We start from the raw sequence: 55,558 nt of genomic DNA, 5'->3' as shown, positions 1-55,558 counted from the left end.
GCTTCGAGGACTCGGTCAACATGGTCGAGGAGACGAAGGACCCGGAGCGGATCTTCCCGCGGATGATGCTCACCGGGCTCGGCATCGCGGTGATCATCTACATGCTGGTCGCGATCTCCGTCGTCGCGGTGATCCCGGCCGACAGGATCGGTGCGCCGACCAACGCCGAGGCCGGCATCCTCATCGACGTCGTCAAGATCGGCGCCCCGGATCTGCCGATCGACGACGTCTTCCCGTTCATGACGGTCTTCGCGGTCGCCAACACCGCGCTGATCAACATGCTCATGGCGAGCCGGCTGATCTACGGCATGGCCCGCCAGCGGGTGCTGCCGCCGGTGCTCGGCAAGGTGCTGCCGGGCCGTCGCTCGCCGTACGTCGCGATCGGCTTCACCACGCTCCTGGCGTTCGCGCTGATCATCTACGTCCGGCTGGGCTCCGAGAGCACGATCGTCGGCTCCCTGTCCGGGACGACGGCGCTGCTGCTGCTCGCCGTCTTCACGATCGTCAACGTCGCCTGCCTGATCCTGCGTCGCGAGCCGACCCGCCCCCACGGCTTCCGGGCACCGACGATCGTCCCGATCCTCGGAGCGATCTTCTGCGCCTACCTGCTCGGCCCATGGGCACGACTCGAGGCCGACATGATCCAGTACAAGATCGCCGCCGGCCTGCTCGTCATCGGCATCGTGCTGTGGGGCGCGACCCGGCTCTTCTACAAGCCCGAGGGCGGGCACTTCGCCGACATCGAGCACATGGACATCGACCCGACCGACGACTGACCTGCTCGGGCCGAGCGTGTCGGAGATCGACCTCGCCGCCCGGTCCTCGCTGCGCTCGGACCGCGGGCGTCGGTCGATGCGCTGCGCGCGTCCGCCACGCTGCCGGCCGCGTCACGGCCGGTTCTGCCGGGTCACCCGTCCCACGAGCCGTCGCCGACTCGGCGACCGGTCGTGCGGCGCCGTACCCTTGGGGGGTGAGCACCCTCCCGTCCCTCGAGCAGTTGCACGCCATCGGAGCGAAGCAGCAGCCGTCGTACGACGACCCCGCGGCCGTGGCCGCGACCGTCGAGCGACTGCGCACGCTGCCCCCGCTGGTGTTTGCGGGCGAGTGCGACGAGCTGAAGGCGAAGATCGCGGCGGCCAGCCGTGGCGAGGCTTTCCTGCTGCAGGGCGGTGACTGCGCGGAGACCTTCGTCGGCGCGACCGCCGACAACACCCGCAACAAGCTGCGGGTGCTGCTGCAGATGGCGGTGGTCCTGACCTATGCCGCGTCTGTCCCCGTGGTCAAGGTCGGCCGGCTCGCGGGCCAGTACGCCAAGCCCCGCTCGTCCGACACCGAGACCCGCGGCGGCGTCACCCTGCCGGCCTACCGCGGCGACGCGGTCAACGGCTTCGAGTTCACCCCCGAGTCCCGGCGGCCCGACCCCCAGCGACTGCTCGACGTCTACCACGCGTCGGCCTCCACGTTGAACCTCGTGCGGGCGTTCACCACCGGTGGCTACGCCGACCTGCGCCAGGTGCACACCTGGAACTCCGAGTTCGTCCGCAACAGTCCCGTGGGCCAGCACTACGAGGCGATGGCGGCCGAGATCGACCGCGCGCTGACCTTCATGCAGGCGATCGGCGCCGATCCCGAGGAGTTCCACCGAGTCGACTTCTACTCGTCGCACGAGGCGCTGCTGCTGGAGTACGAGCACGCCATGACACGCATCGACTCGCGCACCGAGAAGCCCTACAACGTGTCGGGCCACATGGTCTGGATCGGCGAGCGCACCCGCCAGCTCGACGGCGCCCACGTCGAGTACTTCCGCCACATCAGCAACCCGATCGGCTGCAAGCTCGGCCCCAACGCCACCGCCGACGACGCGCTCGCGCTGGCCGCCAAGCTGAACCCGGCCAACGAGTCCGGCCGGCTGACCTTCATCACCCGCTTCGGTGCGGCCAAGATCCGCGACGGCCTGCCGGCGCTGGTCGAGAAGGTCACCGCCGAGGGCGTCGACGTCGCCTGGGTGTGCGACGCGATGCACGGCAACACCTTCGAGACGTCCAACGGCTACAAGACCCGGCGCTTCGAGGACGTCCTCGACGAGGTGCAGGGCTTCTTCGACGTCCACCGCGCGCTGGGCACGGTCCCGGCCGGCATCCTCGTCGAGAACACCGGCGACGACGTCACCGAGATCGTCGGCGGCGGCGAGGAGCTCGACGAGCAGGGCCTGGCCCACCGCTACGAGTCGGTCGTCGACCCGCGCCTCAACCGGGTGCAGTCGCTGGAGATGGCCTTCCAGGTCGCCAGCATGCTGCAGAAGCGCTGAGCGACACCGGGAGCCCGCCGCTCAGGCGGGCGCGCCGCGGAACCGGACGTCGCTGATCGCGGTGAAGTCGCGGCCGGCGGGCCCCTGGCCGGGAGGCGTCACCTCGAGGAGGTGGAGCACGACCCGCGTCGACGCCACCGCGTCGACCTCCAACGGCTGCAGCGGGCGCCGGTCGGTGAGCTCCTGGGTGATCCGGGTGCCGTCGTCGAACTCCCACTGCACGACCCGGATCCGGCGGTTGCCGAGGTACCAGTTGTCGGCACCGTCGATCTTGGCGTAGCCGTTGACCAGGCCGACCTCGGTCAGCACGACCTCCTGGCCGAGGTCGAACACGAGCGACGCCCCGGTGCCGTCGCCGGGCATTCGCCAGGCGGTGCGCGGGCGCCCGTCGAGCATGTTCGCGGCGTCGTACGTCACCGGACGGTTCTGGCGGTCGCGGGACGCGGGCGCCGTGGCCGGCACCTCGGCGCGCGCCGCCGCCGTGAGGTCGGCGACGTCGTCGGGGTCGGGTGCCTCGACCGGTCCGGCCGTCCCCGTGCTGTCGGGCCGCGGCTCCTCGGACGACCCGCTCGGACGCACCGAGCGGGGACCGTCGGTGCGCTGGTCGGTCGCCGAGCCGGTGTCGTCGTCGCCGGCGCGGTCCCGGTCGTCGTCGCCTCCGGAGGCGACCAGCAGGAAGGCGCCGATGCCGGCGACCAGCGCGAGCACCACGACACCGACCGCCCACGGCAGCCACCGCCGGTCGCCCCGCTCGCGTGCGGGCGGAGCTCCGGGCGGGGGCGCGTACGGCGCCGGTGCGCCCGGCTCCGGGACGGCTCGCGTGACCGGTGCCGGTGGGGGACCGGGGGGCCCGAGGGGCCCGGGGTGCGGGGGCTGCCCGGTCGTCGCGTCGGCGTAGAGCGGATAGCGGGCCGCAGGCGGCAGCTGACCGGTCGGCGGGGGCATCACGGGCGCGCTCGCAGGGGGCACGGCCTCGGGGTGCCGGCCGGGGACGGGCTGTCCGCAGTTCGTGCAGAACCGGCCGACCCCGAGCTCGTGCCCGCAGCTGGTGCAGTGCGTCGGGGTGGTCATCGCGGGGCTCACCGTACCCCGCAGGCCGGGCGAGGTGTCAGAACCGGAGGATCACGTGGCGCTCGCCCGGCGACAGGCCTCGGCCTCGATGTCCTCCAGGTCGTGCTCGAGCACCGTGCGGGTGCGGTCGTAGCTGAATCCGCCGAACATCGCCCACATGGCCCGCGACAGCGCGGACCGGTGGCTCATCTCCACGGTGGTGGTCATCGCCAGCCGGGTACCCGTCGCGTCGGGCCCGGACGGGGTGAGGCGGTAGGCGGTGCGAATGACGTCGTTGCCGACCGCCGCCTCGACGACCGTACGGCGCGGGGGCTCGGACTCGACCACCTGGAGCTCCTCCGGGCCGTGGTGTCCGAACAGGGTGCGCCGTTCGCGCCAGGCCGTGCCGACGTCGTACGCGCCCTCGGTGAGGAGCTCGGCCTCGCTGACGCTGCGCAGCACGTCGTCGGCGTGGGCGACGTCGGTGATGACGGCCCAGACCTGCTCCGGTGGGGCGGGGATGGTGGCATGCACGTGGATGATGTGACCGGCCATGGCTACTCCGTCGGGTTGGTTCCCCCCAGCGTCCATGGTGCGCCTGTCCGGCCCGGTTGGCCAGCCCTACCGGGCCGTGCCGGTCAGACGACGTCGAGGACGACGGTGCTGCCCTTGCGGACCTTGCTGCCGCCGCCGGGGCTGGTGCTCCAGGCCACGCTGCCGTTGATGTAGATGTCGGCGCGCTCGATCTTCACGACCAGGCCGAGACTCTCCAGCAGGGCGACGGCGTCGTCGGTCGACTTGAGCCGGACCGACGGCACCGTGACGAGCTCGGGCCCCTTCGACACGACCAGCTGGACCGTGTCGTTCTTGAACAGGGTCCCGGAGTCGGGGGACTGGCTGATGATCCGACCCTCGGCCACGTCGTCGCTGTACTGCTCGTCGGTGACCTCGACCGTCAGCCCCTTCTTCTCCAGCGCCTGGGTCGCCCGGTCGGCGTCCTTGCCGACGAAGCTGCGGACCTTGACCGGCTTGCGGCCCTTCGAGACCACCAGCGTGACGGAGGTGCCGACGGGCAGGGCGGCGGCCTCGGGGGTGCCGAAGGCGGGCTGGCTCTGGATCACGCGGCCGGCCTCGACGGTCTCCGACCAGCGCTCGATGGGCTGGCCGGCGACGAACTTCACCTCGCCGAGGGCGGCCTCCGCCTCGGCGAGGGTCTTCCCGGTGAGGTCGGGGACGTCGTAGCGCTCCTTGCCGAGCGAGACGGTGAGCGCCACCTCGCCCTCGGGGAGGATCCGCGCGCCGGGGCGCGGGTCGGTGGTGATGACCAGGCCCTTCTCGATGCTCTCGGAGTAGACCTCGGCGCCGACGGTGACGCTCAGGCCGGCCTTCTCGAGCTTCGCCTGGGCGGCGGCCTGCTCCAACCCGACGACGCCGGGTGTCGTGGTGAACCGACCCCAGCCGACCCACCAGGCGGTGCCGCCGACGGCGGCCACGAGGACCACGAGGACGAGGGCGACAGCGATCCGCCGACCGCGTCTCCGCTTCTGCCTCGGCGGCGGCGGGGTCTCGGCGATGACGGTGGTCTGCTCGTGCGGCGGCGCCGGGGGACGGACGGCGGTCCGGACCGCCGGCGACTCGGCGACCAGATCGGGAAGACCCTCCCACAGCGAGCTCACCGGCTCGGGGGTGGTGTCGCCGCCGACGCCGGTGGCGGCGGGCTCGGGCTCGATGACGCGGGCGGCGGGCAGCAGGTCGGCGACCAGCTCCGGGTCCTCGCGCACCCCGTCGTGCAGCGCCTGGGCGACCCGGCGCACGTGGTGCAGCAGCACGGTGGCGTCGGCCGGGCGCAGGCTGGCGTCGCGGGTGGTGGCCCGCACGACCAGCGCGTCGACGTAGTCGGGGATCCCCGGCACGACCGTGGACGGGGGCGGCACGTCCTCGTGGACGTGCCGGTAGGCCACCGCGATCGGCGTCTCGCCGGTGTGGGGCTTGGTGCCGGTCAACAGCTCGAACAGGATCACGCCGGCGGCGTACACGTCGGCGCGGGCGTCGGCCCGCTGCTCGACGACCAGCTCGGGCGCGAGATAGGACACGGTGCCGATGAGGACGCCGTTGGTGGCGGTGTGCTGGGTGTCGGCGCTGACCGCCTTGGCCAGGCCGAAGTCGGCGACCTTGATCCGGGTCGCGCCCGAGTGGGGGTCGGCGGCGATCAGGACGTTCTCGGGCTTGACGTCACGGTGGATCAGTCCCGCCCGGTGGGCGGCGCCGAGCGCGGAGAGGATCGGGTCGAGGAGCGCGAGCGCCCGCTCGGGCGCCATCGGCGCCTCCTTGCCGATGGTGTCGCGCAGGGTGTGACCCGGGACGTACTCCATGACCAGGTAGACCGTGCCGTCGCTGTCATCGCGGCCCTGGTCGAACACGGCCACCACGTGCGGGTGGGAGAGCCGGGCCGCGGCCTTCGCCTCGCTCACGAACCGGCGGGCGAACGACTCGTCGTCGCGGGTCGTGGCGTCGCCGAGGCCGGGGTGCATGATCTTGACCGCGACCGTGCGGTCCAGACGGATGTCGACCGCCTCGTAGACGCTGGCCATGCCGCCGCGGGCGATCCGGACGCCGATCCGGTAGCGCCCGTCGAGCAGGCGGCCGTACTGGTGGTCCTCCACCCGCGGGGTGCGTCCCGCCGAGGGGTCGCCTCGACGCGCGGCGGCGGCGCCGCGGACGCGCTGGTCTTCGTGCACAGCGACCCTCCTGTGCATGTTCTTCTGGACCGGCCGGGGAAGTGACCGGAAGGACCATCGTACGGGGAGGGGCCACGTCGGCCCGCAGCCACGCCGGTGGGGGAGGATGGGCCCATGAGCGAACCGCGACTGGCCGATCTCGACCTCGCCGCCCTCGTCGAGGACTGGCTGGACTGGGACCAGGCCTCCGCCGAGATCGGCGTCACCCCGGCCAAGGTGCGCACCATGGTGCGCGACCACCAGCTCGCCGCCGCGAAGCCCGGCGACGGGCGCCCCCAGGGGATCCCGGCCCTCTTCCTCGTCGACGGCGAGCCGGTCAAGGGCCTCCCGGGCCTGCTGACCCTCCTGCACGACAGCGGCTTCGACGACCGCGAGTGCATCGCCTGGATCTTCCTCGACGCGGACCTGCCCGGCCGTCCGATCGACGCGCTGCGCGAGAACCGCGGCTCGGAGGTCAAGCGCCGCGCCCAGGCGCTCGCGTTCTGAGCGGGCGCGCATGGCCCGGCTGAGCCGCCGGACGACCCAGGTCGTCTCCACGGTCGTCACCGTCGTCCTGCTGGTCGGCGTGTGGTGGCTGCAGTCCGGCGGCTCCGACGAGCCGTCCGGCCCGGCGGTGGACACGTCCGCCTCGTCGAGCCCGTCGGCCTCCTCGAGCCCGACACGCGACGAGCACGGCCTCCCGTACGTCGACCTCGCCGATCTGCCGCCGGAGGCTGCCGAGACCGTCCAGCTGATCGCGGCCGGTGGCCCGTTCCCCCATCCCGGCAAGGACGGCTCGACCTTCGGCAACTTCGAGGGCCTGCTGCCGGACCGCGCCCGTGGCTACTACGCGGAGTACACCGTCGACACCCCAGGCCTCGACCACCGCGGCGCGCGACGGATCATCGCCGGCGACGGGGGTGAGCTGTACTGGACCGCGGACCACTACGAGTCCTTCGAGCGCATCCGGGAGAGCCGATGAGTGGTCTCGCCGCGGTCCTGGCCGGCCGCCACGCCCCGGGCGTGCACCGGTGGTCGTCGGGGCTCGAGGTCGCCGAGGTCCGGCACGCGGTGGAGCACGCCGGCTGGGCCTTCGGGTACGTCGACGGCGCCTCCCTCGACACCACGCCGGCCGTGCTGCGGGCGATCGGCGAGGCGCTGGCGTTCCCTGCTCACTACGGGGTCAACCTCGACGCCCTCAACGACTGCCTGCGCGACCTGCCCGGCCCGACGGTGCTGCTGTGGGATGCCTGGAGTGGCTTCGCCCGTGCGGAGCCGCGGCGGTTCGGCGTCGTGACCGGCGTCCTGGCGCGGCGCGGCGACACCGATCCGGCGATCGAGGTGCTGCTGCGCGGCCCCGGCCCGGAGGACGTCGTACCGCTGCTGGCCTGACGACGGCCCGGGGCCGCGGACCGTCGCTCAGCGGGTGCGGCGGGTCGCCGCGGCGGCGAGCTGCTCGAGCACCCCGCATGCCTCGGCGTCCCAGCCCGCCTCGGCCCGCCCGCTGCGGAGCGCGTCGACCGCCTGGCGGGCGAGGTCGTCGATCATGGTCTCCACCTCGGCACGGGCGCCGCAGCCGTCGATGATCGTGCGCAGGTCGGCGACCTCGGTCTCCGACAGGGCGGTGCCGAGGGCGGTGTCGAGACGCTCGGCGTCGGTGGGCGTGGCGTTGGCGAGGGCGAGGGCGACGAGCACGGTCCGCTTGCCCTCCACCAGGTCGTCGCCCGCGGGCTTGCCGGTGGCGGCGGGGTCGCCGAAGACCCCGAGCAGGTCGTCGCGCAGCTGGAACGCCTCACCGAGGGGGAGGCCGAAGGCGCTGAGCCGGTCGAGGGTCGCCGCGTCGGCGCCGGCGAGCGCGGCGCCGACGTGGATCGGCCGCTCGATGGAGTACTTCGCGGACTTGTAGCGCAGCACGGTCATCGCCTGCGCGACGTCGGCCCGGCCGCGGGCCTGTACCGACACGTCCAGGAATTGGCCGGCGATCACCTCGGAGCGGCACAGGTCGAACACGTCGAGGGCGGGCCCGACCCGGTCCCAGCCCAGTCCGCAGCGGCGCAGCAGCTCGTCGGACCAGGACAGCAGGAGGTCGCCGAGCAGGATCGCGGCCGCGGCGCCGTACTGCTCGGGGTCGCCCCGCCAGCCGTCGGCGCGGTGCGCGCGCTCGAAGGTGCGGTGGGTGGCCGAGCGGCCGCGGCGGGTGTCGGAGGCGTCCATCAGGTCGTCGTGGACCAGCGCGCTGGCGTGGAGCAGCTCCAGCGCGGCCGCGGCCCGTCGTACCGCCTCGGCGTCGCCGGCGGTCGGCGGACCCGCGAGCGCGGCGTACCCCCAGTGGCAGAACGCCGCCCGGAACCTCTTGCCGCCGGCGACGGTCACCCGCGCCTCGGACAGCAGCCGCGCGGCATCGCCGCCGAGCGGCGCCAGCCGGGCGGCCTGATCGGCCAGGAACGTGTCGAGGGTGGCCTGGACCTCGGTCCGGAAAGCGGTCGGGTCCCACGCCTGACTGGTCACGGATGTGAGCCTAGTGACCAGGGTGCTCGGCGAGATGCCCGGCCCCGGCGGCGTCCGGGCACCTACACTGCGGCCCATGACTACCGGTGCCGGACGCTCCCTCGGCGAGATCCTCCGCGAGGGCGGACGATCCTTCTCCTTCGAGTTCTTCCCTCCGAAGGACGAGGCGGGTGAGACGCAGCTGTGGAACGCGATCCGCGCGCTGGAGCCCTATCGCCCCACCTTCGTGTCCGTGACCTACGGCGCCGGCGGCAGCACCCGCGACAAGACGGTCGCGATCACCGGGCGGATCGCCCGCGAGACCTCGATGATCCCGATGGCGCACCTGACCTGCGTGGGTCACACCCGTGAGGAGCTCGAGGGCATCCTCGACTCCTATGTCGCCGAGGGCGTCAGCCACGTCATGGCGCTGCGCGGCGACCCGCAGGAGGGGCCCCGCGCGGACTGGACGCCGACCGAGGGCGGCCTCAACTACGCCGTCGACCTCGTCGAGCTCGCCCGCTCCCGCGGGGACTTCCGGATCGGCATCGCCGCCTTCCCGGAGGGACACCCGTCCGCCGACTCGCTCGACGCCGACGCCGACGTGCTCGTCGCCAAGGCGCGCGCGGGCGCCGAGTTCGCCGTCACCCAGATGTTCTTCCGCGCCTCCGACTACTTCGCGCTGGTCGAGCGGGTCCGGGCCCGCGGCGTCGACATCCCGATCCTGCCGGGCATCATGCCGATCCTGAACCTGGCCGCCATCCGCCGCCAGGGCGAGCTGATCGGGACCAGCGTCCCCGACGACGTCGTCGCCCGGATCAGCGCCTACGACGGCGATCCCGCCGCTGTCCGTGCCGAGGGCATCAAGGTCGCCGCGGAGCTGTGCGACGAGTTGCTCGCCGGTGGCGCGCCGGGCCTGCACTTCTACACGCTGAACCGTTCCAAGGCGACGCTGGAGATCTTCGAGGCCCTGCAGATCACGGTGTGAGCTCAGGCGGGCCCGACCAGCTGGGCCACCAGCGCCGCCGACTGTGCCACGAACGGCACCCCGGCCCCGGGCGCGGTGTGCGCGCCGGCGGCGTACACACCGGCGACGGGCGTGGACGGGCCGATCCGGTGGCGGACGGTTCCCCGGCCCTGCCACAGCACCCCCATGGGCGACCCGCGCCACTGCTCGACCTGGTCGCGCGGAGAGAGGTCGACCCGGGTGACGACGTTCTCGCGGATGTCGATCTTGTGCCGCGCGAGGGCGTCGAGGAGGTCCTCGGCGATCTTCCCGCGGCCGTGGATCGTCCAGGCGGCGCCGCCGTCGGGGGCGATGCCCCCCGTCCGGACGGTGAGCAGCGGCTCCTCGTGGATGACCAGCTCGTGGGGCAGGTCGGGCACGTCGCCGGCGAGACCGACGTGGGCCACCACGGGCGGGATCGCGGGCATGGTCCGCTGGACGTGGCGGGCCAGGATGGGCAGCCGGCGCGGGTCGATCGCGACCACCACGACGTCGGCCTCGGCCTCGCCCTGATCGGTGCGTACGGCGGCGACGCGGCCCTCGCGCACGACGAGGTCGGTCACCTCGGTGCGGGTGCGGACCTGCACGCCACGGGTCTCGAGGCGGGCGCCGAGCAGGCCGGCGATCCGGCCCATCCCACCGGGGATCCGCCAGCCGCCGAAGCGCTGCTCGAGGAAGGCGGTCACGCCGACCCAGGACGGGACGTTGCGCAGGTCGTGTCCCTCGGCGACGGCCGGGTGCCCGGCGACCAGGGCCAGCCGTTCGTCCCGGAAGGCGTGCCGCAGCCGCTTGTAGAGCGTCTCGCGGATGTCGAAGAGGCCGTCCAGCTCCTTGGGTACGGCGCCCTTGGTGCGCGGGTCCCAGGGGACCTCCACGTAGTGGCGGCGCAGCACGTCCCACACGGGTCCGTAGACGTCGACATGGTCGGTCCACTTCGTGCCGAGGCCGGCCCCCAGGTCGTCGAACGCCGCCATCTGCTCGGCGCGGGAGCCGCCGGGCAGGCGCACCGAGGTGCCGTCGGCGAACCTGTGCTCGCGCAGCACCGGAAGCGGCTCGAGGTCGGTGCCCAGCTCCTTCTCTAGCGGCCGCCCCGACTTGCGGAACAGGTCGCGCAGCGCGGCCGGCAGCAGCGTGGACGCCGGTCCGGCGTCCCAGACGTGGCCGTCGCGCGCGACGGGCGCGAGCGCGCCGCCGAGCTCGGCGGAGGCCTCCAGCAACGCCACCTCGTGGCCGAGCTTGGCCAGGCGCGCAGCCGCGGCCATGCCGCCGAGGCCGCCGCCGACGACGACGATCCGGGCCACGGTCAGTCCCTCGCGACGTCGAGGGGCGTGGCTCCGGTGAGCTCGAGCAGCTCGTCGTACGTCGTCGAGAACACCGCCGCGGGGTGGCCGGCCGCGGCCCACACGACGTCGTGGCGACCCAGCCACGAGTCGAGGTACGTCGGCACGGGGGCGGGATGGCCGATGGGGGAGACGCCGCCGATCACCTGGCCGGTGTGCGTGCGGACGAAGTCCGGCCGGGCGCGGCGCAGCTCGGGACCACCGATGGTGGCGCGGACGTGGGCGGTGTCCACGCGGTGCGCGCCCGAGGTGAGGACGAGGACCGGGTGCGCGTCCGCGTCGAAGAGCAGACTGTTGGCGATCGCGCCCACCTCGCACCCGAGCGCCTCGGCGGCGAGTGCGGCCGTGTGGACCGAGTCGGGCAGAATGACGATCTCGCCGGTCCCGCCCCGGCGCTGGTGCTCGTCGCGGAACCGGGTGATCGAGGGATGCTCGGCCGACATGGGGATGACCCTACCGAGCACGACCCACCCACGGACTGGAGGAAGCATGCCCGAGACCGAGCAGCAGGCCCGGCCGCCCGCGGTCGTGATCGCGTGCTGGCTGTTGTGGTTCCTGGTCGCGGCCGGCCTGCTGGTGTGCGTGCTCGTCGTCACCCGGCGCGACGACCTCGGCAGCGTCTGGTCGCCGATGCAGGTCGGTGACAGCACCGTGCAGCCGGTCGAGTTCGTCCCCGTGATCCTCGTCCTGTACGGCGTCACCGCCGTCCTGGCGGCGACGCTGATCGCGCTCTTCCGCACCGGCTCCGACTGGGCGCGGCACGCGCTGGCCGCGATCGTCGTCGGCGTGATCCTGGTCGCCGTTGCCACGGTCCGCACCGACCCGCCCACGATGGTGGACGGGATGGCGATCGCGGCGGCCGTGATCGGCGCGGTGACCCTGGTCTTCCTGTGGCACCCGCAGAGCGGCCAGTACGTCCGGGAGGCCGGACGGCGGGCGGAGCACGCCGACACGTGAGCGGTGGGTGATCCGCGCGGGAGCGGTGCTTGAGTCGTGTCGGACCCGGGGTGTACCTTCGAGTCATTCGAACAGACGTTCGATCCGATCCGAGGAGAAGACGCCGTGGCCCAGCAGATCGCCCCCTTCACGGTCAGCCCGCACGCCCTGCCGGCGACCACCCACAACTACCTCATCCGGTCGGCAGAGTCCCTGAGCGAGGCGGTCGGGGCTCGTGACGTCGCCACGCGCTACGCCTGCGCCCATGTCGCCGCGCTGCGGGCCGCGGCCGCGCTCCTGGCGGCGCGGGCCCGCCCCGAGGCCGGCCGTCGCCGGGCCCAGCGCAACGCCTGGGTGCTGCTGGCCGAGGTCGCGCCCGAGCTGGCGGAGTGGGCGGCGTTCTTCGCCGCCGGTGCCGCGAAGCGGGCGGCCGCCGAGGCCGGTTCGGCCCGGGCGGCCAGTGAGCGCGAGGCCGACGACCTGGTCCGCGACGCCGACCGCTTCCTCGCCGTGGTCGAGCAGGCGCTCGGGCTGACGCCCCACGTCCCGCTCGGCGAGCAGCTCGCCGGTCTCGCGGTCGGCTGACGGACCGGGCTGTGGCTGGGCCGTGCTCGTTGAGATCGGTCGTCGCGGGAGGAGTCCAGTCTTTCCGCGAGCCGATGGTGTGGCCGCCGTGCGAGCGCGACCGTCTCTGGTTGGCAACAGCGCGCGGCAGCGCGGCGCGAGGCCCGATCGGTCGTCGCGGGAAGCGTCGGCGACGGAGCGCAGAGAGCGACGAAGGAGCGACCGGAGCGGAGGAGTCCAGCCTTTCCGCGAGCCGATGGTGTGGCCGCCGTGCGAGCGCAACCGTCTCTGATTGGCAACAGCGCGCGCGGCAGCGCGGCGCGAGGCACGAGCGACGCGCTCGCGCCATCCGACTAGTGTTCGGCGCATGGCCTCTCGCGAGCAGCGTGGATCGGTCCGCACCGCGGTCGTGTGGGACGCCCTGGAGTCCGCGCTGGCGGGTGCGCCCCGCGAGGTCGTGGACCTGGGCGGTGGCACCGGTGGCTTCGCCGTGCGCCTGGCCGGGTCCGGGCACCGGGTCCGCGTGGTCGACCCGAGTCCGGACGCCCTGGCGGCGCTCGCCCGGCGTGCCCAGGAGGTCGGTGTCGCGGTCTCCGGGCTGCAGGGCGACGTCACCGACCTGGTCGACGTGGTCGGGGCGGGCACGGCCGACGTGGTCCTGTGCCATGGCGTACTCGAGGTCGTCGACCCCGCGCTCGCGCTGGACCGGATCGGCCAGGTGCTCCGGCCGGGCGGCCTGCTCAGCCTCGTGGTCGGTCAGCGGCACGCCGCCGTCATCACCCGGGCCATGGCCGGGCACTTCCAGCAGGCGCGGGCATTGCTCGACGACCAGGCGCCGGTCGACGCTCGCACCGGCCGCCGGTTCACCGCCGACGAGATCGGCGAGCTGCTCGCCACGCACGGATTCGGAGCGACCTCGGTCCACGCGGTCCGGGTCTTCGCCGACCTGGTGCCCGCCGCGCTCGTCGACCAGGAGCCTGGTGCGGCAGCGGCCCTGGTCGACCTGGAGCGCGCGGTCGCCCGCCGGCCGGAGTACCTCCCGCTGGCGACCCAGCTCCACATCGTGGCCCACCGCGCCGGCTGAGCCTGCTGAGCCGCTTCGGGCCGAGCGGCGTCCGCGGAGTGGGCCGTGACGGTCCGCTGCCCGATCCTCCACGTCGACATGGACGCGTTCTACGCGTCCGTGATGATCCGTGACCGCCCCGAGCTCGAGCAGGTCCCTGTCGTCGTCGGCGGTGGGCACCGCGGCGTGGTGCTGTCGGCCAACTACCCGGCCCGTCGCTTCGGCATCCGCTCCGGGATGCCGGGCGCCGAGGCGGCCCGGCTGTGTCCGCACGCCGTCACCATGCCGCCCGACTTCGGCCTCCTCACGCCGGTCTCCAAGGCGATCATGGAGACCTTCCGCACGATCACCCCGGTCGTCGAGGTGACCTCGCTCGACGAGGCCTTCCTCGACGTGCGCGGCGCGGTCCGGCTGTTCGGGTCGCCGGAGGCGATCGCCGAGCGGCTCCGCTCCCGGGTGCGCGCCGAGCACGGGATCACCTGCTCGGTCGGCATCGCCGCGTCCGTGTCGGTCGCCAAGCTCGCCAGCCGGCAGGCCAAGCCCGACGGCGTCCGGGTGATCCGGCCGGAGCGGTTCGTCGCGGAGGTGCACCCGCTCGACATCGGGGTCCTCTACGGCGTCGGCGAGGCGACGCGACAGCGTCTCCGCCGCCTCGGGCTGATCACCGTCGGCGACGTCGCCGCCATCCCGGTCGACCTGCTCCGGCGGATGGTCGGCCGTCACCTGGGGAGCCAGCTGCATGCCCTGGTGTGGGGGACCGACCGCGCGGAGCTGGTTGCCGGCGGGGCCGGGGTCTTCGGCCTCGGGGAGGGGGAGCCCGAGGGCAGCATGGGCGCCCAGCACACGCTCGCCGTCGACCTCCGCGACCGGAGGGGGCTGCGCCGCGAGCTGCTGCGGCTGACCGCCCGGGTGGCGGCGCGCGTCCGCGGCGCCCAGCGCACCGGCCGGACCGTGACGGTCACCGTCCGGTTCTCCGACTTCACCACCGTCCAGCGCTCGCGCACCCTGCCGGAGCGCACCGACGTCACGCAGGAGGTCTACGCGGTCGCGGTCGCCCTGCTCGACGGGCTCCTCGACGCCCGCGGGCCCCACCCGCTCGCGGTGCGCCTGGTCGGCGTCCGGGTCGAGGGCCTGCGCCCGGTGCGCGCCGGGGACGGGCGCCAGCTGGCGCTGGGGGAGCGTGACCCGGGCTGGCCGGACGCCGATCGCGCGGTCGATCGGGCCGTCGGCCGGTTCGGCCACGCCGCCGTCCGTCCGGCCAGCCTGTTGTGATCCCTGGTCACGGCGGAGGACCCCGGAGCGGCCGACCGGACAATTTGGGGGACGCCCCCTACCACCGCTGGAGATGCCTGCCTACACTTGGAGGAAGAGTCATCGGCGGAGAACCGCCTCACACGTGTCGGAGGATTCGGTGCCACTCTCGGAAGAGGAGCTGCGACTGCTGGAGCAGATGGAGCGCGCCCTCAGCGAGGAGGACCCCAAGTTCGCGTCCACCCTGCGGGGCACGACCCTCCGGCAAGCGGCGCGTCGTCGGGCCATCCTGGCCGGCGTCGTCTTCACCGCGGGTGTCGCGGTCATGATGGGCGGGGCCGTCAGCGGCTACTGGCCCGTCGGTGTCGCGGGCTTCCTGATCATGCTGGCCTCGGCGACCATCCTGATGGGATCCCTGCGCGGTCAGCGTCCGGGCGCCGGCCCGCACGTCTCGTCGCATCCCTCCGGCCTCGGCGTGGTCGACGGCGGTCGCCGTGGTCGCAGCCACGGGCACGGCCGCTCCTCCGGCTTCATGGACACTCTCCAGGCGCGCTGGCGCCGGCGCCGCGACCGCGGGTTCTGAGTTCGTTGGGCCGAGCGTGTCGCCTATCGAGCGACACCGCACGGCCCTCGCCGCTACCGGCCCCAGATCGACCGCGGGATCCACCGCGCCCGGCGCCGGGTCCGCGGGCTCACGCCCGCCTCCAGCGCGCCGACCACGAGTGCACCGTCCTCGGCGAGAGTGGTGCGCTCGCGCGTGAGCACCGCTCCGGGCCGCGCGTAGCGCGACTGCTCGACGGCGAGGACCAGTCGCTCCAGGGCGTCGGCCGCCTCGGGGGCGGAGTCGGCGCCCGTGCGCGGTCGCTCCGCGGTCGCGTCACCCGGAGCTCCGAGGTGGTCGAGCAGCAGGCGGCCGGCCTCACGCGGCGAGCGGCCCTCGGCCCAGCCCCGACCGAGGTCGATCGCCGTGGCCCGCACCTCGCTCCACACGTCGTCGGGGGATCCGGCCAGGCGCTGGCGCCGGGCGCGGGCGCGGACCGTCGCGGGGCCGCCGACGGCGACGGAGCCGAGCAGGAGCAGCACCAGCGTGACCAGGCCGCCGACGACCAGGGGCGTGGGCAGGCCGTCCTCGCGCGCCGACGAGGCGTTGCCCGAGTCGCGGTCGATCTCCGGGCGCCGGCTCGGACCGGCAGCCGGGCCCACGGTCGCGGTCGCGCCCGGCGTCGCGGACGAGGAGGCGGTCGGGCCTCCCCGGGGGTCGTCCGGGCCGCCGTCGACCGGGACCCGGGTGTAGGCGGGAACCTGCTCGACCCGACCGGACGGGGTGGGCTCGAAGCGCACCCAGCCCGACCCGGCGAAGTAGAGCTCGGGCCAGGCGTGCAGGTCGTGACTGCTGTACTCCCAGACGTCGTCGCCGATCCGGTCCGGCTCGAGGAAGCCGACCGCGACCCGGGCGGGGATGCGCAGCGTTCGGGCCATGACCGCCATCGCGGAGGCGAACTGCTCGCAGTAGCCGACCCGGCCGTCGCGGGCGAGGAAGCCCTCCAGAGTCTGGTTGCCGGTGCCGTCGGGTGCCTTGGTCAGGTCATAGGTGAAGCCGCCGTCCTGGCGGAACCAGCGCTGCAGCAGGAGGGCGCGCTCGTAGTCGGAGGTGGCGCCCTCGGTGACGTCGCGGGCCAGGTTGCGCACGATCGCCGGCACTGTGCCGGGCAGGTGGAGGACCTCCTCGGACACGTCCTCGGCCGCGGAGTCGCCGAAGAACTCGCGACGCGTGCCGAAGTCCAGTCGCAGTGCGGTCATCGTGTAGGCGAGCTCGCGGGTGTCCAGGTCGTCGTCGGCGGCCAGGAAGTCCATGGTGGCCGGATCGAAGCGCCAGTCGCCGGGGGCATCGACGGCGGCGACGGGGTACTGCGTCGGCAGCCAGGTCGAGTCGAAGTCCTCGGTGATCTCGACGTCGTACCTGAACTTCGTGGTCGGTACGTCGGGGGACAGGCCGGGCGGACGCGCCACCGGTCCGTCGGCACGGTCGTCCCGGGCGACGTCGCGATCACCGCTGCTCCACTCGTCGCCGGTGTAGCGATTGAGCACCGAGACCCGCAGGTACGACGGTGCGGGGTCGTCCGTGCGGACCTCGATCAGCGGCACGTCCCGGCCGCGCTCGAGGTCGCGGCGCATGTCCGCGATCGGCTTGCGGATCCGGATGTCGCCGTTGCCACTGCCGGAGCCGAAGTCGAGCACGTTCACGCCGACGGTGGGGAGGAAGGCAGGGACGACCAGGGCCAGTGCGGTCGCGCCGATCCCGATCCGGCCGGCTCCGGCGCGCATCGCCTCCAACATCGGGTTGCCCCGCCACTGCGTGTCCTCGTCGGGGCCTACGGTGCGCCCCCACCGCAGCAGCTGGTCGCGGGAGTCGAGGTGCAGGAGGGCGAGGAAGCCCGCGGCTGCGGCGACGAAGCTCCACGCATCGGGGCCGCCGTCGAGCACGCCGCTCGGGAGCGCGTAGACCGCGAGGAGGCCGAGACCGGCGGCCGGCACCTTGCGCAGCGTGCAGGCCAGCGTCTCCACGAGCAGCAGGACGGCGGCGCCGGCGACGAGCAGCAGCGGCCAGACCGGGGGGACCTGGGCGCCGATGGGCGCGGCGTACTGACGCGCACTGTCGACCGAGGCCTCCAGGGCCTGCCAGATCGCGGCGCCGGTGTCAGCGCCCGGGACGAGGGAACCGGTGATCTGGCGCGCCACGACCAGTGCGGTGAGCACGGTCTGGGCGAGCACGGTGAGCCAGCGCGGAGTGCCCAGCCAGCGCAGCGCGGCGCCGGTGACCGCGAGCAGTCCGGCGAGGACGGCGAGCGGTCGCAGGTAGGTGCCGGGGAGGTCGACGAACCCGCGCCACGCGGTGAGCGCGACCCAGGTGGTCAGGACGGCGAGGACACCGAACAGCAGTGTCGGGCCGAACGGTCCGCGACGTTCGGCGAGCCGGTCGCTCATCCGCGCGCACCTCCCCGCACGGGGGCCCGGCCGAGCTCTCGCCAGGACGCGTCCAGCTGGTCGCGCGGCCCGAGGCTGGTCGCGCGCCAGGCGAGGGACGTCACCGCGGCGGCGGCAGCGCCGCCCAGCCCCTCCCGGGTCGGCGCCCACTGGCCGACGTCGAAGACCAGGGCGAGGGCGACTCCCGCGTCGTGCCGGATCCGGCGCAGGGCCGCCGTGTCGTCGGGGAGGAAGCCGCCCAGGACGGCTACCACGACGCCGCCGCGTGCCTGCTCGCCGGACCAGCCGACATCGAGCGTGGTGCGGTGCGACATCTCGACGACCGCCAGGTGCTCCAACGCCCGCTCGGCGCCGAGTGCGCCGGCGCCGGGGCCGGCGGTGCCGCCGCCGAGCCCGTCGGCCGTGCAGAGCTGGACGGCGTACCCGTGCTGCTCCAGGTGGACCGCCACCGACGCGGCGGCGATGACCGCCGGCTCGAGGCTGGAGGCGGGACCCTGGCCCCGGTGGGCGAGGCGCCGGTTGTCCAGGAGGACGGTCGCGTGCGCCTCCCAGGGCTGCTCCTCGCGCCGCACCATCAGCTCGCCGATCCGGGCCGAGCTGCGCCAGTGGACCCGCCGGAGGTCGTCGCCGCGCCGGTACTCCCGGACGCTGACGTCCTCGGCCGACCCGGAGGCGAACGCCTGGGGCCGGTGCTCGCCGGCCCCCTGCCAGCCGCCGGTCAGCGGGATCGAGGGGAGCGGTACGACGCGCGGGGTCACCGTCAGCTGCGCGGTGCCGCCGATCGGCCGGCGGCGCTCGACCAGCCCGAACGGGTCGGCGAGGCGGGCGACGACCGGGCCGACGACGTACCTGCCCCGGAGGTCGGAGCGGACCGGGTAGGAAACGGTGCGCTCCCACGCGCCGCCGAGTCCCTGCAGCACGAATCGCGCGCGACCGCCGAGGGCGTAGGGGACGGTGTCCTCGACCAGCAGCGCGCCGTCGGCCCGCTTGCGGTCGCTGGAGATGGTGAGGTCGATCCGGGCCGTCTCACCGGCGCGGAGCAGGCGCGGCCAGACCGTCCGGACGACCTCGGGGTCGTGCTTGCGCCGCCCCACGACGAGGGCGGCCAGCAACGGCAGCGTCATCATCAGCACCCCCACGCGGGTCAGCGCCGGCTGGCCGAAGCCGATGGCGCACACCACCGCCGTCGCGCCGGCGGCCAGGAAGGCGCGGCCGCGGAGCGTCAGGGAGGAGAGATGTCGCCGCATCGCGCACCGCTCAGGAGGACGGGTCGGGCACGGGGACCTGGGCGGCGATGCCCTCCAGGATGGTGGCCACGGTGCGGCCGCCGATCGCCGCCTCCGCGCTCGGCAGCAGCCGGTGGGCCAGCACCGGCTGCACCAGTGCCCGCAGGTCGTCGGGCAGGACGTAGTCGCGCCGGTGCAGGGCGGCCCGCGCCTTGGCGGCGCGGACGAGGTGCAGGGTGGCGCGGGGGGAGGCACCCAGCACCAGCTCGGGGGTGTGCCGGGTGGCGGCCGTGAGCGCGACGGCGTAGCGCTGCACCGTGTCGGAGACGTGCACCTGACTGACGATCGCGCACATCTTGCGGATCTCGGCACCGTCGGTCACCGGCTCCAGGTCGTCGAGCGGACTGACCTCGCCGTGGTTGGACAGCATCGCGATCTCGGCGGCCGGCACCGGGTAGCCGATGGAGACCCGGGCGAGGAAGCGGTCCCGCTGCGCCTCGGGCAGCGGGTAGGTGCCCTCCATCTCGACCGGGTTCTGGGTGGCGATCACCATGAACGGCGGCTCCAGGTGGTACGTGACGTTGTCCACGGTCACCTGGCGCTCGGCCATGCACTCCAGCAGGGCGGACTGGGTCTTGGGGGAGGCCCGGTTGATCTCGTCGCCGATCACGACGTTGGCGAACACGCCCCCGGGCCGGAACTCGAACTCGCGGGTCGACTGGTTGTAGACCGACACCCCGGTGATGTCGGAGGGCAGCAGGTCCGGCGTGAACTGGATGCGGCGGACGGTCGAGTCGATGCTGCGCGCGAGCGCCTTGCTCAACATGGTCTTGCCGACGCCGGGGACGTCCTCCAGGAGCAGGTGTCCCTCGGCCAACAGCACCACGATCGAGGCGGCGACGACCTCGCTCTTGCCCTCGATCACCTTCTCCACGTTGGCCTGGATGCGGCCGGCGACGCGCGCCACGCTGTCGACGTCGGTGCTCGGCGACTCCACGCTGTTCTCCCTCTCCTCAGCAGCCACCTCGCTGCGGTGGAGCAACCCTACGGCGCGCCTGGGCGTCATGGTGACCGCGCCGTGGACCTCGCTGCGCCCACCACCGGCGCTCCACTTCTCCTCCACTCCGCTCCACCGGCCCTCCCAGCGCGCTGACCTGCGCTTTCAGGGTGCGCCGTGGTGCGCGACGCCGCAAGAAGTGGGGCGTTGGTGGTTGACGGTGGAGGAAAGTGGAGTACTGTGGGGGAAAGTGGAGGAACGGCGGAGTCCGGTGGGACGGCTGGGGGTGGCCCGATGCTCTTCATGGGCACCTACACCCCGAAGCTCGACGACAAGGGCCGTCTCTTCCTCCCGGCGAAGTTCAGGGATCGACTGGCGGAGGGCCTCGTGGTCACACAGGGACAGGACAAGTGCCTCGTCGTCTGGCCGACCGACGTCTTCGCCGAGGAGGCCGAGCGGCAAGCCGCCCGGCCGATGACCAACCGCGCCGCCCGGCGCTACGCCCGGGTGCTGTTCGCCGGCGGCGACGAGAGCACCCCCGACAAGCAGGGACGGGTCGGCATCCCGGCCCACCTGCGTGAGTACGCGGGACTCGAGCGCGACGTCGTCGTGATCGGGGTCCGGGACCGCCTGGAGATCTGGAACCCCGCCGCCTGGCGCGAGTTCCAGCTCGAGGCGCTGGAGGAGTTCGCCGACCTCGACGAGGACGACGACTGATCCGCACCACCGGCTCCGTCGCCGACAGCAGCACCGGTCACAACAGAACAGCGGATCCGCAGGACGAGGTCTCAGCCCGCTCCCGCTTCCCGAGTCCTGTCTCCTGTAGCACCTTCCCCGGCCACAGGCGACAGGCGAACCACCGCCTTCTGGGGCACCTTCCCCGGCACCAGACGGCATCCCGAACACCGGGACGGGAGCGGGCCGAGACCTGGCCCTGCGGATCCGCACCCATTTCCAGTACGTCCAGCAATTCCCAGGGTCGAGGGGTCGAGAGCATGAGCGTCGTTCGCACGCAGCCACCGGAGGTCTCCGGGGAGCGCCGCGTCCGCGAGCAGGCGCGCGACGCCCTCACCCTGATGGCCTTCTCCGCGGCCCTGTCCGTCGGCTGCGCGCTCCTGCTCGTGCTGACCCACCTCGCGGGGCGCTGAGGCATGAGCACCCCGCGCCACGTCCCCGTCCTGCTGGACCGGGTCGTCTCCCTCCTCGCCCCCGCGCTCGACCGCGACGGCAGCGTGCTCGTCGACTGCACGCTCGGCCTCGGCGGCCACAGCGAGGCGGTCCTCGAGCGGCTCCCGCGAGCCCGGGTGATCGGCATCGACCGCGACCCGCAGGCCCTGGCGATGAGCCGCGAGCGGCTCGCGTCGTACGGAGACCGGTTCATCGGCGTCCAGGCCGTGTACGACGAGCTCGCCGACGTCATCGCCGACCAGGGGCACCCGCGTGAGGGAGGCGTCGCGGCGGTCCTCTTCGACCTCGGTGTCTCCTCGATGCAGCTCGACCTGCCCGAGCGCGGCTTCGCCTACGCCGTCGACGCACCCCTCGACATGCGGATGGGGGACACCGGCCCGACCGCGGCCGACGTCCTCAACACCTACTCCGCCGCCGAGCTGGCCCGGGTCCTGCGGGAGTACGGCGAGGAGAAGATGGCGCGCCGGATCGCCGACGCCGTGGTCCGGGTTCGCCAGACGGAGCCCTTCACCAGCTCGGCCGGCCTCGTCGCCCTGCTGTACGACGTGATCCCCGCCCCGGCCCGCCGGACCGGCGGCCACCCCGCCAAGCGCACCTTCCAGGCGCTGCGGATGGAGGTCAACGACGAGCTGCGGGTGCTGCAGCGCGCGATCCCGGCCGCGGTCGAGGCGATCGGCGTCGGCGGCCGCGTGGTCGTCGAGTCCTACCACTCCCTCGAGGACCGACTGGTCAAGCGGGCCTTCGTCGCCGCGACCCGCCTCGACGTCCCCGACGACCTGCCGTTCGTGCCCGAGGGTGCCGAGCCGTCGTACCGGCTGGTGACCCGCGGTGCCGAGCAGGCGACGCCGGAGGAGGTCGAGGAGAACCCTCGCGCCGCCTCCGTCCGGCTGCGCGCGATCGAGCGCACCAAGGCGATCACCCGTCCGAACAGCACATCCACTGGCAAGGGAGCCGTCTGATGTCCGCCACCTCACCCCTTCGCAACCGGCTCCCGTACGTCGCCCCGCGCATCGCGCAGGCGGCCCTGCAGCGGGCCCGGCTGACCGTCGTCCCGCGGCGGCGCACCCAGGCGCCCCGGGTGCCGTTCGTGACCTTCGTCAGCATCATCCTGCTCGGCGGAGTCGTCGGGCTGCTGATGTTCAACACATCCATGCAGCAGGCGTCCTTCCGCGAGACGGCGCTGCAGAACCAGGCGACCGACCTCGGTGCGCAGCAGGAGGCGCTGGAGATGGACCTCCAGGTGCTCAACGACCCGGCCCACGTCGCCGCGGCCGCCGAGCGGCTCGGCCTGGTGATGCCGACCGGCGCCGGCGTCCTGCACCTCGGCTCCGGGAAGATCAGCGGCGACCCCCAGCCGGCCACGGGCGCCGACCGGCTCCCGCTCGAGCCGCCCGGCCCGCGTCGCCCGGCCGAGCTCGACCCGCCGCCGGTCAAGGAGAAGGTGAAGGCCGCCACGGACGGCGTGCCCGCCACGGTTCAGTGACCCTCGCGCCGTAGGTTGGAGAGCGTGAGTCGACCCGTCCCGAGCCGTCTGCGGCGTCGCACCGGCGACGTCCTCCGGGGCTCCCCGCACCGCCGGATGCAGATCGGGTTCCTGCTGATCGCCATCGTGCTGTCGGTCTTCGCGGCCCGACTGGTCCAGCTCCAGGGCGTCGACCCGCGCTCGTACGCCCAGATGGCCGCGCAGGAGGGGCAGCGGACCGTGGATCTGCCGGCGACCCGCGGCGAGATCCTGGACCGCAACGGCAAGCCGATGGCCGCCACCGTCGACGGTCGGATGGTGGTGGCCGACCCCAAGGTGACGAAGGAGGTCGCGCCGGAGCTGGCGACGATCCTCTCCGAGCGCCTCGGCGTCGACTACTTCGAGACGCTGCGCCGGCTGCGGGTCGAGGGCGACGGCGGCCGGTTCCAGTACATCGCCCGCCAGGTCCCGGCCAGCAAGGCCGAGAAGGTCGTCGCCGACATCCAGGAGGAGTTCAAGGACGACAAGGGACGTCCGTTCGCCGGCCTGGCGACCGAGCGGGACCCGCTGCGCACCTATCCCAACAAGACGGTCGCGGCCAATCTCGTCGGCTTCCTCGGCGAGAACGGCAAGGCAGGCGAGGACCGCGCCATCGTCGGCCTCGCCGGCCTGGAGGACTCCTTCAACACCTACCTGTCCGGCAAGGACGGCGAGGCCCGCTACGAGGTCGGCGCCGGCAACCAGATCCCGCTCGGCGACAACACGGTCACCCCCGCGGTCGACGGCAAGAACCTCACGCTGACCATCGACCGCGACCTGCAGTACTACACGCAGCGGGTGCTCCAGCAGACGGTCACGAAGTCCGGCGGCGAGTCCGGCATCGCGGTGATCCAGGACACCCGCACCGGCGAGCTGCTGGCCCTGGCCGACTATCCGACGTACGACGCCGCGGACCCGTACCGCTACGACAAGGGCCTCTACCGCTCCTCCGCGCTCACCGACGTCTACGAGCCCGGCTCGGTCGAGAAGGTGCTCACCATCAGCGCGCTGGTCGACGCCGGCCTCGGCTTCAAGGAGCAGCGGTTCAAGGTGCCGGGTCAGCTGAACCGGCAGGACCGCCCGATCGGCGACTACTGGGACCACGGCACGCTCAAGCTGACGCTCGCCGGCATCCTCGCCAAGTCCTCGAACGTCGGCACCGTGCTCGCGGCCGACCAGTTCAAGAAGGGCCAGCTGCGCGGCTATCTCACCCGCTTCGGTCTCGGCGCGCGCACCGGTCTCGGTCTCGGCGGCGAGACCCGCGGCATCGTGCCGCAGGGCGCGGCGTGGACCTCACAGGTCGGCGACCGGATCGCCTTCGGTCAGTCGCTGTCGGTCAACGCGGTCCAGATGACCGCCGCGGTCAACACGATCGCCAACGGGGGCGTCCGCGTCGACCCGACCCTGGTCAAGGGCGCGGCCCGCACCGACGACGGCACCGCGATCGGCACCGACGTCGCCACCAGCCGTCGGGTGATCAGCGAGGATGCCGCGCGCGAGACGATGCTGATGATGGAGCGCGTCGTGCAGCCGTCGCCGATCGGCGTCGCGCCAGGGGCGCAGGTGCCCGGCTACCGCGTCGCCGGCAAGACCGGCACCGCGCAGCGCGTCGTCGACGGCCGCTACGACGGCAGCCTCTCGGTGTCCTTCGCCGGCTTCGCGCCGGCCGACGACCCGCGCTTCACCATCTACGTCGTCGTGCACCGCCCGCGCGCGGGCAGCGGCGGCGGCAGTGTCGCCGGACCGGCGTTCGCCAAGTTGATGAGCTACACGCTGCGCCGCTACGGCGTCGCGCCCTCGGGCACGAAGCCCAACCAGACGCCGGTGGAGTGGTGACCGGCCCGGCGACCCGCCCGACCCACCCGTTCGTGACGCCGCTCGACGCCATCGCCCGGGCCCTCGGAGCGGAGCCTGCCTTCGGCGGCGTCGAGGTGCGCGGGTTGAGCCTCGACTCGCGGCGCGTCGAACCCGGCGACCTGTACGCCGGGCTCCCGGGCTCCCGGGCCCACGGGGCCACCTTCGCCGAGCAGGCGGCCGGCTCCGGCGCGGTCGCCGTGCTCACCGATGCCGAGGGTGCGGCGCTCGCGGCCGGCGCGGGACTGCCGGTGCTGGTCGTCCCCGATCCCCGAGCCGTGCTGGGCGCGGTGGCCGCGCAGGTCTATGGCCACCCCGCCGCCGCGCTGCGCACCATCGGGGTCACCGGCACCCAGGGCAAGACCACCGTCACCCGGCTGCTCGACGGCGGTCTGCTCGCCGCGGGCGTTCGCAGCGCCGTGATCGGCACCGTCGGCACCCGGATCGCCGGCGAGGAGGTCCGGACCGCGCTGACCACGCCGGAGGCGCCGGACCTGCACGGCCTGTTCGCGCGGATGCGCGAACTCGACGTCACCGCCTGCGCGATGGAGGTGTCCAGCCACGCTCTGGTGCTGGGCCGGGTCGACGGCGTCGTCTTCGACGTCGCCGTCTTCACCAACCTCGGCCGCGATCACCTCGACTTCCACGCCGACGTCGAGGACTACTTCGCGGCGAAGGCGTCCCTCTTCACGCCCGAGCACGCGCGCCTCGGCCTGGTCTGCATGGACGACGAGCACGGCCGCCGGCTCGCGGCGGAGGCGCCGATCCCGGTGCGCACCTACGCCCTCGGGCGTCCGGCCGACTGGACCGCGTCCTCGCTCGACCAGCGCCCCGACGGCTCGACCTTCACCGTCCACGGGCCGGGCGGCGTCACCATCGCCGCGACCGTCCCGGTGGCGGGGGAGTTCAACGTGGCCAACGCCCTCGCCGCGATCGCCGCGGCCGCCGAGGCGGGCCTCGACCCCCAGCGGGTCGCCGACGGGATGAGTCGCTCGGCCGGCGTACCCGGGCGCCTCGAGCGGATCGAGACCGGGCGGGACCTGACGGTCGTCGTCGACTACGCCCACAAGCCGGATGCCGTCGACGCCGTGCTGCGGACGCTGCGGCCGGTCACCCGTGGCAGGCTGATCGTCGTGATCGGCGCCGGCGGGGACCGCGACCGCGGCAAGCGGCCCGTCATGGGCGCGATCGCGGCAGAGCTCGCCGACCTGGTCGTGGTGACCGACGACAACCCGCGCACCGAGGACCCCGCGGCGATCCGCGCGGAGGTGCTGGCGGGTGCCCGGACCGGAGACGCCGAGGTCGTCGAGGTCGGCGACCGCCGCGCGGCGATCGCGACCGCCCTGCGCCGCTCCGCGCCCGGTGACGTCGTGCTCGTCGCGGGCAAGGGCCACGAGTCGGGTCAGGAGGTGGCCGGAGTAGTGCACCCGTTCGACGACCGCGACGTGGTCCGCGAGCTGCTCGCCGATCTGCCGGCCGATCCCGCCGGGGGCGAGGCGTGATCCCGCTCCCGCTCTCGGCCGTCGCCGAGATCGTCGGCGGCACCCTCCACGGCGCGGATGTCACCGTCTCCGCCCCCGCGTACGTCGACAGCCGGACCCCGCTCGCCGGCGGCCTGTTCGTCGCGGTCGTGGGGGAGCGGGTCGACGGCCACGACTACGCCGACGGCGCCCATGCCGTCCTCGGGAGCAGGCCGACCGCGGCGCCGACGGTCGTCGTCACCGACCCGGTCGCCGCGCTGGGACTGCTGGCCCGCCACGTGCTCGACCGGCTCGACGCCACCGTGCTGGCGATGACCGGCTCGCAGGGCAAGACCGGCACCAAGGACTACCTCGCCGCGGTGCTCCGCACCCTCGCCGGAGAGGGGGCGGTGGTCGCGACCGCCGCCAACAACAACAACGAGCTCGGCGTGCCCCTGACCGTGCTGCGCGCCGACCACGACACCCGCTTCCTGGTCGTCGAGATGGGTGCGCGCGGCGTCGGCCACCTCTCCTATCTGTGCGACATCGCGCCACCCTCGATCGCGGCCGTGCTGAACGTCGGGACCGCCCATGTCGGCGAGTTCGGGGGACGGGAGCAGATCGCCCGGGCCAAGGGCGAGCTGGTCGAGGCGCTCCCGGCCGACGGCGTCGCCGTCCTCAACGCCGACGACGCGCTGGTGGCCGCGATGGCCGGTCGGACCAGGGCGCGGGTGCTCGACTTCGGTCGTCACGACGCTGCACTGTCCTGGCGCGCGCTCGAACTCGACCCGCTCGGCCGGCCGTCGTTCGACCTCGGCTTCGAGGGCGACTGGCACCGGGTGTCGCTCCTCCAGGCGGGCATGCACCAAATCGACAACGCCCTGGCCGCCGCCGGCCTGGCAATCGCCGCCGGTTTCGGCGCCGCGGAGATCGCCGCCGCCCTGTCGACGGCACGCCCGGCCTCGCGGTGGCGCATGGAGATGACCGAGCGCGCCGACGGTCTGGTGCTGGTCAACGATGCCTACAACGCCAATCCCGAGTCGATGACCGCCGCCCTCGAGGCGCTGAGCGACATCCGGTCCGCGTCGGCGGCGGTGGGCGTGCGGCGCCGTACCGTCGCTGTGCTGGGCGAGATGAAGGAGCTCGGCGACGAGCACGACGCGGGGCACCAGCTCGTCGGGCGGACCGCTGCGGGCCTGGGCATCGATGTCGTGGTGGTCGTGGGTGACGCCGCCCGCGGCATCGCCGAGGGGGCCGCCGACGGCACCGGTGAGGTGATCGTCACGGCGGGGCGTGAGGAAGCGACGGCCTGGGTGCGGCAGAATGCCGGGGCGGAGGACGTCGTCCTCGTCAAGGCGTCGCGCGGCGTCGCCTTGGAAGTCGTGGCAGAGGCGATCTTGACGAGTAGCTTCACGAGCAGCACCGAGGAGACGACGGCGTGAGAGCGATCCTGCTCGGCGGGGGCATCGCCCTGCTGATCTCGCTGCTCGGCACCCGGGTCGCGATCAACGCGTTCACCAAGCTGGGCTACGGCCAGGAGATCCGCGAGGACGGCCCGACCAGCCACCACACCAAGCGCGGCACGCCCACCATGGGCGGCGTCGTCATCATCCTGGCGGCCGTCATCGGCTACTTCGCCGCGAAGCTGATCACGCTCACCGCACCGAGCGCCTCGGCGATGTTGCTGCTCTTCCTGTTCGTCGGGATGGGCCTGGTCGGCTTCCTCGACGACTTCATCAAGATCTACAAGCAGCGCAGCCTCGGCCTGCGCAGCAAGGCCAAGATGGCAGGCCAGACGCTGATCGCGCTGGTCTTCGGCTGGCTGGCGCTCTCGCCGATGCTCGAGGACTCGCACGGCCGCACCCCGGCCAGCGAGAAGGTCTCCTTCCTGCGCGAGCTCGACTGGTTCGTGCTGCCGACGATCCTGGCGATCCTGCTGATCTGGCTGTTCGTGGCGGGATTCAGCAACGCCGTCAACCTCACCGACGGACTCGACGGCCTCGCCGCGGGCGCCTCGGTGATGGTCTTCGGTGCCTACACGCTGGTCAACATCTGGCAGAGCAACCAGTTCTGCCAGGAGGAGCCGAGCGCCACCTGCTACAACGTGCGCGACCCGCTCGACCTCGCGATCATCGCGGCGGCCATCACCGGAGCCTGCTTCGGCTTCCTGTGGTGGAACGCCTCACCGGCCAAGATCTTCATGGGCGACACCGGCTCGCTCGCTCTGGGCAGCGCGCTGGCCGGGTTCGCGATCCTCACCCGCACCGAGCTGCTGCTGGTCGTCCTCGGCGGCCTGTTCGTCCTGGAGACCGTGTCGGTCATGCTGCAGGTCGGCTTCTTCAAGCTCTCCAAGGGGCGCCGGATCTTCCGGATGGCGCCGATCCACCACCACTTCGAGATGCTCGGCTGGGAGCAGGTCACCGTCGTGATCCGGTTCTGGATCATCACCGGTCTCTTCGTGGCCACCGGCCTCGGCATCTTCTACGCCGAATGGGTCTCCCGGCTGTAATGACCGACGTGAACCAGCCCGACGTCACCACCCTCGGCCGTGCCGACTCCTGGGCCGGCGTCCGCGTCGTCGTCGCCGGCTTCGGCACCAGCGGCGCCGCCGCCGTCGACAACCTGCTCCACCTCGGCGCCTCCGTGCACGCCGTCGCCGATTCGATGAGCCCGCGGCTCGCTGAGCGCGCCGAGCTGCTCGAGGTGCTCGGCGCCCGGATCGACGTGGGGGAGGGCGCCACCGCGGCCCTGCCCGCCGACGCCGACCTGCTCGTCGTCTCGCCCGGCTTCCGCCCCGACTCGGCCGTGGTCGCGGCGGCCCGCGAGCGCGGCATCCCCGTCTGGGGCGAGGTGGAACTCGCCTGGCGGCTGCGCGACCCCGAGCGGCCCGCGCCCTGGCTGTGCGTCACCGGCACCAACGGCAAGACCACGACCGTGCAGATGCTCGACAGCATCCTGCGGGCGGCCGGGCTGCGCAGCGTCGCGGCCGGCAACGTCGGGCTGCCGCTCACCGAGGCCGTCATGGACCCCGAGCCGTACGACGTGATCGCCGTCGAGCTGTCCAGCTTCCAGCTCCACTACACCGACTCGATGTCGGCCGAGAGCGCTGTCGTGCTCAACGTCGCCGAAGACCACCTCGACTGGTACGCCGGACCGTCCGGCATGGACGACTACGCCCGCGACAAGGGCCGGATCTACGAGAACGTCCAGCGCGCGTGCGTCTACAACCTCGCCGATCCCGCCACCGAGCGGCTGGTGCGCGAGGCCGATGTCGTCGAGGGCGCGCGGGCCATCGGCTTCACCCTGGGTACGCCGGCCGCGGGGATGCTCGGCGTCGTCGAGGACATCCTCGTGGACCGGGCGTTCATCGAGGAGCGCGCCACGAGCGCGGCCGAGCTGTGCACTCTCGCCGACCTCGCCTCGCCGGCGCCGCACTTCGTCGCCAACGCCCTCGCCGCCGCCGCTCTCGCGCGGGCCCACGGCATCAGTCAGGCCGCCGTACGCGACGGGCTGCGGTCGTTCCGCCCCGACGGCCACCGGATCGCGGTGGTCGCCGAGCACGACGGCGTCACTTGGGTCGACGACTCCAAGGCCACGAACCCGCACGCGGCGGCCTCCTCGTTGTCGGCGTTCGAGCCGGTCGTGTGGGTCGCCGGCGGTCTCGCCAAGGGGGCCTCCTTCGACGACCTGGTCCGTGGTGCCGGCGGCCGGCTGCGGGCGGCCGTCCTCATCGGACGCGACCGCGCGGTGATCGCGGAGGCGCTTTCGCGACACGCACCCGATGTGCCCGTGATCGAGGTCGAGACCCCCGAGACTGGAGCCGTCGGAGAGCTCGACCTGATGAGGCGCGTCGTCGCCGCCGCTGCCGGGGCCGCCCAACCGGGCGACACGGTCCTGCTGGCGCCGGGATGCGCCTCGATGGACCAGTTCACCGACTACGCCGCGCGGGGCGACGCCTTCACCGCGGCGGTGCGAGACCACGTCAGCGGCTGAGCAGCAGCGAGGCAGGAGCCAGAGGGGGAGCGACATCACCACCGCCAACCCCGAGACGACCAGGCCCGAGCGGCTCCGCATCGGCCTGCTCCGCTCGCGAGCCCGCCGCCCGGGCTGGCTGAGCGCCCTCAAGGACGCGCTCGACCGCCCGCTCACGACCTACTACCTGCTTCTCGGCGCCACCGCGCTGCTGCTCGTGATCGGCCTGATCATGGTGCTCAGCGCCTCGAGCGTGCGCGCCTACCGCGAGACCGGCGACTCCTACACGATCGTGCGCCGCCAGCTGATGTGGGTCGTGATCGGCGTGCCCTGTGCCTTCATCGCCTCACGGGTCTCCGTGCGCTGGGTGCGCGGCCTGGCCTATCCCGCCTTCTCGATCTCCCTCGCCCTGCTCATCGTCACCGCGTTCGCCGGGCGCGAGGTCAACGGCAACACCAACTGGCTGGTGCTCGGGCCGATCCAGGTGCAGCCCTCCGAGATCGCCAAGCTCTCGCTGATCATCTGGGCCAGCCACATCTACGCCAACAAGGAGCGCCGGCTGGGCAGCCTGCACCAGATGCTGGTGCCGGTGGTTCCCGGCATGGTGCTCGCGACCGGGCTGGTGGTGGTCGGCAAGGACCTCGGCACCGCGCTCATCTTCTTCGCCCTGCTGGTCGCGATGCTCTGGGTCGTCGGCGCGCCGGGACGGCTGTTCGGTCTGGTGTTCGCCGTCGTGAGCGTCGCGGCGCTGGCCCTGGCCGCGACCTCGCCCACCCGCCTGGCGCGCATCGCCACCTTCGCGGATCCGTTCAAGGACTACCACGGCACCGGCTGGCAGCCCGCCCACGGCCTCTACGCCATGGCCAGCGGCGGCGTCCTCGGCGAGGGCATCGGGGCGAGTCAGCAGAAGTGGGGCCAGCTGCCCGAGGCGCACACCGACTTCATCTTCGCCGTGCTCGGCGAGGAGCTCGGCCTGATCGGCACGCTCCTGGTGATCGGGCTGTTCCTCGTCCTCGCCTACGCCGGCGTCCGCGTGGCCCGCGAGACGAAGCAGCCCTTCGTGCGCTACTGCACCTTCGGCATCGTGGTGTGGCTGCTGTGCCAGATGATCATCAACGTCGGCATGGTGCTGGCGCTGCTCCCGGTGATCGGCATCCCCCTTCCCCTGGTGTCGTACGGCGGCTCCAGCCTGCTCCCGACCCTGAGCGCCCTCGGCCTGGTCATCGGCTTCGCCCGGCGCGAGCCGGCGGCCGCCCGGGCCCTGGCCCAGCGCCGCCGGGCCCGGTCGGCCGGCCTCAGTGCCTGAAGTAGGTTCTGCCGCGTGAGGATTCTTCTGGCCGGTGGGGGCACGGCGGGGCACACCTCGCCACTGCTCGCCACCGCCGACGCACTGTGCCGACTCGACCCGGATGCCGAGATCACCTGCCTCGGCACGCCCCGCGGCCTGGAGAACCGGGTTGTCCCGGCGGCCGGCTATCCGCTGCGCCTGGTGCCGCCGGTGCCGCTGCCGCGCAAGCCCGGCAAGGATCTCGCCCTCGTGCCCCAGCGCCTGCGCGGGGCGGTCAAGGCCGCGCTCGAGGTGGTCGACGAGATCCGCCCCGACGTGATCGTCGGCTACGGCGGCTACGTGTCGATGCCGGCGTACGTCGCGGCCCGGCGCCGCCGGCTCCCGCTCGTCGTGCACGAGCAGAACGCGCTGCCCGGCATCGCCAACAAGGTCGGTGCCCGGATCGCCGCGCGGGTCGCGGTGAGCTTCCCCGACACACCGCTGCGCCGCGCGGAGTACGTCGGCCTGCCGATCCGCCGGATGATCTCCACCCTCGACCGTCCGGCCCTGCGCGCCGAGGCGCGGGCCTTCTTCGGCCTCGACCCCGACCTGCCGACCCTCGTCGTCACCGGCGGCTCGCAGGGCGCGCGGCGGCTCAACCAGGCCGTCAGCGGCGCTGCGGCCGCGCTCGGCTCCGCCGGCGTCCAGGTCCTGCACGTGATCGGGCCCAACGGCGCGAGCGACCCGAGCTGGAGCGAGCCCGTCCCGACCGGCGTGCCGTATGTCGTGCTGCCGTTCGTCGAGCGGATGGACCTTGTCCTGGCCGCCGCCGACCTGATGGTGTGCCGCTCCGGCGCGTCCAGCGTCGTCGAGGCCGCCGCCACCGGCGTACCCGCGATCTTCGTGCCGTTGCCGATCGGCAACGGCGAGCAGGCCCTCAACGCCCGTCCCGTCGTGGACGCCGGGGGAGCGCTGCTCGTCGAGGACGCCTCCTTCAGCGCCGACTACGTCGCCGACACGGTGCCTGCCCTGGTCACCGACGCGGCCCGGCTGGCCCGGATGGGGGCCGTGGCCGCCGACCTGGTGCCGCGCGACGCGGACGACCGGCTCGCCCGGATCATCCAGGACGTCGCCGGAGCGACCAGGTGAAGATCCCCGTCCCCGACGAGATCCTGCCCGCCGACCGCCTCGGCCACGTCCACTTCGTCGGCATCGGCGGAGCCGGGCTGTCCGGCATCGCCCGGCTGATGCACCAGGCCGGGGTGCCCGTCAGCGGCAGCGACGCGAGTGACTCGGCCGTCGTGCGGGCCCTGCGCGGGGAGGGGATCGCGGTCCACGTGGGGCACGACGCGACCCATCTCGACGGCGTCGACACCGTGGTCGCTACGACCGCGGTCCGCGAGGACAACCCCGAGATCGTCGCCGCGCTCGACCGCGGGCTGCGCCTGTGGCCACGGTCCGCGGGCCTCCAATCCGTGCTGCTCGGCAAGGACGTCGTCGCCGTCGCCGGCACCCACGGCAAGACCACGACCACCGCGATGACCGTGGTCGCGCTGCAGGAGGCGGGTCTCGACCCCACCTTCGCGATCGGCGCCGAGGTCGAGAGCCTCGGCACCAACGCCCGGCTCGGCACCGGACCGGTGGCGGTCGTCGAGGCCGACGAGTCCGACGGCGCCTTCCTCGTCTACACGCCCCGCATCGCCGTCGTCACCAATGTCGACGCCGACCACCTCGACCACTGGGGCACCGAGGAGGCCTACGAGGCCGCCTTCGCCGAGTTCGCCGGACGCGCCTCGTCCACCCTGACCGAGCGCCGGGACCTCGCCACGCGCACCGTCGGCTTCTCCGACGACGCGCGGCTGCGGGGCCACGACCTCGTCGTCGAGGGCGGCCGCACCCGGTTCCGGGTCTGGAGCGACGGTGCCGACCTCGGCACGGTGACCCTCGCCGTCCCGGGGCGCCACTACGCCCAGGACGCCCTGCTCGCCCTGGCCGTCGGCCTGGAGCTCGGGCTGGACCCGGGCCTGCTCGCCCGTGGCCTGGGGAAGCACCGCGGGGCCAAGCGCCGCATGGAGCCGGTCGGTGCGGCCGGCGGCGTCCGCGTCTACGACTCCTACGCCCACCACCCCAGTGAGATCCGCGGCGACCTCGAGGCCGCCCGGTCGCTGGTCGAGGGCGACGGCCGTCTCGTGGTGTGCTTCCAGCCCCATCTCGTCTCCCGTACGCGGATCTTCGGTGAGCGGATGGGCCGCGAGCTCGGTGCCGCCGACGAGGTGGTCGTGATGGATGTCTACGTCGCCCGCGAGGACCCCGACCCCGCGGTCACCGGGGCCCTGGTGGCCGCGGCCGTGCCCCTGCCCGCCGGGCGGGTGCGCTTCGTCGCGGACCGCGGTGCCGTGCTCGACACGGTGGTCGGGCTGGCCCGGCCCGGTGACATCGTGCTGACCCTGGGTGCCGGGGACGTCACGGCTCTCGCGCCCCGGCTGGTCGCCGCGCTCCGGGAGCGGGGCGATGGCGAGGGGTAGCGGCGGCCGCGGGCGGAAGCGCGGGGCGAGGACCGGATCCCAGGAGCGGACGCGCAAGGCGTTCGCGCGCCGCCAGCGCGCCCGTCGCTGGCTGACCTGGCGCTACGTCCTCGCCGCGGTGCTGCTCCTCCTCGCGCTCGGCCTCGGCACCTATGCCGTCTACTTCTCGGCATGGCTGCGCGCCGACGCGGTCCAGGTGATCGGCAACGCCCAGCTCTCGGAGAAGCAGGTGCTCGCCACCGCCGACGTACCGCTCGGTGGGCCGCTCGCGACGGTCGACCTGCGCGCGATCGAGGTCCGGCTGCGCTCGCTCGCGACCGTCAAGACGGTCGACGTCTCCCGCACCTGGCCGCACGACGTGCGGATCGAGATCGTCGAGCGGACGCCGGTCGCGGTGCTCGACCGTGGGGACCGGCTCACCAACCTGGACGCCGCCGGCGTCGCCTTCGGCCGCCTCGACAAGGCCCCGGCCGGCCTGCCCCGGGTCAAGGTCGGCCCCGGCGCCGACGGCGACGCCCTCGCGGAGGGTGCCGCCGTCGTGGTCGCCCTCGACCCCGCCGTCTCCAAGCTCGTCGACTTCGTCGAGGTCCGCACCGTCGACGAGATCGACCTGCACCTGCGGGACGGCCGGCTGGTCCGGTGGGGCAGCGCGGAGCAGGCCGACGACAAGGCCGCCGTACTGCTCGAGCTGCTCGGCGTCGACGCGAAGGTCTACGACGTCTCGGTCCCGGGCGCCCCGACGACCCGCTGAGGCCGCCGGTCGCCGCGCCGCTCCCAGGTGCCCCAGCCGATCAGCACGACCGCCACGCAGAGGCCCCCGGCGACGATGTCGACGACATAGTGCTCGGCGTAGTAGACGAGCATGAACGACATGGCCAGCGGATAGAGCGCGATCAGCCAGCGCCACCGGCCGCGCAGGTGACCGATCGCCCACGCCGCCACCAGGATGGAGATGCCCGCGTGCAGCGAGGGCATCGCGGCGACCTGGTTGCCGACGGCCGAGATGCTCTGATGGGTCCCGCCGCCACCGCCGCCGCCCCGACCGAACTCCCACCAGCCGCGGCCGGTGATCCGGGCGATGCCGTCGCTGAGGTAGCCGTCGCGCGAGGCCATCCACGGCGGCGCCATCGGGTAGACGATGTAGATGACGAGGGCGAGGAAGTTGAGCGACAGATAGCGGCGCATGTACCGGATCCACTCGGGCCGGCTGCGCATCCACAGGATCGCCGCGATCGACAGGGCCACGAAGAAGTGGGAGTAGTAGACCGTGGTGAGCAGCACGTCGTACCACGCGGGCGGCGAGGCCCGGATGCACGGGTCGCCGCACAGCCGCGCCTGCAGCCACTCCGTGGGCAGGGTGCCGCCGAACAGCCACCGGTCGGCGTCGATCGGCTCGGTGACGTGCACCGAGGCGAAGCCCAGGTCGTCGGAGATCCCGCGGCTGTAGAGGTAGAGCAGGAGCAGCGCCAGGGGGAGTGACCAGTCGCGCAGGAAGGCGAGGTGCTCGCGGACCGGCTTGCGCACGTCCCAGGCGATCGTGAGCAGCCACAGCCAGATGACGGCGACCCACGACTGCTTGGGCAGCCCGACCGTGACGACGTACAGGCTCAGGGCTCCGGCGTACACCAGCAGCGGGACGACCCGCATCGCGATCGGGGACAGGGTCTCCGCCCTGCCCGTGGCCTCTGTCACTGTCACCTCCGCGGTGAAGACTAGGGCGTGCCTCCCAAGGCGCCTGTCGCGGGGACTTTCTCGTGACCCGTCCACCGCCGGTCGGCGTGTCTGCGCGATCGCGCGTCGCGCCGTACCTACTGTCGTGACCACGACGAGGTTGACATAACTATAACCCTCAGGTTGAGGGTCAGGGTTGTGGCAACACGCCGGACGGCCGCCGGGGAAGGGGCCGACCGTACGCGCTCGACGACAGACGACGACTGACAGACAACCACCCTGGAGAGGTGACGCCGCCGTGGCAGCTGCACAGAACTACCTGGCCATCATCAAGGTCGTCGGCATCGGTGGTGGCGGCGTCAACGCCGTCAACCGGATGATCGAGGTCGGCCTCAAGGGCGTCGAGTTCATCGCGATCAACACCGACGCGCAGGCGTTGCTGATGAGCGACGCCGACGTCAAGCTCGACATCGGCCGTGAGCTCACCCGCGGTCTGGGTGCCGGCGCCAACCCCGACGTGGGCGGCAAGGCCGCCGAGGACCACGCCGAGGAGATCGAGGAGGTGCTCCGCGGCGCCGACATGGTCTTCGTCACCGCCGGCGAGGGCGGCGGCACCGGCACCGGCGGCGCGCCCGTCGTGGCCCGGATGGCCCGCTCGCTCGGCGCGCTGACGATCGGCGTCGTGACCCGCCCCTTCACGTTCGAGGGCGCGCGCCGCAAGAAGTCCGCCGACGAGGGCATCGAGCGACTCCGCGAGGAGGTCGACACCCTCATCGTGATCCCCAACGACCGCCTGCTGCAGATCTCCGACCGCAATGTGTCGATGCTCGACGCGTTCAAGCAGGCCGACCAGGTCCTGTTGCAGGGCGTCTCCGGCATCACCGACCTGATCACCACCCCCGGCCTGATCAACGTCGACTTCGCCGACGTCAAGGCGGTCATGAGCAACGCGGGCTCCGCGCTGATGGGCATCGGCTCCGCGCGCGGCGAGGACCGGGCGCTGGCCGCCGCCGAGATGGCGATCAGCAGCCCGCTGCTGGAGGCCTCCATCGACGGCGCCCACGGCGTTCTGCTCTCGATCGCGGGTGGCTCCGACCTCGGCATCTTCGAGATCAACGAGGCCGCGGCGATGGTGGCCGACGCGGTGCACGCCGACGCCAACATCATCTTCGGCACGATCATCGACGACGCCCTCGGCGACGAGGTCCGGGTGACCGTCATCGCCGCCGGCTTCGACGGCGGCCTGCCCAAGCGTCGCGAGGAGTCCGTCGTGCGCCGGCCGCAGCAGGCCGCGGCCACGCCGGCGTCCGCCCGGCCCGCCGCCTCCGCCCCGTCCCCGGCCACCCCGGCGCCGTCTCGTGGCACCGCTCCCGCCGCCGAGCCGCAGTCCGACCCGCAGCCGGTCGGTGCTCGCAGCAACCCGGCGCCGATGCAGTTCGACGACGGCGACGACCTGGACGTGCCCGACTTCCTCAAGTGAGCCGTGTTCGCCTTCCGTGAGACCTTCGCCCTCGACCCGGACCCCGCCAGCGGGAGCCGGGTCGAGGTCGCGTTCACGGATGCCTCGCTCGACCTCCGGGAGGGGGACCGGCTCGACGGCGTCCTCGCCGCGCTGACCGACGCCACCGGCGTGGACTTCGCGCGCCTGCACCAGATCCACGGCGCCGACGTCGTCGAGGTCGACGGCCCGGGGCACGGGATCCCCACGGCCGACGCGCAGGTCACCGCGGCGCGTGGTCTCGGCCTGATGGTCCGGGTCGCCGACTGCGTGCCCGTCGTCCTCGCAGACGCGGCCGCCGGCGTCGTCGGTGTCGCCCACGCCGGTCGCCGCGGCGCGGAGCTCGACGTGGTCACGCGCACCGTCGAGCGGATGCGCGCCCTCGGCGCCGTCGACATGACCGCCTGGGTCGGCCCGCACATCTGCGGCCGCTGCTACGAAGTTCCCGCCACGATGCGTGAGGAGGTCGCGGCAGTCGTGCCGACGACATACGCCGACACCGGCTGGGGCACCCCCGCCCTCGACCTCGGGGCGGGCGTGTTCACCCAGCTGGCCGCGGCCGGCGTGGCCACCACCACGGTGCCCGGGTGCACCCTCGAGGACGAGCGGTTCCACTCGCACCGTCGCGACGGCGCCGCGGCGGGCCGCTTCGCGGGTCTGGTGTGGCTGTCATGACGACGGATCGCGCCGCCGAGCTGCGCGCCCGGCTCGCTGCCGTCCAGGACCGGATCGCGCGGGCCGCCACCGACGTCGGACGTGCCGCCGACGACGTGACCCTCGTCGTCGTGACCAAGTTCTTCCCCGCCGCCGACGTCCGGCTGCTCGCCGGACTCGGCGTCACCGAGGTGGGGGAGAACCGTCATCAGGAGGCGGAGGCAAAGGCGGCCGAGTGTGCTGATCTCGGCCTGCGCTGGCACTTCATCGGCGGCCTGCAGTCCAACAAGGCCGCCGCCGTCGCCCACTACGCCGGCGTGGTCGAGTCGGTCGACCGCGCCGCCCTCGTCCCGCGGCTGGCCCGCGGCGCCGCCGACGCCGGACGCGTCGTCGACGTCCTGCTGCAGGTCAGCCTCGACCCGCCCGGCCGCGACCACCGTGCCGGCGCCGACCCCGCGATGCTGCCCGCGCTCGCCGACGAGGTCGCCCGGACCCCCGAGCTGCGGTTGCGGGGACTGATGGCGGTGGCGCCGCTCGACGACGATCCCGCGCTGGCCTTCGCCCGGCTCGCCGGGATCCGCGCCGACTTCCTGTCCCGCCACCCCGACGCCACGGTCCTGTCGGCCGGGATGAGCGGCGATCTGGAAGCGGCGATCACCGTCGGCGCGACACACGTGCGCGTCGGCTCCGCGGTCCTCGGATCGAGGCCCGAGGTCAAGTAATGTCCACAACATCAGACATTCCCGGGACCCGGGGATGCGGATCACGGAGGCAACACTCATGAGCGGTGCGATGCGCAGGATCGGCGAGTACCTCGGCCTGCTGGAGGACACCGGCTACGACGAGACTGGCTACGACGACCGGGGCGACGAGGCCACCGAGCCCGCCCGCGCGCGCGAGGCGCGCGAGCAACGGCAGGAGCGCCCCGTCCGCGCCGTACCGTCCGGCACCGTCGCCGACCTCGAGGAGCGCCGCCGCCCTGTCGCGGTCGCCCCCCAGCCGGTCGTCGCGGAGCTCTCCCGGATCACGACCCTCCACCCCACGACCTACAACGAGGCGCGGTCCATCGGCGAGGAGTACCGCGAGGGCACGCCGGTGATCATGAACCTCACGGAGATGGACGACGCCGACGCCAAGCGCCTGGTCGACTTCGCCGCCGGCCTCATCTTCGCGACCCGCGGCAGCATCGAGCGGGTCACCAACAAGGTCTTCCTGCTCTCGCCGCCCAACGTCACGGTCGCCGCCGAGGACAAGCAGGCCATCGCCGCAGACGGCTTCTTCAACCAATCTTGATCGGCCGAGCGTGTCGCCGATCGAGTGAGGCCGCACGGTCCTCGCTGCGCTCGGACCGCGGGCCACACTCGATGCGCTCCGCGCGGGCGACACGCTGCCGGCCACGCAGTTGCCTTGCGTAGGTCCACCCTTCGCCTGGCGGTAAGACGGAGTCTGGGTGGGCCGAGCGTGTCGCCGATCGAGTGAGGCCGCACGGTCCTCGCTGCGCTCGGACCGCGGGCCACACTCGATGCGCTCCGCGCGGGCGACACGCTGCCGGCCACGCAGTTGCCTTGCGTAGGTCACACCTTCGCTTGGCGGCAACACGGGTCCGAGGCGAGTCTCGGTGCAACCGGCGCGAGACGCCGGTGGGCGCTGCGTGTATCGGCGGCGCACCCGGTAGGTTTTCGGTGTGACGACTGTCGGCTGGATCATCGAGGGCGTGCTGTTCGCCTTCATCGCGTTCCTGTGGGTGCGCTTCATCACCGACTGGGTCCAGGTGTTCGCGCGGGCCTGGGAGCCGCGGGGGCCGGTGCTGGTCTTCCTGGAGTTGGCCTACACCGTCACGGACCCGCCGATCAACGGTCTGCGCAAGGTGATCAAGCCGATCCGGATCGGCAACTTCGCCCTGGACATCAGCTTCATCCTGGTGATGATCCTGGCCTACGTCCTGCTTTCCGTGAACCGCTCGGCACTGCTCCTGTGATACTGCTGTGACGCCCGTGGTCACCAGACCACCGGTCCGGACCGAGTTCCACGCGCGGGCCGCGGATGCCGCCCTCGCCCGTGCAAGCGCTATGGTTCGTGAAGGCATACTGTCGAAGTTTCTCTGCATAGATTGGTGAGGTCATGCCCCTGACGCCTGAGGACGTGAGCAACAAGCGCTTTACGCCGGTTCGGCTGCGCGAGGGCTACGACATGGGCGAGGTCGACCAGTTCCTTGACGAGGTGGAGGCCGAGCTCGCTCGCCTGACCCAGGAGAACGACGACCTCCGCGCGAAGCTCGCCGCTGCGCAGGCCGGTACGTCGTCCGCGACGTTCGACGCGCCGACGCAGCTGGCGCCCGTGCCGGAGATCGTTCCGGAGCCGCCGGCCCCCGTCGAGATCCCCGCTCCGGTCGAGCCCGTCGTCGCAGCTCCCGTGCCCGTCCCCGCCGCGACCGGCGGTGTCGAGACGATCCGCGTCGAGACCGTTCCCGAGGCGTCGAACGCCGCGGCCCGGCTCCTCGAGATCGCGACCCGCAACGCCGACGAGCTCGTCGAGGACGCCAAGAACGAGGCCGACAAGATCGTCGGCGAGGCCCGGACCAAGTCCGACCGCCTCGCCTCCGAGGCCAAGATCAAGTCCGACCGCCTCGAGTCCGACGCCCGGACCCGTGCCGAGATGCTCGACGCCGAGACCGCCGAGCGCCGCGCCCAGCTCTTCGGCGACCTCGAGAAGGAGCGTGACAAGCTCTCGGCCGAGGTGGAGACCCTGCGCTCCTTCGAGCGCGAGTACCGTTCCCGCCTCAAGAGCTACTTCACCCAGCAGCTCGAGTCGCTGCAGACGCCGGGCGACACCCTGGCACCCGTCGAGGAGACGCCGGCGCCCAAGCGGCTGCGCTCCATCCTCGGCGAGGAGGAGGCCTGAGCCACCGGCTCACCCTGCTGACTGCTCGATGAGACCGGTCGGCCCGCTCAGCGGGCCGGCCGGTCTCGCCGTTTCAGGGGACCGCCCGCGCGGTGTGGCTGCTTGGACCGTCTCGCTGCACCCGCTACCCTCCGCAGCACGCCCATCGCTCGCTGGCGCGTGGGTTGCCGCCCTTGAGGAGTCCTTCATGGCCCGCAGCACGAAGAAGTCGTTGGCCGGTCAGGCCGCTTCCGCCGCCCGGAAGATCATCCGCCCAGGGAAGGCAGCGGCCTCGGCCCCGGCGAAGAAGGCGGCCCCCGCGAAGAAGGCGGCCCCGGCCAAGAAGGCGGCCCCCGCGAAGAAGGCGGCCCCCGCGAAGAAGGCGGCCCCCGCGAAGAAGGCAGCCCCCGCGAAGAAGGCAGCCCCCGCGAAGAAGGCAGCCCCCGCGAAGAAGGCAGCCCCGGCCAAGAAGGCAGCCCCCGCGAAGAAGGCAGCCCCGGCCAAGAAGGCGGCCCCGGCCAAGAAGGCGGCCCCGGCCAAGAAGGCAGCCCCGGCCAAGAAGGCAGCCCCCGCGAAGAAGGCAGCCCCCGCGAAGAAGGCAGCCCCGGCCAAGAAGGCAGCCCCGGCGAAGAAGGCAGCCCCGGCGAAGAAGGCAGCCCCGGCGAAGAAGGCAGCCCCGGCCAAGAAGGCAGCCCCGGCCAAGAAGGCAGCCCCGGCCAAGAAGGCAGCCCCGGCCAAGAAGGCAGCCCCGACGAAGAAGGTGACTCCGACGAAGAAGGCGACTCCCACGAAGAAGACCTCCGCCACGAGGGCCACCCCCGCGTCCCTGGTCGTCCTGGACCACGAGGACGCCTGGTCGGCCGCGGAGCTCGCCGAGGTGCTCGCCGAGCTCCACGAGCAGCGCGAGGCGAGTGCTCGGATCCTCGAGGAGCAGGAAGCTGACCTGAGCGGCCTGCTGCGTGACTCCGGTGACGGCGCCGGTCAGGACCAGGCCGACCTCGGCGCGACCAGCTTCGAGCGCGACCACGAGCTCACGGTCCTCAACCACGAGCGGGAGAAGGTGGCCCAGATCGACCGGGCCCTGGCCCGCATCGACGACGGCACGTACGGCGTGTGCGAGTCCTGCGGCAATCCGATCGGGAAGATGCGGCTGATGGCCTTCCCGCGTGCCACACTGTGCCTGACATGCAAGCAGCGCGAGGAACGCCGGTAGACCACCGCGACGACGGACCGGCAGGGACCGGATCAGGCTTCCTCGTCCGTCCGCGGAGCTGGCTGCTCTTCATCGCGGTCGCGGTGGTCATGGTCGCGATCGACCAGATCGCGAAGGTGTTGGCGGTCCGCCACCTCACCGGTGAGCCCGACGTCGAGGTGGTCGGGGAGCTGTTGCAGCTGCACCTGACCTACAACCCCGGTGCGGCGTTCAGCCTGGGGACCCGCTTCACCGTCGCCATCGCCTGCCTGGCCTGTACGGCGACGCTGGTGGTGCTCTGGGTCAGCCGGCGCGTCGCCAGCCCGGTCTGGGCCGTGGGCCTGGGGCTCCTGCTCGCCGGCATCGACGGCAACCTGATCGACCGGCTGTTCCGTGACCCGGCCCCGTTCCGTGGACACGTGGTCGACTTCCTGATGCTGCCGAACTGGCCGGTCTTCAACGTGGCCGACATCTGCATCAACGTCGGTGTGGGCCTGATCCTCCTGCAGGTGCTGCGCGGTGTGAACCTCGACGGCTCCCGGGTCGACGCCCGCGCGACGCAGCCGCGGGGGACCGAGGACGCCGAGGAGGAGCAGTGAGCGGCGCGGCCGACCACCGCAGCCTGCCGGTCCCCGACAGCCTCGACGGGGAGCGGGTCGACGTCGTCATGGCGCAGCTCTTCGGGGTGTCCCGCACCCGCGCGGCGGAGCTGGTCGCGCAGGACCTCGTGTCCCTCGACGGCGCGCCGGTCGGCGGCAAGAGCGACCGGGTCCTCGGCGGCTCCGTCCTCGACGTGTCCATCCCCGCCGAGGCCGACCCGCTCGAGGTGGTGCCGGAGATCGTCGAGGGCATCAAGATCATCCACGACGACGACGCGATCGTGGTGATCGACAAGCCGGTCGGCGTGGCCGTGCACCCGTCGCCGGGCTGGCGCGGGCAGACCGTGGTCGGGCACCTCGCCGGCGCCGGCTTCCGGATCTCCACGTCCGGGGCCAAGGAGCGTGAGGGCATCGTCCAGCGCCTCGACGTCGGCACCTCGGGCGTGATGGTGATCGCCAAGTCCGAGTACGCGTACTCGATCCTCAAGAACGCCTTCCGCCAGCGTACGGTCGACAAGACCTATCACGCGCTGGTCCAGGGGCACCCGGACCCGCACGAGGGCACGATCGACGCCCCGATCGGCCGGCACCCGCGCTTCGACTACAAGTTCGCGGTCATGGACGACGGACGGCACAGCGTCACCCACTACGAGACGCTCGAGGCGCACCGGTTCGCGAGCCTGCTCCAGATCCACCTCGAGACCGGACGGACCCATCAGATCCGGGTCCACATGAGCGCGCTCAAGCATCCGTGCGTCGGTGACCTCACCTACGGTGCGGACCCGGCGCTGGCCCGCCGCGTCGGCCTCGAGCGCCAGTGGCTGCACGCCGTCAAGCTCGGGTTCGAGCACCCCGACGGTGGCTACGTCACCTACGAGTCGTCGTACCCCGACGACCTGGCCCGTGCCCTCGACGTCATCCGTGACAGCCACTGACCTGCAGCTCCGGCCGGCGACGCCGGCCGACATCCCCGCGATCACGACGGTCCAGCTCGCCGCCCGCGCGGCGGCACCGATGCCGCCGGGGATCCATGCCCCGTCGGAGGTCCGCGCCTACCTGGCCGCGCACTTCGGCGCGGCCGAGAACTGGGTCGCCGAGTCCGGCGGCCGTGTGGTCGGCTACGCCCGGTTCACCCGCACCTGGCTCAACGACCTGTACGTCGACCCGGCTCACCAGGGCGGCGGCGTCGGCGGCCTGCTGCTCGACCTCGTCAAGGCCCGGCACCCGGACGGATTCAGCCTGTGGGTCTTCGAGCAGAACGTCCCCGCGCGGGCGTTCTACGCGGCCCGTGGCCTGGTCGAGCGGGAGCACACCGACGGCTCACAGAACGAGGAGCGGGCCCCCGATCTGCGGATGGAGTGGCCGGCCGGATCTGTCGGAGGGTCGGCCTAGGGTCGGCATCAGTGTCACGTAGGCTGGTCCTCTCTTCCCCGAGCGACCGCCCTTCCCGCTTGTTTGCCGAGCCTTTGAGGAGAGCCGAACCACCGATGGCTGCCGACGCCGGGGACTTCGTCCACCTGCACGTCCACACCGAGTACTCCATGCTCGACGGGGCGTCGTTGCTCGACGGTCTGTTCACCCGGGTCAACGACCTCGGGATGTCGGCCATCGCGATGACCGACCACGGCAACCTGCACGGCGCCTACGACTTCTACTCCAAGGCGAAGAAGTACGGCGTCCAGCCGATCATCGGCATCGAGGCCTATGTCACCCCCGGCACGGCCCGCGGTGAGCGGCGTCGGGTCCGCTGGGGTCAGAGCAACTCCGTCGACGGTGCGGAGGAGGGCGGCAACGACGTCGCGGGCGGTGGCGCCTACACCCACATGACGATGTGGGCGGAGTCGACCGAGGGCATGCACAACCTGTTCCGGCTCTCGTCGCGCTCCAGCCTCGAGGGCTACTACTTCAAGCCCCGGATGGACAAGGAGATCCTCGCCGAGCACAGCAAGGGGATCATCGTCTCCACCGGCTGCCCCAGCGGCGCCATCCAGACCCGGCTGCGGCTGGGCCAGTGGGACGAGGCGGTCCGCGAGGCGGCCGAGCTGCAGGAGATCTTCGGCAAGGACAACGTCTTCCTCGAGCTGATGGACCACGGCATCTCCATCGAGAAGCGGGTCCGCGACGACCTGCTGCGCCTGGGCCGCGAGATGAACATCCGGCCGATCGCCACCAACGACTCGCACTACAACAACCCCGACGACGCCGACGCCCACGACGCCCTCATCTGCGTCGCGTCCGGCAAGCGACTCTCGGACACCAACCGGCTCAAGTTCGACGGCGGCGGCTACTACATCAAGTCCGCCGCGGAGATGCGCGAGCTGTGGGCCGGCCGCTTCGGCATGCCCGAGGCGTGCGACAACACGGTCGAGATCGCCGAGCGGTGCAGCGTCGAGTTCACCGAGTCGACCGGCGGCTACATGGCGCGTGCCGACGTGCCGGCGGGGGAGACCGAGGACTCCTGGTTCCGCAAGGAGGTGTGGCGCGGCATCGAGGCCCGCTACCCCGGTGACCTGCTCACCCAGGAGGTCAGGGACCGGGTCGAGATGGAGCTCGCGATCATCTCGCAGAAGGGCTACTGCGGCTACTACCTCGTGGTCGCCGACTTCATCGGGTGGTCCAAGGACAACGGCATCCGGGTGGGTCCGGGCCGCGGCTCGGGTGCGGGCTCCATCGCGGCGTACGCGCTGCGGATCACCGACCTGTGCCCCCTCGAGCACGGCCTCTTCTTCGAGCGCTTCCTCAACCCCGAGCGTCCCTCGATGCCCGACTTCGACATCGACTTCGACGACGCCCGCCGCGGCGAGGTCATCCAGTACGTCAGCGACAAGTACGGCGCCGAGCGGGTCGCCCAGATCGCGACCTTCGGCCGGCTCAAGTCCAAGGCCGCCATCAAGGACGCGGCGCGGGTGCTCGACCACGGCTTCGCGATCGGCGACAAGATCACCAAGGCGATGCCTCCCGACGTCATGGGCAAGGGCGTGCCGCTGAAGGAGATCTTCAACCCCGAGCACAAGCGCTACAACGACGGTGGCGAGTTCCGCGCGCTCTACGAGTCCGACGGCGACGTCCGGACGATCTACCAGACCGCCGTCGGCCTCGAGGGCCAGATCCGCAACTGGGGCGTGCACGCCGCCGGCGTGATCATGTCCAGCGAGCCGCTGATCGACATCGTGCCGATCATGGCCCGCCCGCAGGACGGCGCCGTCATCACCCAGTTCGACTATCCCATGTGCGAGTCGCTGGGTCTGGTCAAGATGGACTTCCTCGGTCTGTCCAACCTGCGCATCCTCGAGGACGCGCTGCTCAACATCAAGGCCAACCGGGACGAGGACGTCGTCCTCGAGGAGCTGCCCTTCGACGACCGGGCGACCTACGAGCTGATGGGCCGGGGCGACACCCTGGGCGTGTTCCAGCTCGATGGTGGGGGCATGCGCGCCCTGCTGCGCTCGATGCAGCCCGACCAGTTCGCCGACATCACGGCCGTCAGCGCGCTCTACCGGCCCGGCCCGATGGGCGCCGACTCGCACAACAAGTACGCCCGCCGCAAGAACGGCCGCGAGCCGATCGAGCCGATCCATCCGGCGCTCGCCGAGGCGCTGGAGCCGGTCCTGGGAGAGACCTACGGTCTCATCGTCTACCAGGAGCAGGTGATGGCGATCGCTCAGGTCCTGGCCGGCTTCACCCTGGGCGCCGCCGACAACCTGCGCCGCGCCATGGGCAAGAAGAAGAAGGAGGAGCTCGACAAGCAGTACGCCGGCTTCCAGGCCGGCATGCTCGAGCGCGGCTACCCCCAGCAGGCGATCGACCAGCTCTGGGCGATCTTGCTCCCGTTCTCCGACTACGCCTTCAACAAGTCCCACTCGGCGGCGTACGGCGTCATCACCTACTGGACCGCCTACCTCAAGGCCAATTACCCGACCGAGTACATGGCCGCCCTCCTGACGTCCGTCAAGGACGACAAGGACAAGATGGCGATCTACCTCAACGAGTGCCGGCGGATGAAGATCCAGGTCCTCCCGCCCGACGTCAACGAGTCGGCGCACGACTTCACCGCCGTCGGCCGCGACATCCGCTTCGGCCTCACCGCGATCCGCAACGTCGGCGCCAACGTCGTCGACGGCATCGTCGAGGCGCGCACCGAGAAGGACCGCTTCACCGACTTCAACGACTTCCTGTCCAAGGTGCCCGCCACGGTGTGCAACAAGCGGGTCATCGACTCGCTGATCAAGGCCGGTGCCTTCGACGACATGAAGCACCTGCGCCGCGCCCTGGTCGCGATCCACGAGACCGCGGTCGACCAGTACGTCGACATCAAGCGCAACGAGGCGATCGGCCAGGACTCCCTCTTCGCCGGTCTGGGCGACGACGACGGCGGTGACGGGGGATTCGGCGTGAGCGTCCCGATCCCCGAGATCGACGAGTGGGACAAGATGACGCTGCTGGGCCACGAGCGCGAGATGCTCGGCCTCTACGTCTCCGACCACCCGCTGCTCGGCCTCGAGCATGTGCTGTCCAACGGCACCGACTGCACCATCGGTCAGCTGGTCACCGACGAGAGCCGCCCCCACAACTCGACGGTCACGGTGGCCGGCCTGGTCACCTCGATCCAGCGCAAGATCACCAAGAACGGCGACCCGTGGGCCACCGTCACGCTCGAGGACCTCGAGGGCGCTATCGACGTGCTGCTGTTCCCGAGCAGCTACCGGCTCGCCGCGCCCTATCTCACCGAGGACGCGATCGTCCGGGTCCGCGGCCAGCTCGACACCGAGCGCGACACCTCCCAACTGCGCGGCCAGGAGGTCACCGTCCCCGATCTGGAGAAGGGCAGTGACGGCCCGGTCGTGATCAGCCTGCCCTCGACGCGGTGCACCGGACCGGTGGTGGCGCAGCTGCGCGAGGTGCTGACCACCCACGCCGGCCTGACCGAGGTGCGGCTCCAGCTGCTGAGCCGGGACTCCACCAAGGTCATGCGGCTGGGAGACAATCTCCGGGTGACTCCCTCCTCCGCGCTGTTCGCCGACCTCAAGCAGCTCCTCGGCCCTGGGTGTCTCGCCGGATGAGCCGCGCGGTCGTCGTCCCCGTCGTGCTCGGCGCGCTGTTGGGCGCCGCCGGCGGCTGGCTGTGGTGGACGTGGTGGGGTCCGGCCACGCCGGGCAAGATCTACGACACCCCGGTCGGCAAGGCCTGGTACCCGGAGCCGTTCGACCCGGGCATCGCCCGCGACTTCAGCGGCACGGCGACCTATGTCGTGGTGGGGTTCGCCCTCGCGGTGCTGCTGGGCCTGGTCGGTGGCTGGATCGCGCGTCATCACGCCGTCGCGGGTGTGGTCGCGGTGCTGGCCGGCGCCGGCCTGGGCGCGCTGGCGATGACGCTGCTGGGCGAGTCCTTCAGCCCGCCCGACCCGGCGACCCTGGTCGCGACCCACCAGGCGGGAGACAAGCTGCCCGGCTACCTCCATGTGGCCGGCTGGACGCCGTACCTCGTCTGGCCGGTGGGTGCGATGCTGGCCTATCTGGTGCTGATGGTGTCGCTGCCGGCCGCGCCGACCGCGGGACCGACCGACGGTCGGGTCAGCGACGGATCGGCGCGACCCGCGCCGCCGTCAGCCGCACCAGCTCCGCAGGGCTGAGCTCGACCTCCAGGCCGCGCCGCCCCGCCGACACGAACACGGTGTCGTGGGTGAGGGCCGTGTCGTCGATCACCGTCGGATGCGCCTTGCGCTGGCCGAGCGGCGAGATCCCGCCGACGACATAGCCGGTCGCGCGCTCGGCGGCCTTCGGGTCGGCCATCACCGCTTTGCGGCCATCGACGGACCGGGCCAGCGCCTTGAGGTCGAGCTGGCCGCTGACAGGCACCACCGCCACGACCAGCGCACCGTCGACGTCGGCGAACAGGGTCTTGAACACCTGGCCGGGGTCGATCCCCATCGCCTCCGCCGCCTCCTCGCCGTAGGAGGCGGCCCGGGCGTCGTGTGCGTACTCGTGCATGCGGAACTCCACCCCGGCCGTCGCCAGCGCGGTCGTGGCCGGGGTGCCGCCGGACTGCTTTCGGCGGGCCATCAGTTCGGCGACCACCGGGTGCGGGCCACCTCGGTCGCCGGCAGCGAGGTGATCACATTGATCGCGCGCAGCTCCGCACGGAGCAGGTCGGTGACCAGCACCAGCCGCTCCGTGGCGTCGGACGCCTCGAGCAGCTGCTGTCGCTCGCCCATCGGCAGCGGGGTGCAGGCCGCCAGGGTCCACGACAGGTACGTCGGATCGCTCGGCAGCTCACCCTGCAGTGGATCGCCGGCGATCGAGCGCAGGACGTGCCGGTAGGCGGTGAAGGTGGCCCGCGCCTGCTCGGCGAGCCCCTCGGGTACGTCGGCCTGCTCGCCCGGCAGCAGCGTGACCTCGCCGACCGGGTATTCGCCGGTGGTCAGTAGCCGGTCGAGCTGGATCCGGTCGCGGCCGACCGCCACGATGTCGAAGCTGCCGTCCGCGCGGGCCTCGACGTCGGTCAGCTGCAGTCGCACGCCGACGCGATAGAGCGACTGGTTGCCGTGGTCGCCCACCTCGTAGCCCTCCCGGATCGCGACCGACCCGAACAGGCGTCGTGAGGGATCGTCGGTGCGGAGCAGGTGATGGATCAGCGCGCGGTAGCGGTCCTCGAACACGTGCAACGGCACGCTGACCCCCGGATAGAGCACCGCGTTGAGCGGGAACATCGGGAGTCGGTCCGTCACGTGTCCAACCTAGAGGTTCCGGCAACAGGTCGCCCGGCCGACGCCCGTAGAATCGGGGCATGTCCCTGATCCGCCGCATCGACCTGCGTGACGCCGCCTCCGACGTCGACTATCGCGCAGCAGTGCCCCGTGCCGACTTCGACATCGAGGCTGCGGTGCCGGCGGTGCATGCGATCTGCGAGGAGGTCCGCACTCGAGGGATGGACGCGATCGTGGAGTTCGGGGAGAGGTTCGACGGCGTGCGCGTCGACGACATCCGGGTCGCGCCGGCCGCGATGCGGGCGGCGCTCGACAACCTCGATCCCGACATCCGGGCCGGCCTCGAGGAGTCGATCCGTCGGCTGCGCGCGACCTGTGCCAACGAGCTGGAGCAGGACGCCGTCACCGACCTCGGCCCCGGCGCTCGCGTGACCCACCGCAAGGTGCCGGTCGGCCGGGTCGGCCTCTACGTCCCCGGCGGCCTCGCCCCCCTGGTCTCGTCCGTGCTGATGAACGTCGTCCCCGCACAGACCGCGGGCGTCGAGTCGATCGCGCTCGCGAGCCCGCCCCAGAAGGAGTTCGGGGGCTCGGTCCACCCGACCATCCTGGCGGCCTGCGCGCTGCTCGGCGTCGAGGAGGTGTACGCCGTCGGCGGCGCCCAGGCGATCGCGATGTTCGCCTACGGCCTCAATGACGCAGATCCCTGCCGGCGCGTCGCCCGTGTTGATCTGGTCACCGGTCCGGGCAACATCTGGGTGGTCACCGCCAAGCGGATCCTCAAGGGCCAGGTCGGCATCGACTCCGAGGCCGGTCCCACCGAGATCGCGATCCTCGCCGACGACACCGGCAATGCCGCCTATGTCGCCGCCGACCTGATCAGCCAGGCCGAGCACGACCCGCTGGCCGCCTCCGTCCTCGTCACCACCTCGGAGCGGCTGGCCGCCGAGGTCGAGGCGGAGCTCGACCAGCAGGTCGCCGCGACCAAGCACAGCGAGCGGATCACGACCTCGCTCGGCGGCAGGCAGTCCGGCATCGTGCTGGTCCGCGACCTCGAGCAGGGCCTGGCTGTCGTCAACGCCTACGCCGCCGAGCACCTCGAGATCCACACCGAGGACGCCGCCGCGTGGGCGGCCCGGGTCCGCAACGCGGGCGCGATCTTCGTCGGCCCGCACGCCCCGGTCAGCCTCGGCGACTACTGCGCCGGGTCCAACCACGTGCTCCCGACGGCGGGCTGCGCCTGCCACTCCTCGGGGCTCTCGGTCCGGGCGTTCACCAAGTCCGTGCACGTCATCGACTACTCGGCCCAGGCCCTCGCCGACGTAGCCGCCCACGTGGTGACCCTCGCCGAGGCCGAGGACCTGCCCGGTCACGGGGCGGCCATCACGGTCCGGTCCGCGCGATGACCGCAGCCACCGCCGGCGGCTGGCCGCCGCTGCGCGACGAGCTGCGCGGCATCGAGCCCTACGGCGCTCCGCAGCTCGACGTCCCGGTCCAGCTCAACGTCAACGAGAACCCCTACGGTCCCTCGCCGGCCTGCGTCGCGGACATCGCGACCGCGGCCGCGGAGGCGGCGGTCACGCTCAACCGCTACCCGGACCGGGAGTTCGTCGCCCTGCGCACCGCGCTCGCGGCGTACCTCTCGAAGGACACGCCCGCGGGCATCGTCCCCGAGCAGGTGTGGGCGGCCAACGGGTCCAACGAGATCATGCTGCAGCTGCTGCAGGCCTTCGGCGGCCCGGGGCGCACGGCGGTCAGCTTCGCGCCGACCTACTCGATGTACCCCGAGTACGCCCGCGACACCAACACCCGCTGGGTGGCCGGCCGCCGCGCCGACGACTTCACGCTCGACCTCGACGCCGCGCGCGACCTGGTCAAGACCGAGCAGCCGAGCGTGATCCTGCTGCCCAGTCCCAACAACCCGACCGGGACGGCGCTGCCGCCCGACGCGGTCGGCATGCTCTGCGAGGCCGCCGGGGACCATGACGTCAACGGCATCGTTGTCGTCGACGAGGCGTACGGCGAGTTCCGGCGCACCGGTGTCCCGAGTGCACTCGAGCTGCTGTCGTCGTACCGCAACCTGGTCGTGACCCGCACGATGAGCAAGGCGTTCGCGGGCGCCGGGCTGCGGCTGGGCTATCTCGCCGCCGCGCCGGAGATCTGCGACGCGATCCGGGTCGTGCGGCTGCCCTACCACCTCTCCGCCGTCACCCAGGCGGTCGCGCTGGCGGCGCTCGGGCACGCGCCGGAGCTGCTCGGCAAGGTCGAGGACCTGCGCCGCGAGCGGGACGCACTGGTCGACGGGCTCCGCGCCGAGGGGTACGACGTCGCCGACTCGGACGCCAATTTCGTGTTGTTCGGTCGATTCGCCGACCGTCATGCTGTCTGGCAGGGTCTCCTCGACCGGGGAGTCCTGATCCGGGAGACCGGGCCCGAGGGGTGGCTGCGGGTCTCGGTCGGCACCCCCGACGAGATGGCGGCCTTCCGGGCCGCACTGACCGACGTAGATGGAGAGCGCGCATGACTGCCAGGACCGCCACCCCCAGGATCGGACGCTGTGAGCGGCAGACCAGCGAGTCGACGGTCATCGTCGAGGTCGACCTCGACGGCGCCGGCAAGCACGACATCTCCACGGGCGTCGGCTTCTACGACCACATGCTCACCGCGTTCGCGCGCCACGCGCTGGTCGACCTCACCGTGCGGACCGAGGGCGACGTCCACATCGATGCCCACCACACCGTCGAGGACACCGCCATCGCGCTCGGCCAGGCCCTGCGCGCGGCGCTGGGGGACAAGAAGGGCATCCGGCGCTTCGGCGACGCGACCGTGCCGCTCGACGAGGCGCTCGTGCACGCGGTGGTCGACGTGTCGGGGCGGCCGTACTGCGTCCACACCGGCGAGCCGGAGGGCCAGCAGTACGTCCAGCTCGGTGGCTCCGGGGTGTCCTACCTCGGCTCGCTCACCCAGCACGTCTTCGAGTCGATCGCGTTCCACGGCCACTTCGCGCTGCACGTGCGGGTGCTCGCGGGCCGCGAGCCGCACCACATCGTGGAGACGCAGTTCAAGGCGTTCGCCCGGGCGTTCCGCGACGCGGTCGCGATCGACCCGCGCGAGACCGGCATCCCGTCCACGAAGGGCGCTCTGTGAGCGCTCCGTCCGTCGTCGTCCTCGACTACGGCTCCGGCAACCTGCGCTCCGCCGTGCGCGCCGTCGAGCGCGCCGGGGCGGATGTCACCCTGACCGGCGATCTCGACGCGGCGATGGAGGCCGACGGGCTGCTCGTCCCGGGGGTCGGCGCGTACGAGGCCTGCATGCGCGGGCTGCGCGCGATCCGCGGCGAGCGAGTCATCGCGCGCCGGCTGTCCGGCGGCCGTCCGGTGCTCGGCATCTGTGTCGGCATGCAGATCCTGTTCGAGAAGGGCATCGAGCACGGCGTCGAGACCGACGGCTGCGGCGAGTGGCCGGGTGTGGTCGAGCGGCTCCAGGCGCCGATCGTCCCGCACATGGGCTGGAACACGGTCGACGTGCCTGCCGGGACCCGGCTGTTCGACGGGATCGAGGACGAGCGGTTCTACTTCGTGCACTCCTACGGCGTGCGCGCGTGGACGCTGGTCACCAACGACCGCACGCCCGACCGCTTCCAACCGCTGGTGACCTGGGCCGAGCACGGCCCCGCCGGCGCCGCCGACCGTTTCGTCGCGGCCGTCGAGAACGGACCGCTCTGCGCTACGCAGTTCCACCCGGAGAAGTCGGGGGACGCGGGCGCCCAACTGCTGAGGAACTGGGTGACGTCACTGTGAGCACCCCGCACGTCCAGAGAGGGATCACATGACCGACTACTTGGAGATGCTGCCGGCCGTCGACGTCAAGGGGGGCCAGGCCGTCCAGCTGGTACAGGGCGTCGCCGGCTCCGAGAAGCGGTTCGGCGACCCCGTCGAGGCCGCCCTCCGGTGGCAGGAGGCCGGGGCGGAGTGGATCCACCTCGTCGACCTCGACGCCGCCTTCGGTGAGGGCAACAACCGCGAGCTGCAGGCCGAGATCGTCGGCCGCCTCGACATCCAGGTCGAGATGAGCGGCGGCATCCGCGACGACGAGTCGCTGGAGGCCGCGATGGCCACCGGGTGCCGCCGGGTCAACATCGGCACCGCCGCCCTGGAGCAGCCGGAGTGGTGCGCACGCGCCATCGCGACGTACGGCGACCGGGTGGCCGTCGGCCTCGACGTCCGCGGCCGCACCCTGGCCGCGCGTGGGTGGACCAAGGAGGGCGGGGACCTCTACGAGACCCTTGCCCGCCTCGACGCCGAGGGCTGCGCCCGCTATGTCGTCACCGACGTCAACAAGGACGGCATGCTCCAGGGCCCGAACCTGCAACTGCTGCGGGACGTGTGCGCCGCGACCTCCAGCCCGGTCGTCGCCTCCGGCGGCGTCACCACCCTCGACGACATCCGCGCGCTGATGGAGCTCGTCCCGGTCGGTGTCGAGGGCGCGATCGCCGGGACCGCCCTCTACACCGGGCAGTTCACCCTCGAGGACGCGCTCGAGCTGACCCGGGGCGGGCTGGTATGACGCGGGCGGCCCTGCGATGACGTTGGCCGTGCGGGTGATCCCGTGCCTCGACGTCGACGGGGGTCGGGTCGTGAAGGGCGTCAACTTCCAGGCGCTGCGCGACGCCGGCGACCCGGTCGAGCTGGCCCGGCTCTACGACGCCGAGGGCGCCGACGAGCTCACCTTCCTCGACATCTCCGCGTCCCACGAGGGACGGGCGACGACGATGGACATCGTGTCGGCCACCGCCGAGCAGGTCTTCATCCCGCTGACCGTGGGTGGCGGGATCTCCTCGGTCGACGACGTCGACCGGCTGTTGCGGGCGGGGGCCGACAAGATCGCCGTCAACACCGCCGCCATCCGCCGCCCGGAGCTGATCTCGGAGATCGCCGGACGGTTCGGCAACCAGGTGCTGGTCCTCTCCGTCGATGCCCGCCGGGTCCCGGCCGGCGCGGAGGCGCCGGGGGACTCGGGCTTCGAGGTCACCACCCATGGCGGCCGCCGGTCCGCCGGGATCGACGCGATCGCGTGGGCGGCCCGGGCAGCCGAGCTCGGCGCCGGCGAGATCCTCCTCAACGCGATGGACGCCGACGGCACCACCGACGGCTTCGACCTCGAGCTGATCCGCAAGGTGCGCGGGGAGGTCTCGATCCCTGTCATCGCGTCCGGCGGCGCCGGTGCGGTCGAGCACTTCCCGCCCGCCGTCGAGGCCGGCGCGGACGCCGTCCTCGCCGCGACGGTCTTTCACTTCGGCACGCTGCGGATCGCGGACGTGAAGTCCTCGCTGTCCGCGGCAGGTGTGCCGGTCCGGTGAGCGGGAGGGTGCGGCCATGAGCTACGACGTGTACCAGCCGGGCGACGCCCCCGAGCCCGGCGCCGCGCCGCCCACCGAGGACGAGCTCGGCGGCCGCGGGCCCTGGCGGGTGGCCATCGAGTACTCCAACCAGGGCCAGGCCAAGCCGCCCACCGTCGTCCGGATCGGCCAGGCGGAGCACGCCGACCGGACGACGGCGATGCTCGCCGCCGCCCGTGCCGCCCGTGAGTTCGACCCGCCGGACCCGTGGTCGGAGCAGAAGCGCGAGATCTTCCGCGACGGCCGCGACGGCTTCCTCGTCATCATCGAGGGCGCCACCTCGACCTTCCACATGAGCGTGCGGATCGTCGCCCCGGTCGTCACCTAGCCACGCCCGCCGTCACGAGGCAGCCGGTCCCTCGGCGCCCTCGTCGGCGAGGTCGCCGACGGATCCCGACGGCAGGTCGCGGGCAGGAGGCGTGCGCAGGTCGGGCTCGCCCACCCCGGCGCCGGCGCAGCCGCTCAGCAGCACGGCGACGGTGAGGCAGAGGAGCGCGGGGCGGGTACCGAGAATGTCCATGCCAGCAGCATGCGCCGATCGTCGCGATCGTGCGTGCGGTCATCCACAGGTTCTCGGATCGGGGCTGGCGGGGCGCGCTTGGCGCGTGCAGGGTGGAGCTCCCATCCGCACCTCTTCTCGGGAGTCATCGTGCATGCACCGCTTCACCCATCGGACGGCGTCGTCATCAGCGGCGCCCTCCAGATCGCACCGCACCTGAGTCGCGACGCCATGGATCTCCTGCAGGCGATCGCAGCGGCGAGCCTTCGGCCGGCGGTCGACGACACGCCGTCGGCGCTCGTCGACCAGTTGGCTCCTGGGCATCCGGACGGCCCGAGCCCCTGGGTCTCATGCCCGGAGGGCTGCTGTCTCGACATGAATGACGACACCTACATACGGATCGATGCGATCGAGCCGTGGCTGTCCTATCTCGTCGGAACACTTCTCGTCGATCATTCCTTCTCGGGTGCCCTCATGTTCTGGGACTGTGCAGAGCGCACCTTCTCGGCGCTGGTGATCGACGGCACCCGGGTCTGCCGGAAACCGGTCCTCCGACGCCGGGACCGCACGAGAGGCCAACGGGCGAGAGCACTCCGGCCCATCGAAAGTGTGTAGCATGTGTGTATGGCACGCCTCAACGTCTACGTTCCCGACGAGCTGGCCGTTCGTGCGCGGGAGGCGGGGCTCAACGTGTCGAAGCTGACCCAGGAGGCGATCGAGACCGAGCTGCAACGTCGGGACCTGCGCGCATGGATGGAACGGGTCCGGGC

At 72.6% G+C, this 55,558-nt stretch carries 58 protein-coding genes (2 of these 58 only partly in view); 45 read left to right on the top strand and 13 right to left on the bottom strand.

The features are described from left to right. Together RB608_RS11140 and RB608_RS11135 are read left to right on the top strand one after the other, a co-directional pair. Positions 1 to 776 carry the 3' portion of an APC family permease gene (locus RB608_RS11140; protein WP_308087961.1) on the top strand. 679 nt of this gene lie to the left of the window's left edge, so 776 of the gene's 1,455 nt are visible here — the last part of the coding sequence; the start codon falls outside the window, past its left edge; the stop codon is at positions 774 to 776. 194 nt (positions 777 to 970) lie between these two features. Next, complete coding sequence (locus RB608_RS11135) at positions 971 to 2,308, top strand: class II 3-deoxy-7-phosphoheptulonate synthase (RefSeq protein WP_308087960.1); 1,338 nt, start codon at positions 971 to 973, stop codon at positions 2,306 to 2,308. A 21-nt stretch (positions 2,309 to 2,329) separates the two neighbouring features. Here the strand turns inward: RB608_RS11135 and RB608_RS11130 are convergent, their stop codons facing one another. The 3 genes from RB608_RS11130 to pknB all read right to left on the bottom strand — a co-directional run bounded on the left by RB608_RS11130 (position 2,330) and on the right by pknB (position 6,096). Next, complete coding sequence (locus tag RB608_RS11130; RefSeq protein WP_308087959.1) at positions 2,330 to 3,379, bottom strand: NADase-type glycan-binding domain-containing protein; 1,050 nt, start codon at positions 3,377 to 3,379, stop codon at positions 2,330 to 2,332. A 51-nt stretch (positions 3,380 to 3,430) separates the two neighbouring features. Next, on the bottom strand, positions 3,431 to 3,913 hold the full coding sequence (locus RB608_RS11125) for an SRPBCC family protein (protein ID WP_308087958.1): 483 nt from the start codon (positions 3,911 to 3,913) through the stop codon (positions 3,431 to 3,433). An 83-nt stretch (positions 3,914 to 3,996) separates the two neighbouring features. After that, positions 3,997 to 6,096: a Stk1 family PASTA domain-containing Ser/Thr kinase gene (pknB, locus tag RB608_RS11120; protein ID WP_308087957.1), complete on the bottom strand. Its 2,100-nt coding sequence runs from the start codon at positions 6,094 to 6,096 to the stop codon at positions 3,997 to 3,999. Between the two features lie 114 nt (positions 6,097 to 6,210). Here pknB and RB608_RS11115 point away from each other — a divergent pair, with 114 nt between their 5' ends. The 3 genes from RB608_RS11115 to RB608_RS11105 are packed head-to-tail and all read left to right on the top strand — an operon-like array spanning position 6,211 to position 7,467. Further along, positions 6,211 to 6,582, top strand: coding sequence for an Rv2175c family DNA-binding protein (locus RB608_RS11115; protein WP_308087956.1), 372 nt, complete (start codon positions 6,211 to 6,213; stop codon positions 6,580 to 6,582). Positions 6,583 to 6,592: 10 nt separating this feature from the next. After that, the gene (locus RB608_RS11110; RefSeq protein ID WP_308087955.1) at positions 6,593 to 7,057 is read left to right on the top strand and encodes a ribonuclease domain-containing protein; all 465 of its coding nucleotides are present in this window, start codon (positions 6,593 to 6,595) and stop codon (positions 7,055 to 7,057) included. After that, positions 7,054 to 7,467 carry a barstar family protein gene (locus RB608_RS11105; RefSeq protein WP_308087954.1) on the top strand — a complete coding sequence of 138 codons (414 nt, stop codon included), beginning with the start codon at positions 7,054 to 7,056 and terminating at the stop codon, positions 7,465 to 7,467. The genes RB608_RS11110 and RB608_RS11105 overlap by 4 nt, the downstream gene beginning before the upstream one ends. A gap of 27 nt (positions 7,468 to 7,494) precedes the next feature. Here RB608_RS11105 and RB608_RS11100 read toward each other — a convergent pair whose 3' ends face one another. Then, on the bottom strand, positions 7,495 to 8,583 hold the full coding sequence (locus tag RB608_RS11100) for a polyprenyl synthetase family protein (RefSeq protein ID WP_308087953.1): 1,089 nt from the start codon (positions 8,581 to 8,583) through the stop codon (positions 7,495 to 7,497). Between the two features lie 76 nt (positions 8,584 to 8,659). Between RB608_RS11100 and metF the strand changes: the two genes are divergently transcribed. Beyond that, positions 8,660 to 9,550 (top strand): methylenetetrahydrofolate reductase [NAD(P)H], encoded by an 891-nt coding sequence (gene metF / locus RB608_RS11095; protein WP_308087952.1) that lies wholly within the window; start codon positions 8,660 to 8,662, stop codon positions 9,548 to 9,550. Between the two features lie 2 nt (positions 9,551 to 9,552). On the opposite strand, the gene RB608_RS11090 is transcribed toward metF, so the two are convergent. Together RB608_RS11090 and RB608_RS11085 are read right to left on the bottom strand one after the other, a co-directional pair. Further along, positions 9,553 to 10,869, bottom strand: a complete 1,317-nt coding sequence (locus RB608_RS11090; protein ID WP_308087951.1) for an FAD-dependent oxidoreductase — start codon at positions 10,867 to 10,869, stop codon at positions 9,553 to 9,555. 2 nt (positions 10,870 to 10,871) lie between these two features. Further along, positions 10,872 to 11,351, bottom strand: coding sequence for a YbaK/EbsC family protein (locus RB608_RS11085; RefSeq protein ID WP_308087950.1), 480 nt, complete (start codon positions 11,349 to 11,351; stop codon positions 10,872 to 10,874). Positions 11,352 to 11,397: 46 nt separating this feature from the next. Here RB608_RS11085 and RB608_RS11080 point away from each other — a divergent pair, with 46 nt between their 5' ends. The 5 genes from RB608_RS11080 (at position 11,398) to RB608_RS11060 (ending at position 15,305) form a co-directional block, all read left to right on the top strand. Next, positions 11,398 to 11,865, top strand: a complete 468-nt coding sequence (locus RB608_RS11080) for a hypothetical protein (RefSeq protein WP_308087949.1) — start codon at positions 11,398 to 11,400, stop codon at positions 11,863 to 11,865. Positions 11,866 to 11,970: 105 nt separating this feature from the next. Then, positions 11,971 to 12,429, top strand: coding sequence for an SAV_6107 family HEPN domain-containing protein (locus RB608_RS11075; protein WP_308087948.1), 459 nt, complete (start codon positions 11,971 to 11,973; stop codon positions 12,427 to 12,429). Positions 12,430 to 12,775: 346 nt separating this feature from the next. After that, complete coding sequence (locus tag RB608_RS11070) at positions 12,776 to 13,492, top strand: methyltransferase domain-containing protein (RefSeq protein ID WP_308087947.1); 717 nt, start codon at positions 12,776 to 12,778, stop codon at positions 13,490 to 13,492. Positions 13,493 to 13,537: 45 nt separating this feature from the next. Further along, the gene (gene dinB, locus RB608_RS11065) at positions 13,538 to 14,743 is read left to right on the top strand and encodes a DNA polymerase IV (protein ID WP_308087946.1); all 1,206 of its coding nucleotides are present in this window, start codon (positions 13,538 to 13,540) and stop codon (positions 14,741 to 14,743) included. A 139-nt stretch (positions 14,744 to 14,882) separates the two neighbouring features. Beyond that, positions 14,883 to 15,305: a DUF3040 domain-containing protein gene (locus RB608_RS11060; RefSeq protein ID WP_308087945.1), complete on the top strand. Its 423-nt coding sequence runs from the start codon at positions 14,883 to 14,885 to the stop codon at positions 15,303 to 15,305. 53 nt (positions 15,306 to 15,358) lie between these two features. On the opposite strand, the gene RB608_RS11055 is transcribed toward RB608_RS11060, so the two are convergent. The 3 genes from RB608_RS11055 to RB608_RS11045 are packed head-to-tail and all read right to left on the bottom strand — an operon-like array spanning position 15,359 to position 19,900. After that, a complete protein-coding gene (locus tag RB608_RS11055) occupies positions 15,359 to 17,707 on the bottom strand; it encodes a DUF3488 and transglutaminase-like domain-containing protein (RefSeq protein ID WP_308087944.1) in 2,349 nt (782 codons plus the stop codon). Continuing rightward, entirely contained in the window at positions 17,704 to 18,954 is a 1,251-nt protein-coding gene (locus tag RB608_RS11050) for a DUF58 domain-containing protein (RefSeq protein WP_308087943.1), read from the bottom strand. The genes RB608_RS11055 and RB608_RS11050 overlap by 4 nt, the downstream gene beginning before the upstream one ends. A 10-nt stretch (positions 18,955 to 18,964) precedes the next feature. Continuing rightward, positions 18,965 to 19,900 carry an AAA family ATPase gene (locus tag RB608_RS11045; protein WP_392390995.1) on the bottom strand — a complete coding sequence of 312 codons (936 nt, stop codon included), beginning with the start codon at positions 19,898 to 19,900 and terminating at the stop codon, positions 18,965 to 18,967. 324 nt (positions 19,901 to 20,224) lie between these two features. Between RB608_RS11045 and mraZ the strand changes: the two genes are divergently transcribed. The 13 genes from mraZ to RB608_RS10980 all read left to right on the top strand — a co-directional run bounded on the left by mraZ (position 20,225) and on the right by RB608_RS10980 (position 34,448). Beyond that, complete coding sequence (gene mraZ / locus RB608_RS11040) at positions 20,225 to 20,647, top strand: division/cell wall cluster transcriptional repressor MraZ (RefSeq protein WP_141002924.1); 423 nt, start codon at positions 20,225 to 20,227, stop codon at positions 20,645 to 20,647. Positions 20,648 to 20,925: 278 nt separating this feature from the next. After that, positions 20,926 to 21,078: a hypothetical protein gene (locus RB608_RS11035; protein WP_308087941.1), complete on the top strand. Its 153-nt coding sequence runs from the start codon at positions 20,926 to 20,928 to the stop codon at positions 21,076 to 21,078. A gap of 3 nt (positions 21,079 to 21,081) precedes the next feature. After that, positions 21,082 to 22,077: a 16S rRNA (cytosine(1402)-N(4))-methyltransferase RsmH gene (gene rsmH / locus RB608_RS11030; protein WP_308087940.1), complete on the top strand. Its 996-nt coding sequence runs from the start codon at positions 21,082 to 21,084 to the stop codon at positions 22,075 to 22,077. Next, positions 22,077 to 22,601 (top strand): hypothetical protein, encoded by a 525-nt coding sequence (locus RB608_RS11025; protein WP_308087939.1) that lies wholly within the window; start codon positions 22,077 to 22,079, stop codon positions 22,599 to 22,601. Before rsmH ends, RB608_RS11025 begins: the two co-directional genes overlap by 1 nt. 24 nt (positions 22,602 to 22,625) lie before the next feature. Beyond that, positions 22,626 to 24,455: a penicillin-binding protein 2 gene (locus RB608_RS11020; RefSeq protein ID WP_308087938.1), complete on the top strand. Its 1,830-nt coding sequence runs from the start codon at positions 22,626 to 22,628 to the stop codon at positions 24,453 to 24,455. Between the two features lie 50 nt (positions 24,456 to 24,505). Further along, positions 24,506 to 25,975, top strand: coding sequence for a UDP-N-acetylmuramoyl-L-alanyl-D-glutamate--2,6-diaminopimelate ligase (locus tag RB608_RS11015; protein ID WP_308088198.1), 1,470 nt, complete (start codon positions 24,506 to 24,508; stop codon positions 25,973 to 25,975). After that, positions 25,972 to 27,375: a UDP-N-acetylmuramoyl-tripeptide--D-alanyl-D-alanine ligase gene (murF, locus tag RB608_RS11010; RefSeq protein ID WP_308087937.1), complete on the top strand. Its 1,404-nt coding sequence runs from the start codon at positions 25,972 to 25,974 to the stop codon at positions 27,373 to 27,375. The genes RB608_RS11015 and murF overlap by 4 nt, the downstream gene beginning before the upstream one ends. Continuing rightward, entirely contained in the window at positions 27,372 to 28,442 is a 1,071-nt protein-coding gene (mraY, locus tag RB608_RS11005; protein ID WP_308087936.1) for a phospho-N-acetylmuramoyl-pentapeptide-transferase, read from the top strand. Before murF ends, mraY begins: the two co-directional genes overlap by 4 nt. Beyond that, the gene (gene murD / locus RB608_RS11000; protein WP_308087935.1) at positions 28,442 to 29,926 is read left to right on the top strand and encodes a UDP-N-acetylmuramoyl-L-alanine--D-glutamate ligase; all 1,485 of its coding nucleotides are present in this window, start codon (positions 28,442 to 28,444) and stop codon (positions 29,924 to 29,926) included. Before mraY ends, murD begins: the two co-directional genes overlap by 1 nt. A gap of 34 nt (positions 29,927 to 29,960) precedes the next feature. Then, the gene (gene ftsW, locus RB608_RS10995) at positions 29,961 to 31,211 is read left to right on the top strand and encodes a putative lipid II flippase FtsW (RefSeq protein ID WP_308088197.1); all 1,251 of its coding nucleotides are present in this window, start codon (positions 29,961 to 29,963) and stop codon (positions 31,209 to 31,211) included. Between the two features lie 15 nt (positions 31,212 to 31,226). After that, positions 31,227 to 32,321 (top strand): undecaprenyldiphospho-muramoylpentapeptide beta-N-acetylglucosaminyltransferase, encoded by a 1,095-nt coding sequence (murG, locus tag RB608_RS10990; RefSeq protein WP_308087934.1) that lies wholly within the window; start codon positions 31,227 to 31,229, stop codon positions 32,319 to 32,321. Further along, positions 32,318 to 33,697 (top strand): UDP-N-acetylmuramate--L-alanine ligase, encoded by a 1,380-nt coding sequence (gene murC, locus RB608_RS10985; protein ID WP_308087933.1) that lies wholly within the window; start codon positions 32,318 to 32,320, stop codon positions 33,695 to 33,697. Before murG ends, murC begins: the two co-directional genes overlap by 4 nt. Then, positions 33,684 to 34,448 (top strand): FtsQ-type POTRA domain-containing protein, encoded by a 765-nt coding sequence (locus RB608_RS10980; RefSeq protein ID WP_308087932.1) that lies wholly within the window; start codon positions 33,684 to 33,686, stop codon positions 34,446 to 34,448. Before murC ends, RB608_RS10980 begins: the two co-directional genes overlap by 14 nt. Here the strand turns inward: RB608_RS10980 and RB608_RS10975 are convergent. After that, a complete protein-coding gene (locus RB608_RS10975) occupies positions 34,409 to 35,395 on the bottom strand; it encodes a phosphatase PAP2 family protein (protein ID WP_308087931.1) in 987 nt (328 codons plus the stop codon). The two genes, RB608_RS10980 and RB608_RS10975, sit on opposite strands and share 40 nt — an antisense overlap. A gap of 271 nt (positions 35,396 to 35,666) precedes the next feature. On the opposite strand from RB608_RS10975, the gene ftsZ reads away from it, so the two are divergent. The 12 genes from ftsZ to RB608_RS10915 all read left to right on the top strand — a co-directional run bounded on the left by ftsZ (position 35,667) and on the right by RB608_RS10915 (position 47,820). Continuing rightward, on the top strand, positions 35,667 to 36,848 hold the full coding sequence (gene ftsZ / locus RB608_RS10970) for a cell division protein FtsZ (RefSeq protein ID WP_308087930.1): 1,182 nt from the start codon (positions 35,667 to 35,669) through the stop codon (positions 36,846 to 36,848). Between the two features lie 3 nt (positions 36,849 to 36,851). After that, positions 36,852 to 37,541, top strand: a complete 690-nt coding sequence (locus RB608_RS10965; protein WP_308087929.1) for a polyphenol oxidase family protein — start codon at positions 36,852 to 36,854, stop codon at positions 37,539 to 37,541. Then, positions 37,538 to 38,242: a YggS family pyridoxal phosphate-dependent enzyme gene (locus RB608_RS10960; RefSeq protein WP_308087928.1), complete on the top strand. Its 705-nt coding sequence runs from the start codon at positions 37,538 to 37,540 to the stop codon at positions 38,240 to 38,242. Before RB608_RS10965 ends, RB608_RS10960 begins: the two co-directional genes overlap by 4 nt. Positions 38,243 to 38,300: 58 nt before the next feature. Beyond that, positions 38,301 to 38,813, top strand: coding sequence for a cell division protein SepF (locus tag RB608_RS10955; RefSeq protein ID WP_308087927.1), 513 nt, complete (start codon positions 38,301 to 38,303; stop codon positions 38,811 to 38,813). Between the two features lie 391 nt (positions 38,814 to 39,204). Next, complete coding sequence (locus RB608_RS10950; RefSeq protein ID WP_257423453.1) at positions 39,205 to 39,498, top strand: YggT family protein; 294 nt, start codon at positions 39,205 to 39,207, stop codon at positions 39,496 to 39,498. A 143-nt stretch (positions 39,499 to 39,641) separates the two neighbouring features. After that, positions 39,642 to 40,421, top strand: coding sequence for a DivIVA domain-containing protein (locus RB608_RS10945; RefSeq protein WP_308087926.1), 780 nt, complete (start codon positions 39,642 to 39,644; stop codon positions 40,419 to 40,421). A gap of 187 nt (positions 40,422 to 40,608) precedes the next feature. After that, a complete protein-coding gene (locus RB608_RS10940) occupies positions 40,609 to 41,613 on the top strand; it encodes a TraR/DksA C4-type zinc finger protein (RefSeq protein WP_308087925.1) in 1,005 nt (334 codons plus the stop codon). After that, positions 41,586 to 42,191, top strand: coding sequence for a signal peptidase II (gene lspA, locus RB608_RS10935; RefSeq protein WP_308087924.1), 606 nt, complete (start codon positions 41,586 to 41,588; stop codon positions 42,189 to 42,191). Before RB608_RS10940 ends, lspA begins: the two co-directional genes overlap by 28 nt. After that, the gene (locus RB608_RS10930; protein ID WP_308087923.1) at positions 42,188 to 43,126 is read left to right on the top strand and encodes an RluA family pseudouridine synthase; all 939 of its coding nucleotides are present in this window, start codon (positions 42,188 to 42,190) and stop codon (positions 43,124 to 43,126) included. The genes lspA and RB608_RS10930 overlap by 4 nt, the downstream gene beginning before the upstream one ends. Then, positions 43,113 to 43,583, top strand: coding sequence for a GNAT family N-acetyltransferase (locus RB608_RS10925; protein WP_308087922.1), 471 nt, complete (start codon positions 43,113 to 43,115; stop codon positions 43,581 to 43,583). Before RB608_RS10930 ends, RB608_RS10925 begins: the two co-directional genes overlap by 14 nt. Positions 43,584 to 43,678: 95 nt before the next feature. Further along, positions 43,679 to 47,251 (top strand): DNA polymerase III subunit alpha, encoded by a 3,573-nt coding sequence (gene dnaE, locus RB608_RS10920; RefSeq protein WP_308087921.1) that lies wholly within the window; start codon positions 43,679 to 43,681, stop codon positions 47,249 to 47,251. Beyond that, positions 47,248 to 47,820: a hypothetical protein gene (locus tag RB608_RS10915; RefSeq protein WP_308087920.1), complete on the top strand. Its 573-nt coding sequence runs from the start codon at positions 47,248 to 47,250 to the stop codon at positions 47,818 to 47,820. Before dnaE ends, RB608_RS10915 begins: the two co-directional genes overlap by 4 nt. Here RB608_RS10915 and ybaK read toward each other — a convergent pair. Together ybaK and RB608_RS10905 are read right to left on the bottom strand one after the other, a co-directional pair. Further along, positions 47,762 to 48,250 (bottom strand): Cys-tRNA(Pro) deacylase, encoded by a 489-nt coding sequence (gene ybaK, locus RB608_RS10910; protein WP_308088196.1) that lies wholly within the window; start codon positions 48,248 to 48,250, stop codon positions 47,762 to 47,764. The two genes, RB608_RS10915 and ybaK, sit on opposite strands and share 59 nt — an antisense overlap. Then, entirely contained in the window at positions 48,250 to 48,915 is a 666-nt protein-coding gene (locus tag RB608_RS10905) for an LON peptidase substrate-binding domain-containing protein (protein ID WP_308087919.1), read from the bottom strand. Before RB608_RS10905 ends, ybaK begins: the two co-directional genes overlap by 1 nt. 65 nt (positions 48,916 to 48,980) lie before the next feature. On the opposite strand from RB608_RS10905, the gene hisD reads away from it, so the two are divergent. The 7 genes from hisD to RB608_RS10870 are packed head-to-tail and all read left to right on the top strand — an operon-like array spanning position 48,981 to position 54,617. Then, a complete protein-coding gene (gene hisD, locus RB608_RS10900; protein WP_308088195.1) occupies positions 48,981 to 50,297 on the top strand; it encodes a histidinol dehydrogenase in 1,317 nt (438 codons plus the stop codon). After that, a complete protein-coding gene (locus RB608_RS10895) occupies positions 50,294 to 51,415 on the top strand; it encodes a histidinol-phosphate transaminase (RefSeq protein WP_308087918.1) in 1,122 nt (373 codons plus the stop codon). Before hisD ends, RB608_RS10895 begins: the two co-directional genes overlap by 4 nt. Continuing rightward, positions 51,412 to 52,038 (top strand): imidazoleglycerol-phosphate dehydratase HisB, encoded by a 627-nt coding sequence (hisB, locus tag RB608_RS10890; RefSeq protein ID WP_308087917.1) that lies wholly within the window; start codon positions 51,412 to 51,414, stop codon positions 52,036 to 52,038. The genes RB608_RS10895 and hisB overlap by 4 nt, the downstream gene beginning before the upstream one ends. Further along, entirely contained in the window at positions 52,035 to 52,691 is a 657-nt protein-coding gene (gene hisH, locus RB608_RS10885; protein WP_308087915.1) for an imidazole glycerol phosphate synthase subunit HisH, read from the top strand. The genes hisB and hisH overlap by 4 nt, the downstream gene beginning before the upstream one ends. Positions 52,692 to 52,719: 28 nt before the next feature. Beyond that, the gene (priA, locus tag RB608_RS10880) at positions 52,720 to 53,457 is read left to right on the top strand and encodes a bifunctional 1-(5-phosphoribosyl)-5-((5-phosphoribosylamino)methylideneamino)imidazole-4-carboxamide isomerase/phosphoribosylanthranilate isomerase PriA (RefSeq protein ID WP_308087914.1); all 738 of its coding nucleotides are present in this window, start codon (positions 52,720 to 52,722) and stop codon (positions 53,455 to 53,457) included. Positions 53,458 to 53,473: 16 nt separating this feature from the next. Beyond that, positions 53,474 to 54,250, top strand: a complete 777-nt coding sequence (gene hisF, locus RB608_RS10875) for an imidazole glycerol phosphate synthase subunit HisF (RefSeq protein WP_308087913.1) — start codon at positions 53,474 to 53,476, stop codon at positions 54,248 to 54,250. A 16-nt stretch (positions 54,251 to 54,266) separates the two neighbouring features. Next, positions 54,267 to 54,617, top strand: coding sequence for a hypothetical protein (locus RB608_RS10870; RefSeq protein ID WP_308087912.1), 351 nt, complete (start codon positions 54,267 to 54,269; stop codon positions 54,615 to 54,617). A 12-nt stretch (positions 54,618 to 54,629) separates the two neighbouring features. On the opposite strand, the gene RB608_RS10865 is transcribed toward RB608_RS10870, so the two are convergent. Then, a complete protein-coding gene (locus RB608_RS10865) occupies positions 54,630 to 54,809 on the bottom strand; it encodes a hypothetical protein (RefSeq protein ID WP_308087911.1) in 180 nt (59 codons plus the stop codon). A gap of 210 nt (positions 54,810 to 55,019) precedes the next feature. Here RB608_RS10865 and RB608_RS10860 point away from each other — a divergent pair, with 210 nt between their 5' ends. After that, positions 55,020 to 55,403: a hypothetical protein gene (locus RB608_RS10860; RefSeq protein ID WP_308087909.1), complete on the top strand. Its 384-nt coding sequence runs from the start codon at positions 55,020 to 55,022 to the stop codon at positions 55,401 to 55,403. A 9-nt stretch (positions 55,404 to 55,412) separates the two neighbouring features. Beyond that, positions 55,413 to 55,558: the 5' portion of a type II toxin-antitoxin system CcdA family antitoxin gene (locus tag RB608_RS10855; RefSeq protein ID WP_308087908.1), read on the top strand. 112 nt of this gene lie beyond the right edge of the window; 146 of the gene's 258 nt are visible here — the first part of the coding sequence; it begins with the start codon at positions 55,413 to 55,415; the stop codon falls past the right edge of the window.

Origin of the sequence: Nocardioides sp. LHD-245, from assembly GCF_030929495.1 — a bacterium.
Classification (GTDB): domain Bacteria; phylum Actinomycetota; class Actinomycetes; order Propionibacteriales; family Nocardioidaceae; genus Nocardioides.
The sequence above is the reverse complement of the archived record's forward strand: the minus strand, read 5'-3'. Positions and strand labels throughout refer to the sequence as shown.

Bases quoted from the DNA above. Each gene is read 5' to 3' on its own strand.
- RB608_RS11080 (WP_308087949.1), top strand. From the start codon at position 11,398: ATGCCCGAGACCGAGCAGCAGGCCCGGCCGCCCGCGGTCGTGATCGCG.
- RB608_RS10870 (WP_308087912.1), top strand. From the start codon at position 54,267: ATGAGCTACGACGTGTACCAGCCGGGCGACGCCCCCGAGCCCGGCGCC.
- RB608_RS11050 (WP_308087943.1), bottom strand. From the start codon at position 18,954: ATGCGGCGACATCTCTCCTCCCTGACGCTCCGCGGCCGCGCCTTCCTG.
- RB608_RS10915 (WP_308087920.1), top strand. From the start codon at position 47,248: ATGAGCCGCGCGGTCGTCGTCCCCGTCGTGCTCGGCGCGCTGTTGGGC.
- dnaE (WP_308087921.1), top strand. From the start codon at position 43,679: ATGGCTGCCGACGCCGGGGACTTCGTCCACCTGCACGTCCACACCGAG.
- RB608_RS10940 (WP_308087925.1), top strand. From the start codon at position 40,609: ATGGCCCGCAGCACGAAGAAGTCGTTGGCCGGTCAGGCCGCTTCCGCC.
- RB608_RS10955 (WP_308087927.1), top strand. From the start codon at position 38,301: ATGAGCGGTGCGATGCGCAGGATCGGCGAGTACCTCGGCCTGCTGGAG.
- mraZ (WP_141002924.1), top strand. From the start codon at position 20,225: ATGCTCTTCATGGGCACCTACACCCCGAAGCTCGACGACAAGGGCCGT.
- RB608_RS11110 (WP_308087955.1), top strand. From the start codon at position 6,593: ATGGCCCGGCTGAGCCGCCGGACGACCCAGGTCGTCTCCACGGTCGTC.
- metF (WP_308087952.1), top strand. From the start codon at position 8,660: ATGACTACCGGTGCCGGACGCTCCCTCGGCGAGATCCTCCGCGAGGGC.
- hisB (WP_308087917.1), top strand. From the start codon at position 51,412: ATGACTGCCAGGACCGCCACCCCCAGGATCGGACGCTGTGAGCGGCAG.
- hisF (WP_308087913.1), top strand. From the start codon at position 53,474: ATGACGTTGGCCGTGCGGGTGATCCCGTGCCTCGACGTCGACGGGGGT.
- RB608_RS11130 (WP_308087959.1), bottom strand. From the start codon at position 3,379: ATGACCACCCCGACGCACTGCACCAGCTGCGGGCACGAGCTCGGGGTC.
- RB608_RS10945 (WP_308087926.1), top strand. From the start codon at position 39,642: ATGCCCCTGACGCCTGAGGACGTGAGCAACAAGCGCTTTACGCCGGTT.
- RB608_RS10865 (WP_308087911.1), bottom strand. From the start codon at position 54,809: ATGGACATTCTCGGTACCCGCCCCGCGCTCCTCTGCCTCACCGTCGCC.
- RB608_RS10860 (WP_308087909.1), top strand. From the start codon at position 55,020: ATGGATCTCCTGCAGGCGATCGCAGCGGCGAGCCTTCGGCCGGCGGTC.
- RB608_RS11105 (WP_308087954.1), top strand. From the start codon at position 7,054: ATGAGTGGTCTCGCCGCGGTCCTGGCCGGCCGCCACGCCCCGGGCGTG.
- RB608_RS11125 (WP_308087958.1), bottom strand. From the start codon at position 3,913: ATGGCCGGTCACATCATCCACGTGCATGCCACCATCCCCGCCCCACCG.
- RB608_RS11055 (WP_308087944.1), bottom strand. From the start codon at position 17,707: ATGAGCGACCGGCTCGCCGAACGTCGCGGACCGTTCGGCCCGACACTG.
- ybaK (WP_308088196.1), bottom strand. From the start codon at position 48,250: ATGGCCCGCCGAAAGCAGTCCGGCGGCACCCCGGCCACGACCGCGCTG.
- RB608_RS10960 (WP_308087928.1), top strand. From the start codon at position 37,538: ATGACGACGGATCGCGCCGCCGAGCTGCGCGCCCGGCTCGCTGCCGTC.
- RB608_RS10895 (WP_308087918.1), top strand. From the start codon at position 50,294: ATGACCGCAGCCACCGCCGGCGGCTGGCCGCCGCTGCGCGACGAGCTG.
- RB608_RS11025 (WP_308087939.1), top strand. From the start codon at position 22,077: ATGTCCGCCACCTCACCCCTTCGCAACCGGCTCCCGTACGTCGCCCCG.
- RB608_RS10980 (WP_308087932.1), top strand. From the start codon at position 33,684: ATGGCGAGGGGTAGCGGCGGCCGCGGGCGGAAGCGCGGGGCGAGGACC.
- lspA (WP_308087924.1), top strand. From the start codon at position 41,586: ATGCAAGCAGCGCGAGGAACGCCGGTAGACCACCGCGACGACGGACCG.
- RB608_RS11115 (WP_308087956.1), top strand. From the start codon at position 6,211: ATGAGCGAACCGCGACTGGCCGATCTCGACCTCGCCGCCCTCGTCGAG.
- rsmH (WP_308087940.1), top strand. From the start codon at position 21,082: ATGAGCACCCCGCGCCACGTCCCCGTCCTGCTGGACCGGGTCGTCTCC.
- murD (WP_308087935.1), top strand. From the start codon at position 28,442: ATGACCGACGTGAACCAGCCCGACGTCACCACCCTCGGCCGTGCCGAC.
- priA (WP_308087914.1), top strand. From the start codon at position 52,720: ATGACCGACTACTTGGAGATGCTGCCGGCCGTCGACGTCAAGGGGGGC.
- RB608_RS11085 (WP_308087950.1), bottom strand. From the start codon at position 11,351: ATGTCGGCCGAGCATCCCTCGATCACCCGGTTCCGCGACGAGCACCAG.
- RB608_RS11070 (WP_308087947.1), top strand. From the start codon at position 12,776: ATGGCCTCTCGCGAGCAGCGTGGATCGGTCCGCACCGCGGTCGTGTGG.
- RB608_RS11035 (WP_308087941.1), top strand. From the start codon at position 20,926: ATGAGCGTCGTTCGCACGCAGCCACCGGAGGTCTCCGGGGAGCGCCGC.